Annotated in this window: 61 protein-coding genes (1 of these 61 running past the window's edge); 23 read left to right on the forward strand and 38 right to left on the reverse strand. The window is 70.8% G+C overall.

Annotated features, from left to right (window positions below):
- Positions 1-218 precede the first annotated feature (218 nt).
- The 3 genes from infA to ACIG5F_RS32340 all read right to left on the reverse strand — a co-directional run bounded on the left by infA (position 219) and on the right by ACIG5F_RS32340 (position 1605).
- Positions 219-443, reverse strand: coding sequence for a translation initiation factor IF-1 (gene infA, locus ACIG5F_RS32330; RefSeq protein WP_396523709.1), 225 nt, complete (start codon positions 441-443; stop codon positions 219-221).
- Positions 436-1218 (reverse strand): GNAT family N-acetyltransferase, encoded by a 783-nt coding sequence (locus tag ACIG5F_RS32335; protein ID WP_396523710.1) that lies wholly within the window; start codon positions 1216-1218, stop codon positions 436-438. Before ACIG5F_RS32335 ends, infA begins: the two co-directional genes overlap by 8 nt.
- A gap of 177 nt (positions 1219-1395) precedes the next feature.
- Positions 1396-1605 carry a hypothetical protein gene (locus tag ACIG5F_RS32340; RefSeq protein WP_396523711.1) on the reverse strand — a complete coding sequence of 70 codons (210 nt, stop codon included), beginning with the start codon at positions 1603-1605 and terminating at the stop codon, positions 1396-1398.
- A 190-nt stretch (positions 1606-1795) separates the two neighbouring features.
- Here ACIG5F_RS32340 and ACIG5F_RS32345 point away from each other — a divergent pair, with 190 nt between their 5' ends.
- Positions 1796-2287, forward strand: coding sequence for a DM13 domain-containing protein (locus ACIG5F_RS32345; protein ID WP_396523712.1), 492 nt, complete (start codon positions 1796-1798; stop codon positions 2285-2287).
- Between the two features lie 227 nt (positions 2288-2514).
- Here ACIG5F_RS32345 and ACIG5F_RS32350 read toward each other — a convergent pair whose 3' ends face one another.
- Positions 2515-3087, reverse strand: a complete 573-nt coding sequence (locus ACIG5F_RS32350; RefSeq protein WP_396523713.1) for a TetR/AcrR family transcriptional regulator — start codon at positions 3085-3087, stop codon at positions 2515-2517.
- A 105-nt stretch (positions 3088-3192) separates the two neighbouring features.
- Between ACIG5F_RS32350 and ACIG5F_RS32355 the strand changes: the two genes are divergently transcribed.
- Positions 3193-4113, forward strand: a complete 921-nt coding sequence (locus ACIG5F_RS32355; protein ID WP_396523714.1) for a ketopantoate reductase family protein — start codon at positions 3193-3195, stop codon at positions 4111-4113.
- 163 nt (positions 4114-4276) lie between these two features.
- Entirely contained in the window at positions 4277-4918 is a 642-nt protein-coding gene (locus ACIG5F_RS32360; protein ID WP_396523715.1) for a DUF998 domain-containing protein, read from the forward strand.
- A gap of 52 nt (positions 4919-4970) precedes the next feature.
- Here ACIG5F_RS32360 and ACIG5F_RS32365 read toward each other — a convergent pair whose 3' ends face one another.
- Positions 4971-5399: a VOC family protein gene (locus ACIG5F_RS32365; RefSeq protein WP_396523716.1), complete on the reverse strand. Its 429-nt coding sequence runs from the start codon at positions 5397-5399 to the stop codon at positions 4971-4973.
- 35 nt (positions 5400-5434) lie between these two features.
- Here ACIG5F_RS32365 and ACIG5F_RS32370 point away from each other — a divergent pair, with 35 nt between their 5' ends.
- Positions 5435-5797 carry a hypothetical protein gene (locus tag ACIG5F_RS32370; protein ID WP_396523717.1) on the forward strand — a complete coding sequence of 121 codons (363 nt, stop codon included), beginning with the start codon at positions 5435-5437 and terminating at the stop codon, positions 5795-5797.
- 161 nt (positions 5798-5958) lie between these two features.
- On the opposite strand, the gene ACIG5F_RS32375 is transcribed toward ACIG5F_RS32370, so the two are convergent.
- From ACIG5F_RS32375 to ACIG5F_RS32385, 3 genes are all read right to left on the reverse strand, one after another.
- Complete coding sequence (locus ACIG5F_RS32375) at positions 5959-6633, reverse strand: alpha/beta fold hydrolase (RefSeq protein WP_396523718.1); 675 nt, start codon at positions 6631-6633, stop codon at positions 5959-5961.
- 145 nt (positions 6634-6778) lie between these two features.
- A complete protein-coding gene (locus ACIG5F_RS32380) occupies positions 6779-7447 on the reverse strand; it encodes an NAD(P)-dependent oxidoreductase (RefSeq protein WP_396523719.1) in 669 nt (222 codons plus the stop codon).
- Positions 7444-8262 (reverse strand): NAD(P)H-binding protein, encoded by an 819-nt coding sequence (locus ACIG5F_RS32385; RefSeq protein ID WP_396523720.1) that lies wholly within the window; start codon positions 8260-8262, stop codon positions 7444-7446. The genes ACIG5F_RS32380 and ACIG5F_RS32385 overlap by 4 nt, the downstream gene beginning before the upstream one ends.
- Before the next feature lie 62 nt (positions 8263-8324).
- Between ACIG5F_RS32385 and sigI the strand changes: the two genes are divergently transcribed.
- Positions 8325-9128 carry an RNA polymerase sigma factor SigI gene (sigI, locus tag ACIG5F_RS32390; protein WP_396523721.1) on the forward strand — a complete coding sequence of 268 codons (804 nt, stop codon included), beginning with the start codon at positions 8325-8327 and terminating at the stop codon, positions 9126-9128.
- A gap of 161 nt (positions 9129-9289) precedes the next feature.
- On the opposite strand, the gene ACIG5F_RS32395 is transcribed toward sigI, so the two are convergent.
- Positions 9290-9760, reverse strand: a complete 471-nt coding sequence (locus ACIG5F_RS32395; RefSeq protein WP_396523722.1) for an SRPBCC domain-containing protein — start codon at positions 9758-9760, stop codon at positions 9290-9292.
- Positions 9761-9762: 2 nt separating this feature from the next.
- A complete protein-coding gene (locus ACIG5F_RS32400) occupies positions 9763-10083 on the reverse strand; it encodes an ArsR/SmtB family transcription factor (protein ID WP_396523723.1) in 321 nt (106 codons plus the stop codon).
- A 56-nt stretch (positions 10084-10139) separates the two neighbouring features.
- Between ACIG5F_RS32400 and ACIG5F_RS32405 the strand changes: the two genes are divergently transcribed.
- A complete protein-coding gene (locus ACIG5F_RS32405) occupies positions 10140-10493 on the forward strand; it encodes a YchJ family protein (RefSeq protein WP_396523724.1) in 354 nt (117 codons plus the stop codon).
- Positions 10494-10496: 3 nt separating this feature from the next.
- Here the strand turns inward: ACIG5F_RS32405 and ACIG5F_RS32410 are convergent, their stop codons facing one another.
- Both ACIG5F_RS32410 and ACIG5F_RS32415 read right to left on the reverse strand, forming a co-directional pair.
- Complete coding sequence (locus ACIG5F_RS32410) at positions 10497-12224, reverse strand: lipoxygenase family protein (protein ID WP_396523725.1); 1728 nt, start codon at positions 12222-12224, stop codon at positions 10497-10499.
- Positions 12225-12321: 97 nt separating this feature from the next.
- On the reverse strand, positions 12322-13920 hold the full coding sequence (locus ACIG5F_RS32415) for a discoidin domain-containing protein (RefSeq protein ID WP_396523726.1): 1599 nt from the start codon (positions 13918-13920) through the stop codon (positions 12322-12324).
- A 236-nt stretch (positions 13921-14156) separates the two neighbouring features.
- Here ACIG5F_RS32415 and ACIG5F_RS32420 point away from each other — a divergent pair, with 236 nt between their 5' ends.
- From ACIG5F_RS32420 to ACIG5F_RS32445, 6 genes are all read left to right on the forward strand, one after another.
- Positions 14157-14753, forward strand: coding sequence for an RNA polymerase sigma factor (locus ACIG5F_RS32420; protein ID WP_396523727.1), 597 nt, complete (start codon positions 14157-14159; stop codon positions 14751-14753).
- Positions 14746-15633: a hypothetical protein gene (locus ACIG5F_RS32425; protein WP_396523728.1), complete on the forward strand. Its 888-nt coding sequence runs from the start codon at positions 14746-14748 to the stop codon at positions 15631-15633. The genes ACIG5F_RS32420 and ACIG5F_RS32425 overlap by 8 nt, the downstream gene beginning before the upstream one ends.
- A gap of 46 nt (positions 15634-15679) precedes the next feature.
- A complete protein-coding gene (locus ACIG5F_RS32430) occupies positions 15680-16021 on the forward strand; it encodes an ArsR/SmtB family transcription factor (protein ID WP_396523729.1) in 342 nt (113 codons plus the stop codon).
- A 38-nt stretch (positions 16022-16059) separates the two neighbouring features.
- Positions 16060-16905: a hypothetical protein gene (locus ACIG5F_RS32435; RefSeq protein WP_396523730.1), complete on the forward strand. Its 846-nt coding sequence runs from the start codon at positions 16060-16062 to the stop codon at positions 16903-16905.
- A 94-nt stretch (positions 16906-16999) separates the two neighbouring features.
- Positions 17000-21241: a GH92 family glycosyl hydrolase gene (locus tag ACIG5F_RS32440; protein ID WP_396523731.1), complete on the forward strand. Its 4242-nt coding sequence runs from the start codon at positions 17000-17002 to the stop codon at positions 21239-21241.
- A 273-nt stretch (positions 21242-21514) separates the two neighbouring features.
- On the forward strand, positions 21515-22075 hold the full coding sequence (locus tag ACIG5F_RS32445) for a DUF1062 domain-containing protein (RefSeq protein ID WP_396523732.1): 561 nt from the start codon (positions 21515-21517) through the stop codon (positions 22073-22075).
- Here ACIG5F_RS32445 and ACIG5F_RS32450 read toward each other — a convergent pair.
- Positions 22072-22965: a LysR family transcriptional regulator gene (locus ACIG5F_RS32450; protein ID WP_396523733.1), complete on the reverse strand. Its 894-nt coding sequence runs from the start codon at positions 22963-22965 to the stop codon at positions 22072-22074. The two genes, ACIG5F_RS32445 and ACIG5F_RS32450, sit on opposite strands and share 4 nt — an antisense overlap.
- Positions 22966-23059: 94 nt before the next feature.
- Here ACIG5F_RS32450 and ACIG5F_RS32455 point away from each other — a divergent pair, with 94 nt between their 5' ends.
- A complete protein-coding gene (locus tag ACIG5F_RS32455; RefSeq protein WP_396523734.1) occupies positions 23060-23755 on the forward strand; it encodes an SDR family NAD(P)-dependent oxidoreductase in 696 nt (231 codons plus the stop codon).
- A gap of 127 nt (positions 23756-23882) precedes the next feature.
- Here the strand turns inward: ACIG5F_RS32455 and ACIG5F_RS32460 are convergent, their stop codons facing one another.
- The 6 genes from ACIG5F_RS32460 to ACIG5F_RS32485 form a co-directional block, all read right to left on the reverse strand.
- Positions 23883-26189, reverse strand: coding sequence for a polysaccharide lyase 8 family protein (locus ACIG5F_RS32460; RefSeq protein ID WP_396523735.1), 2307 nt, complete (start codon positions 26187-26189; stop codon positions 23883-23885).
- 246 nt (positions 26190-26435) lie between these two features.
- Complete coding sequence (locus ACIG5F_RS32465; protein ID WP_396523736.1) at positions 26436-26930, reverse strand: hypothetical protein; 495 nt, start codon at positions 26928-26930, stop codon at positions 26436-26438.
- Positions 26927-28246, reverse strand: coding sequence for a DUF58 domain-containing protein (locus ACIG5F_RS32470; RefSeq protein ID WP_396523737.1), 1320 nt, complete (start codon positions 28244-28246; stop codon positions 26927-26929). The genes ACIG5F_RS32465 and ACIG5F_RS32470 overlap by 4 nt, the downstream gene beginning before the upstream one ends.
- Positions 28243-29190 carry an AAA family ATPase gene (locus tag ACIG5F_RS32475; protein WP_396523738.1) on the reverse strand — a complete coding sequence of 316 codons (948 nt, stop codon included), beginning with the start codon at positions 29188-29190 and terminating at the stop codon, positions 28243-28245. The genes ACIG5F_RS32470 and ACIG5F_RS32475 overlap by 4 nt, the downstream gene beginning before the upstream one ends.
- Positions 29187-29648 (reverse strand): hypothetical protein, encoded by a 462-nt coding sequence (locus ACIG5F_RS32480; RefSeq protein WP_396523739.1) that lies wholly within the window; start codon positions 29646-29648, stop codon positions 29187-29189. Before ACIG5F_RS32480 ends, ACIG5F_RS32475 begins: the two co-directional genes overlap by 4 nt.
- Positions 29645-30316: a DUF4129 domain-containing protein gene (locus ACIG5F_RS32485; RefSeq protein ID WP_396523740.1), complete on the reverse strand. Its 672-nt coding sequence runs from the start codon at positions 30314-30316 to the stop codon at positions 29645-29647. The genes ACIG5F_RS32480 and ACIG5F_RS32485 overlap by 4 nt, the downstream gene beginning before the upstream one ends.
- A 34-nt stretch (positions 30317-30350) precedes the next feature.
- Between ACIG5F_RS32485 and ACIG5F_RS32490 the strand changes: the two genes are divergently transcribed.
- Positions 30351-30716, forward strand: a complete 366-nt coding sequence (locus tag ACIG5F_RS32490) for a DUF2203 domain-containing protein (protein ID WP_396523741.1) — start codon at positions 30351-30353, stop codon at positions 30714-30716.
- 25 nt (positions 30717-30741) lie between these two features.
- On the forward strand, positions 30742-31269 hold the full coding sequence (locus ACIG5F_RS32495) for a TetR family transcriptional regulator (RefSeq protein WP_396523742.1): 528 nt from the start codon (positions 30742-30744) through the stop codon (positions 31267-31269).
- 22 nt (positions 31270-31291) lie between these two features.
- Here the strand turns inward: ACIG5F_RS32495 and ACIG5F_RS32500 are convergent, their stop codons facing one another.
- A complete protein-coding gene (locus ACIG5F_RS32500) occupies positions 31292-31609 on the reverse strand; it encodes an ArsR/SmtB family transcription factor (protein ID WP_396523743.1) in 318 nt (105 codons plus the stop codon).
- Positions 31599-31994, reverse strand: coding sequence for an SRPBCC domain-containing protein (locus ACIG5F_RS32505; protein WP_396523744.1), 396 nt, complete (start codon positions 31992-31994; stop codon positions 31599-31601). The genes ACIG5F_RS32500 and ACIG5F_RS32505 overlap by 11 nt, the downstream gene beginning before the upstream one ends.
- 90 nt (positions 31995-32084) lie before the next feature.
- On the opposite strand from ACIG5F_RS32505, the gene ACIG5F_RS32510 reads away from it, so the two are divergent.
- The 3 genes from ACIG5F_RS32510 (at position 32085) to ACIG5F_RS32520 (ending at position 35529) form a co-directional block, all read left to right on the forward strand.
- Positions 32085-32267: a hypothetical protein gene (locus tag ACIG5F_RS32510; protein ID WP_396523745.1), complete on the forward strand. Its 183-nt coding sequence runs from the start codon at positions 32085-32087 to the stop codon at positions 32265-32267.
- A 105-nt stretch (positions 32268-32372) separates the two neighbouring features.
- Complete coding sequence (locus tag ACIG5F_RS32515; protein WP_396523746.1) at positions 32373-35171, forward strand: BTAD domain-containing putative transcriptional regulator; 2799 nt, start codon at positions 32373-32375, stop codon at positions 35169-35171.
- 136 nt (positions 35172-35307) lie between these two features.
- Positions 35308-35529 carry a hypothetical protein gene (locus ACIG5F_RS32520; RefSeq protein WP_396523747.1) on the forward strand — a complete coding sequence of 74 codons (222 nt, stop codon included), beginning with the start codon at positions 35308-35310 and terminating at the stop codon, positions 35527-35529.
- Between the two features lie 59 nt (positions 35530-35588).
- On the opposite strand, the gene ACIG5F_RS32525 is transcribed toward ACIG5F_RS32520, so the two are convergent.
- Entirely contained in the window at positions 35589-37127 is a 1539-nt protein-coding gene (locus ACIG5F_RS32525) for an esterase-like activity of phytase family protein (protein WP_396523748.1), read from the reverse strand.
- Positions 37128-37229: 102 nt separating this feature from the next.
- Here ACIG5F_RS32525 and ACIG5F_RS32530 point away from each other — a divergent pair, with 102 nt between their 5' ends.
- Both ACIG5F_RS32530 and ACIG5F_RS32535 read left to right on the forward strand, forming a co-directional pair.
- The gene (locus ACIG5F_RS32530) at positions 37230-37634 is read left to right on the forward strand and encodes a nitroreductase family deazaflavin-dependent oxidoreductase (protein WP_396523749.1); all 405 of its coding nucleotides are present in this window, start codon (positions 37230-37232) and stop codon (positions 37632-37634) included.
- The gene (locus ACIG5F_RS32535) at positions 37631-38017 is read left to right on the forward strand and encodes a VOC family protein (protein ID WP_396523750.1); all 387 of its coding nucleotides are present in this window, start codon (positions 37631-37633) and stop codon (positions 38015-38017) included. The genes ACIG5F_RS32530 and ACIG5F_RS32535 overlap by 4 nt, the downstream gene beginning before the upstream one ends.
- On the opposite strand, the gene ACIG5F_RS32540 is transcribed toward ACIG5F_RS32535, so the two are convergent.
- From ACIG5F_RS32540 to ACIG5F_RS32585, 10 genes are all read right to left on the reverse strand, one after another.
- Positions 37957-38661, reverse strand: a complete 705-nt coding sequence (locus tag ACIG5F_RS32540; RefSeq protein ID WP_396523751.1) for an ABC transporter ATP-binding protein — start codon at positions 38659-38661, stop codon at positions 37957-37959. The genes ACIG5F_RS32535 and ACIG5F_RS32540 overlap by 61 nt on opposite strands.
- The gene (locus tag ACIG5F_RS32545) at positions 38636-39535 is read right to left on the reverse strand and encodes an ABC transporter ATP-binding protein (RefSeq protein WP_396523752.1); all 900 of its coding nucleotides are present in this window, start codon (positions 39533-39535) and stop codon (positions 38636-38638) included. The genes ACIG5F_RS32540 and ACIG5F_RS32545 overlap by 26 nt, the downstream gene beginning before the upstream one ends.
- Positions 39529-40344, reverse strand: coding sequence for an ABC transporter permease (locus ACIG5F_RS32550; protein WP_396523753.1), 816 nt, complete (start codon positions 40342-40344; stop codon positions 39529-39531). The genes ACIG5F_RS32545 and ACIG5F_RS32550 overlap by 7 nt, the downstream gene beginning before the upstream one ends.
- Complete coding sequence (locus ACIG5F_RS32555) at positions 40341-41333, reverse strand: ABC transporter permease (protein WP_396523754.1); 993 nt, start codon at positions 41331-41333, stop codon at positions 40341-40343. Before ACIG5F_RS32555 ends, ACIG5F_RS32550 begins: the two co-directional genes overlap by 4 nt.
- Positions 41315-42877, reverse strand: coding sequence for an ABC transporter substrate-binding protein (locus tag ACIG5F_RS32560; RefSeq protein ID WP_396523755.1), 1563 nt, complete (start codon positions 42875-42877; stop codon positions 41315-41317). The genes ACIG5F_RS32555 and ACIG5F_RS32560 overlap by 19 nt, the downstream gene beginning before the upstream one ends.
- Entirely contained in the window at positions 42874-44091 is a 1218-nt protein-coding gene (locus ACIG5F_RS32565; protein WP_396523756.1) for an MFS transporter, read from the reverse strand. Before ACIG5F_RS32565 ends, ACIG5F_RS32560 begins: the two co-directional genes overlap by 4 nt.
- Positions 44088-45116 carry a PLP-dependent cysteine synthase family protein gene (locus ACIG5F_RS32570; protein ID WP_396523757.1) on the reverse strand — a complete coding sequence of 343 codons (1029 nt, stop codon included), beginning with the start codon at positions 45114-45116 and terminating at the stop codon, positions 44088-44090. The genes ACIG5F_RS32565 and ACIG5F_RS32570 overlap by 4 nt, the downstream gene beginning before the upstream one ends.
- Positions 45113-45709: a hypothetical protein gene (locus ACIG5F_RS32575; protein WP_396523758.1), complete on the reverse strand. Its 597-nt coding sequence runs from the start codon at positions 45707-45709 to the stop codon at positions 45113-45115. The genes ACIG5F_RS32570 and ACIG5F_RS32575 overlap by 4 nt, the downstream gene beginning before the upstream one ends.
- Positions 45684-46289 carry a hypothetical protein gene (locus ACIG5F_RS32580; protein ID WP_396523759.1) on the reverse strand — a complete coding sequence of 202 codons (606 nt, stop codon included), beginning with the start codon at positions 46287-46289 and terminating at the stop codon, positions 45684-45686. Before ACIG5F_RS32580 ends, ACIG5F_RS32575 begins: the two co-directional genes overlap by 26 nt.
- An 82-nt stretch (positions 46290-46371) precedes the next feature.
- The gene (locus ACIG5F_RS32585; RefSeq protein ID WP_396523760.1) at positions 46372-47544 is read right to left on the reverse strand and encodes a pyridoxal-phosphate dependent enzyme; all 1173 of its coding nucleotides are present in this window, start codon (positions 47542-47544) and stop codon (positions 46372-46374) included.
- A gap of 200 nt (positions 47545-47744) precedes the next feature.
- Between ACIG5F_RS32585 and ACIG5F_RS32590 the strand changes: the two genes are divergently transcribed.
- Entirely contained in the window at positions 47745-48785 is a 1041-nt protein-coding gene (locus ACIG5F_RS32590) for a fatty acid desaturase family protein (RefSeq protein WP_396523761.1), read from the forward strand.
- Between the two features lie 4 nt (positions 48786-48789).
- On the opposite strand, the gene ACIG5F_RS32595 is transcribed toward ACIG5F_RS32590, so the two are convergent.
- Positions 48790-49575 carry a PIG-L family deacetylase gene (locus tag ACIG5F_RS32595; RefSeq protein WP_396523762.1) on the reverse strand — a complete coding sequence of 262 codons (786 nt, stop codon included), beginning with the start codon at positions 49573-49575 and terminating at the stop codon, positions 48790-48792.
- Positions 49576-49591: 16 nt separating this feature from the next.
- Positions 49592-50500, reverse strand: a complete 909-nt coding sequence (locus tag ACIG5F_RS32600) for a proteasome assembly chaperone family protein (RefSeq protein WP_396523763.1) — start codon at positions 50498-50500, stop codon at positions 49592-49594.
- Positions 50501-50629: 129 nt separating this feature from the next.
- Here ACIG5F_RS32600 and ACIG5F_RS32605 point away from each other — a divergent pair, with 129 nt between their 5' ends.
- Complete coding sequence (locus ACIG5F_RS32605; RefSeq protein ID WP_396523764.1) at positions 50630-51208, forward strand: PadR family transcriptional regulator; 579 nt, start codon at positions 50630-50632, stop codon at positions 51206-51208.
- A 56-nt stretch (positions 51209-51264) separates the two neighbouring features.
- Positions 51265-52761, forward strand: a complete 1497-nt coding sequence (locus tag ACIG5F_RS32610) for an MFS transporter (protein ID WP_396523872.1) — start codon at positions 51265-51267, stop codon at positions 52759-52761.
- A gap of 1 nt (position 52762) precedes the next feature.
- On the opposite strand, the gene ACIG5F_RS32615 is transcribed toward ACIG5F_RS32610, so the two are convergent.
- The 4 genes from ACIG5F_RS32615 to ACIG5F_RS32630 form a co-directional block, all read right to left on the reverse strand.
- The gene (locus ACIG5F_RS32615; RefSeq protein ID WP_396523765.1) at positions 52763-53017 is read right to left on the reverse strand and encodes a hypothetical protein; all 255 of its coding nucleotides are present in this window, start codon (positions 53015-53017) and stop codon (positions 52763-52765) included.
- Positions 53018-53353: a DUF6247 family protein gene (locus ACIG5F_RS32620; RefSeq protein WP_396523766.1), complete on the reverse strand. Its 336-nt coding sequence runs from the start codon at positions 53351-53353 to the stop codon at positions 53018-53020.
- A gap of 119 nt (positions 53354-53472) precedes the next feature.
- A complete protein-coding gene (locus ACIG5F_RS32625; protein WP_396523767.1) occupies positions 53473-54459 on the reverse strand; it encodes a zinc-dependent alcohol dehydrogenase family protein in 987 nt (328 codons plus the stop codon).
- Positions 54456-54935: the 3' portion of a carbohydrate ABC transporter permease gene (locus tag ACIG5F_RS32630; protein ID WP_396523768.1), read on the reverse strand. Its footprint extends 348 nt past the window's final position; the window shows 480 of its 828 coding nt (coding positions 349-828); its start codon lies beyond the right edge, outside the window; its stop codon occupies positions 54456-54458. Before ACIG5F_RS32630 ends, ACIG5F_RS32625 begins: the two co-directional genes overlap by 4 nt.

A 54935-nucleotide genomic window follows, 5' to 3' on the forward strand; every position in this document is an offset into this window, starting at 1 on the left:
ATTTTGCGCGGAGGGGGGCGATGGCATAAGCTTGTTGCGTATCGAGGCAGGCGGAGCCTGCCCGATAGCGCCTTGATACGCCATCGCCCAGAGGGCTCCGCGCAAAATCCACCCGGAGTCAGCTGGATAACGGCCCCTCACCCCTCAAGCAGACTCCACCCCGCCGGAACTTTTTCGGCGACGATGGCGGACCGTCGGTCCGCCACCGTCGCCGCCTGCTACGTGCGGTACCGGAACAGGATCCGACCCCTGGTCAGGTCGTACGGGCTGAGCTCGACGAGCACCCGGTCAAGCAGCATGATCTTGATGTAGTTGCGCCGGATCTTGCCGCTGATGTGGGCGAGGACCTTGTGCCCGTTGGCGAGTTCGACCCGGAAGCTGGCGTTGGGCAGACATTCGACGATGGTGCCCTCCACCTCGATTCCGCCTGCTGCCTTAGCCATGGTCGCGCTCCTGTGCCCGATGACGGAGCACCAGCTCCAGATTGCTGCCGACACGCCGCGCGCCGAGGCCCTCGAACAGCGCCACGGCGGCCCGGTTCGATTCGTCCACCTCGGCCGACACCGTCTCAATTTCCTTGTGACGCAACGAGTCCAGCATGTGGGTCAGCAGCGCCCGGCCGATGCCGCGACGGCGTGCCTCGGCCCGGACCGCGACCAGCCCGATCCGGGCGTGCCGACGCCGCCCGGCCACCCGGACCAGCCCCACATACCGACCGGATTCCGTTGCCACCACGTACTTCGACTGATCGAACGGGAAAGCCTCGACCGGCCCGTGGATCACCTCCGCCGGCATCGAGTCCCAGCCGACCGTCGCCTCGACCTCGGCGCGAATCGCGGCGTGCAGCTCGCGCAGCGGGCCTTCCTCCGCCGCGCCGACGGGCGGGATCGCCACGCCCGCCGGCGGCGTCTCCGGCTCGATCTCCGTCGGCACAAGGTATTCCAGCTCGCGACGCCGGGCCGTGAAGCCGGCCCGGACCCAGCTGGTCCGCAGCTCGAGGTCGGCCTCGTCGACCAGGGTGTGCAGCGGGGTCGGCAGATCGGCCAGCATCGCCGCGGCCAGCTGGTCGAAGACCGCCTCGTGCCACGCGTCGATGCTGACGAAGATCCGCCCGTCCGGCCGGGGCGAGGCGTGGCCGCGGCCGACCACCAGGTCGTCCTCCAGCGCGTGCCAATGCCGCTCCGCGACCCGGTTGATCACTGAATGCGCAGTATCCATGGGATGCCGCCTTTCGGGAGTGCCTTGGCGCTCCCGGCGACACCTACAGCGGCCGCCCGACCGTGACCAGGCGAGGGAGCACCCACGTGCTTGCAGCGTTCATGGGGGCCTCACCTCCTCATGCGATGTCACGGTCGAGGGCACGCTAGCAGCCCGACCCCGTCACCGCCGAACCATTTACCACGGCGTGAAGATCATCGGCAGGTTGCGGATGGCCAGCCGCCCGTCGGCGGCGATGCCGGCGTAGGCCCGCCACTCCTCGGGGGTGACGGCCGGGTCGCGAACGATGGTGAGCCCGTGCGAGGCGAACCGGGCCGAGGTCGCGGCCAGCCCGTCGGCCAGCACCTGGGGCGGCGTGGCCGGCAGGATCGCGGTCACGGGGGCCACGACCGAATCCCGCCGCGTTCGGGGCCGGCCAAGACTCGTTCTCCACCGTCCGCGGCGCGACCACACTGTTCGAGGGGCTGTTCCCCGTCACCACCCCGTAAGGTCCGATCGGGATCACCTCGTCGCCCACTCCGCGTTGCACAGGGGGATGGCCGGTCATGGGGGTCGGCCGAACACGGAAGGTGGTCCGATGGGCGCGCTCCTGGCTCGGCGCAAGGTGGTTGTCCCGGTGGCGGCGGTGATCGTGGTGCTCGTGGCGGTAGGCCTGTGGGCGTTCCAGCCGTGGAAGCTGTTCACCAGCAGCACCATCCACGAGCAGCTGGTGTCCGCCCAGGGCACGAACGCGGTGGTGGGCAAGGGAACCTTCCGCTCGCTGGCCCACCCCACCAGCGGCCAGGCCGAGGTGGTCAAGACCGCCGACGGCGACTCCGTGGTGCAGCTGCGGGACTTCAGCACCAGCGACGGCCCCGCTGTGCACGTCTGGCTCAGCGACAAGCCCCAGGACGCCGGCGATTCCGCCTTCGGCAGGGACGGCTACCTCGACCTGGGCTCCCTCAAGGCGACCCAGGGCAACGAGGTCTACACCATCCCGGCCGGCACCGACGTGTCGAAGTACAAGAGCGTGCTGATCTGGTGCGACCGGTTCTCCGTGGGCTTCGGCGTGGCCCCCGTCACCGCCTGACCGCTCACACTCTCAGCCAAGCCCGCGCCGACCCCAGACCACCCACCACACCCAGGCCACCCACAATGCCGGGGCCACCCACAGCCCACCCCAAGATCAAGGGACCTTTCCTCTCGTTCAACGCCAGGAAGGGCCCCTTCACAGCACTTCCCAACGCCAGGAACGGCCCGTTCACTGCGCCCAACGCCAGGAACGGCCCGTTCCTAGCGTCTTCGCATGGGCAGGCGTCAGGGGCGGAGGGTGGCCAGGGCGGCGTCGGCGACGGACTGGAGGGCTGGGCGGCCGGGTTGGCTCTTGGCCAGGACGTTCATGCCCTGCACGACGGCGACCAGCAGGTCCGGGGAGGAGCCGGGGCGGATCTCGCCGGCGGCCTCGGCACGGGAGAGGGCGGCGGCGAAGGCGGCGCGGAGGCTGGCCAGGTGAAAGTCCATCAGGCCGCCGAGTTCGGGATCGCGGCCGGCGAACTCGACGAGGGAGTTGGTGATCAGGCAGCCCCAGCGGCGGTCGCCGTCGACCATGGCGTCGACCAGGTGGGCGAAGTAGTCCCGCAGGCCGAGCAGACCGGTGGGGGCGGCGGTGATGCGGCCGATGGCCTCGCTGGAGACAGTCTGCGCATATCGCCGGAGGGCAGCGCCGAAGAGGTCCCGTTTGGCCCCGAAAGCGGAGTAGACGCTGCCGGGCTGGACCTCCATCGCACGGCAGAGGTCCTGGACGGAGCTGGCCTCGTACCCGCGCTCCCAGAAGGTCCGCAACGCGGCCTCGAGAGCGCGGTCGGTGTCGAAACCCCTTGTCCGCCCCATGAGTGGATTCTAGGTCATCCGTTCAAGAACGGTAATGCTTCGATCATGGACAACGACCCGGTCCCGCCAGCATAGTTGTACGGGTATTCATCTATTGGAGGGCGCATGCGGATCGCGGTGATGGGCACGGGCGGCGTCGGCGGCTACTTCGGCGCACGGCTGGCCGCGGGCGGGCACGACGTGGCGTTCATCGCCCGCGGCACGCAGTTGGACGCCTTGCGCACCAAGGGATTGCGGGTGGAGAGCCCGCGGGGTGACCTGCACCTGCCCGAGGTGGCGGCCACCGACGACCCCGCCACCCTCGACCCCGTGGACCTGGTCCTGTTCGGCGTGAAGCTGTGGGACACCGAGCCCGCCGCGGAGCAGATCCGGCCGCTGCTGCGCCCGGAGACGGCGGTGGTGTCGTTCCAGAACGGCGTGGCCAAGGACGAGATCCTCGGCCGGATCCTCGGCCCCGAGCACGTGCTGGGCGGCGTCTGCTACATCGCGGCGACGATCGCCGAGCCGGGCCTGATCCGGCACTCGGGCCCGATGCAGAAGCTGGTGTTCGGCGAGTACGGCGGCAGGTCGACGGCCCGGGTCGAGGCGTTTCGGGACGCCTGCGCGGAAAGCGGCGTCGACGCCGAGATCAGCCCGCACATCGAACGGGCGATCTGGGAGAAGTTCGTGTTCCTGGTCGGACTGTCCGGCACCACCAGCCTGGCCCGCACGCCGATCGGCCCGATCCGCGCCAACGACAGGTCGCGGGCGTTCCTGCACGACGTGATGGAGGAGGTCGTGGAGGTGGCCCGCGCCTCGGGTGTGCCGCTGCCGGGCAGCTACGCCGACGATCGAATGGCCTTTGTGGACACTGTGCCGGAAACCATGACCTCGTCGATGCATCACGACCTGGAGCGCGGCAACCGGCTGGAAGTGGCCTGGTTGAGCGGAGACGTCATCGATCGCGCCCGCGCCCTCGGCGTGCCGGCCCCGGCCAACCGGGCGGTCGCCGACATGCTGTCCGTGCACGCCGCCGGCCGCCCGTGAGGGAGTGCCGCCGATGAAGCAGATCGTCGAGATCGACGGCGTGGCCCAGGCCTGCGAGGTGAGCGGGTAGGGGCCGGTCGCGCTCGCGCGCTCCGTCGATCCCGACAGGAGACCGACAGCTCACGCCCAGGAAACCCTCAAGATCTCCGGCAACCGTGGAGGCATGACCACTCGCGTCCGCACCCTGGCCATCGGCGGGCTGGCGGTCGGCGCCGCGCTGATCGCGCTGCTGGGCGTGCTGCCCTCGGCCGACAACGTCAGCGTGCTGCGCCAGACCATCAGCCAGTACGGCATCACCGACAACAGCTGGATCTTCAACCTGGCGGTGCTGCTGGTGGCGGCCGGGTCGGCGGCGATCATCGCCAGCCTGCGGGCCGAGCGCCGGCTGCCGACGGCGGCGACGGTGCTGGGCTCGCTGTGGACGGTGGGACTGCTGGTGATCGTGGCGTTCCCCAAGACCAACTGGGCGGTGCAGAGCGCCGGCTCGTTCGGCGGCACGCTGCACCGGATCGCCAGTGTTGTCGCCTTCGTGGCCCTGCCGCTGGCCGTGCTGAGCGCGGCCGGCGCGGCCTTCCCGGACGCCCCGGGCCGACGCCTGCTGACCCGTGCGCTGGCCTGGGCCTCGCTCGGCTGGTTCGTCGCCATCCTCGCCGCGGTGCCGGTGGGCGCGGTGGTCGGCGGCGACTGGTGGGATCTGATCCCGCTCGGGTTGATGGAACGCGGCCTCGCTTTCACGGAGGTGCTGGCCCTGGTGGCGCTGGCGGCCCCGGTGGTGCAGGCCAATGCCGTCACGGTGCGGACCTGACGGTCAGGTCGGCCAAGCCATTCTCACTCCCGTGGCCGAGCCTGACGATTCCTTACTGGCGCGGGGGCGCGACGAAGACGCAGAACGGATGGCCGGCCGGGTCGGCGTACACGTACAGCGGCTCCTGCGGGTCGGCCGACCGATCCATGAGCATCCGGGCCCCCAAGGCCAGGGCCCGCTCGTGCACGGCCTGGAGCTCGTCGGTGGTGGAGACGGTCAGGTCGAGGTGCAGCTGCTGGGCGTGCGGGCCGTCCGGCCACGTCACCGTCGGCAGCGTGTCGACCTGCTGGAAGGCGACCTGGGTGCCTCCCGGGTTGCGCAGCACCAGCCAGTCGCGGCCGCGCGGGTCGGGCTCGCCGGGCGCGGGCGGCTCGTCGCCGTCGCGGTAGTGCAACGCGAGGAACTGGCGGTAGAACTCGGCGAGTCCGCGGGCGTCGGTGGTGTCGAGCACGACCTGGCGGATTTTCGGCACGGTTTCCACACCACGCAGCCTCGCACGGCTCTAGCGTGGCAGCCATGCCGATCACCGAAGACGTCCGCGCCGCGGCCCGTGCCTTCCTCGATCCCGACGACGAGATCCGGTACATCTTCCCGGCGTCGCTGGTGGTGAGCTCTCGGCCGTACGTGCTGATCGTGGTCAGCCGCAAGGCGGTGAAGGTGCTGACCACCGGCCGCTGGCAGGGGCGCCTGCCGCGGGCGGTCGAGGTGGAGTACCCGCGGCAGACCCGGATCGGCCCGGTCACCGTGCACCTGGGCGCGACCTTCAAGCTCGGCGGCATCCAGTACGAGCTGGACGAGGAGTACGTCGCCGTGGTCAACGCCGCCGACCTGGAACGCGGCGCCGGCGAACTCCCGCCCGACCCCCTCCCCGACCTGTAGGCCTCCGCGAGTCCCGCTCAGCGACATACCGAACGCACGTCTCCGGCAGATCTTGGACCGGGTCCAAGACCTGCCGGATAGTCGGTGTGCCGCCGAGCACGCGGCCGCCGGCGGGCAGCCTCCGGACCGCCCGGCGACCACGGTGAAACCGTTGCGGCAGCTCAGTTGTCGTCGACCGCTGAGGCGAGGTCGGCCAGCATCGCCGCCAGTTCGGCCGGCATGGACAGGAACGGCGAGTGGCTGGAGTCGAGGCGGCGGACCTCGTCGGCCCGCCGGGCCATCTCCTCCTGGAGGGACGGCGCGACCGCCTGGTCCCGCTCGCACACGATGTATGTGGACGGAATGTCTCGCCAGCCGGCCCCGGCCTGCCGGTCCCGGGCCGCCTGCGCGCTCTGCGGTCGCAGCCGGGCCACCGCGTCCTGAGCGAGGTCCGACGGCACGTCCGCGTAGAACGTGTCGATCGGGTTGCTGAACGGCGGCAGCAGTTCGAGGTCGGCCGGCAGCTCCCGACCCACGACCGACAGCGCCGAGGTGTCCTCCTCGATCTGGAACGCCGCGAGGTAGACCAGTCGCGCGATGTTCGCGACGCCGACAGACGCCTGCGACACCACCTCACCACCGTAGGAGTGGCCGACCAGCACCACCGGGCCCTCGATCGACGCGACCTTCTCCCTGACCACCTTCGCGTCCGCTTCGAGGCCGTACTCCGGCCCCGTCATGCTGGGCAGGTCGACCGCGTGCGTCGACCAGCCCAGCATGTCCAGCCGCACGCGCAGCGGCTCCCAGCACCACGATCCGTGCCACGACCCGTGCACGAGAACAATCTCCACAGCCATGACGACAACGCTAGGTCGTTGTCGCCGCCGTGATCCACGTCCGAGCGGCATTGTGCTCGTTCGATCAGGGGGCGGTGCCCTCGGTGGTGTCCGTGTCGCACTTGACCGCGCCGGCCCCGTCTCTGCCTCCAGACGGATACGCCGATCAGGTCGCGATGCCGACGCAGTGGCCGATGGACGTGGGATCGTCCAGGCAGGCCAGCATGTAGTGCGCGACATCGGCCCGTGAGATGCTCGGCCCGGCGTGGATGTTCTGTTCGTAGGCCACGCGGTACCGGCCGGTCAGCGGCTTGTCGGTGAGCTTCGGCGGCCGCACCGACGTCCAGTCCAGGCCGCTGGCCCGCAACGCGTCCTCCATGATCGCGAGATCCGCGTAGTGGTCGTGCAGGACCCGCCGCACGATGGGCGTCAACACGTTCCGCATGAGGAAGCCCTCGGCCGGGTCGTGCCGCGGCGGGTTCGGCCGCTCCGGCGACGGCGTGGTGGACACCGGCGCGGCGCTCACCACCACGATCCGCCGCGTGCCGGTGGCCTTCATCGCGTCGATGATCGCCTTGGTGCCGGACGAGGTGATTGCCTTGGCCTGCCGGGCATTGCGCGGCCCGAGCCCGGACAGCACCGCGTCCGCCCCGCCGACGGCCGCCTCAAGCGCGCCGGGCTCCACAGTGGACAGATCGGCCCGCACGGTGTGCACGGTCGAGGGCACCCTGCCCGGGTCCCGCACCACGGCCGTCACCTCGTGGCCGGCGGCCACCGCCTGGTCGAGGACACAGCGTCCAATTCCACCGGTTGCCGCGAAGATCGTGATTCTCATGGCCTCTCCCCGAAGACATAGGCGTTGTCGGCGGCCCAGCGGGCGAAGGTCAGCGCCGGCCGGCCCAGGATCCGCCGCACCTCGTTGGTGACCGGCGCCGGCACGCCGACCGAGCGGGCCTGGTTGGCCAGCAGGCGGGCGGCGAACTCGTCCGGAAACCCCCGGTCGACCAGCGCCTGCCGGGCCACCGCCGGCGGAAACTCCACGTACTCCAGTTTGCGGCCGATCGCGTCGCCGATGGTCCACACCATCTGCTCCTGGGTCAGCGACTCCGGTCCGGTCAGCACCGGCCGCGCGCCCAGCAGGCTATCGTCCAGGAAGGCGCGGACGGCCACCTCGGCGATGTCGCGCTCGTGGATCGGCGACCAGGTCGCCTTCGCGTACGCGCCGTGCACCTCGTCGCCGCGCCGGATCTGCTCCGCCCACAACCCGAACGAGTTGGCCGCGAACGTCCACGGGCGCAGCGCCACCCAGTCCAGGCCGCTGCCCGTGACCGCGCGCTCCACCTCGCGGTTGCGGTCGCCGCGCCAGCGGGACGGCTGCCGGTCCAGCTCGTCGTCCACGTTCGCCGCCGACAACGCCACCACCCGGCGCACGCCATGCCCCTTCGCCTGCCCGATCAGGCCGGGCTCGATCGCGCGGGGATTGGCGAACAAGCCGGTGACTCCCTCCAGCACCGGCTTGTCCACCACCTCTACGATGCGCGGCAGGCCCGCCGGGTTCCGTGCCACCGCACGGACTTTCTGGCCGGCCGCCACCAGCAGTTCCACGAGTGGGCGGCCGACCGTGCCGGACGCCCCGGTTACCAGGATCATGTCTCCACGACGAGGCAGCGGCCGGATTCGTGACATGTCACTTTTTCGGCTGCCCTATCGTCGTGACCACTGTGACTGGCTTCGGTGAGGTGTGGCGGGCCGACCGCCCGTACCTGGTGAACCTGGCGTACCGGATGCTCGGCGACATCGGCGCGGCCGAGGACGTCGTGCAGGAGGCGTTCGTGCGCTGGTCGGCCGCGACCGACGTGGCGGACGACCGGGGCTGGCTGACCGTGGTGACCAGCCGGCTGTGCCTGGACCAGCTGCGGTCCGCCCGGTCCCGCCGCGAGCTGCCCGGCGACGTGCCCGAGCGGCCGCTGGCCGTCGACCCGGCCGACCGGGTCACCCTCGACGACGAGGTCCGCCTGGCGCTTCTCGTTGTGCTGCAACGGCTTGCGCCGGCCGAGCGGGTCGCCTTCATCCTGCACGACGTGTTCGGCCTGCCCTTCGAGTCCGTCGCCGAGACCCTCGGCCGGCCGGTCGCCACCTGCCGTCAACTGGCCCGCCGCGCCCGTCAGCACATCGCCCTGGAACGCAGCCGCCCGGTCGCCGCCGACGAGCACCAGCTCGTCACCGAGCGCTTCATCACCGCCTGCGCCAACGGCGATCTCGACGCCCTGCTCCAGGTGCTGCACCCCGACGCCTGGGGCGCCGGCACCTTCGACCGCGCCTACGAACGCCGCGGCGCGGCCGAGGTCGCCGCCAACCTCCTGCGCTACCTCGGCTCCCGCGCCACCCTCGTCGCCGCCCCGCCCCTGGTCATCGCCTACCTGCGCCGCCGCGAGTTCGCCGTCCTGCGGCTGACCGTGGTCGGCGACCAGGTGACCAGCATCGTCGCCGAAGCCGGCCGCGACCTCCGCTTCTGATACCCCCACCACCCGATCGTGTAGCCCTTGTATCTCGATCCCCGCTGGGAAAGCGCCCTTCCTCCACTCCGATGAGAGGAATGGGCCCTTCCAAGCGGTAAGAGGGGGGTGGGGTGGGTCACTTGGGTGGGTGAAGTTTGGGGGCGGGGGCGGGGGCGGGGTCAGGCGCCCATGGGGGAGCCGGTTTCGACGAAGGTCTTGAGGTCGCTGAGCAGGTAGGGCCAGCCGCCGCCGGCGTCGGGGATGTCGCCGCTGGTCATGGCGGCGGTGAGCGGGGCGTCGGTGGTCTCGTGGGTGACGGTGAGACGGGTGGAGCCGTACTGCTCCTCCAGCTCCCAGGTCAGGGTGGTGACGGTCTCGGCGGCGATCTCGGGGCTGAACATGGCGTGCCAGGTCTGCACGAGACGGCGCGGTGGGTCACACTCCAGCACCTCGCCGTCGATGCAGACCTCGGGGGCGCCGTGCTCGAGCATCTCCTTGTTGGCCAGGGCCCGGAAGGCGCCGCCGGCTCTGAGGTCGTACTCGCTGACGCAGCGGTAGGCGTACTTGTCGTTGAACTCGGGCTGGGTGATGGCGTCCCAGACCTGCTGGGGCTTGGCGTTGATGAACACCCGGTTGACCTGAACGCTCATGGTCACTCCTCGGTCTCGAGCTGGGCCTTGAGGTCGGTGAGCGCCGCCACGCGGGGCTCGCTGAACTTGTCGATCCAGCGGTCGTGGATGAGACGGATGGGCACGGGATTGAGATGGTGCCGCTTCTCCCGGCCGACCCGGCGCGTGAGGACGAGCCCGGCCTCCTCCAGCACCTTGAGGTGCTTGGCCACGCCGAAGCGGCTCATCTCCAGCTCCGCCTCCAGCTCGGACTGCGTCTGCCCGTCCCGGGCGAACAGCAGGTCGAGCAGGAAGCGGCGGGTCGGGTCGGCGAGGGCCTTGAAGACCCGGTCGTCGTCCGTCACGACGGCGAGAATAGGTGACCATTTGGTCACATGTCAACGCACGCGAGAATGACGGCATGACGTGTCCGTGCGGGCTGGGTGGGCCCTACGAGGAGTGCTGCGGGCGGTTCCACCGGGGCGGCAGCGCGCCGACGGCGGAGTTGCTGATGCGGTCCCGTTACGCGGCGTTCGCAGTGGGTGACCGGGCGTACCTGCTCAGGACCTGGCACAGCAGGACGAAGCCCCGCCGACTCACGATGGACGACACGGAGTGGACGGGGCTGGAGATTGTCGACAAGGCGCAGGGTGGACTGTTCGACAAGGAAGGCATTGTCGAGTTCAACGCCCGCTATGCCGGCGGCGTCCTCCACGAGCGCAGTCGCTTCCTGAGGGAGGACGGCAAGTGGGTCTATCTGGACGCCGCCGGCTGAGCGCTAGATGTTGGTGCTGTTGGGGATCAGCGAGGGCCGGAGATAGGTGTAGGGCCGGGAGCGCCGGCGGTTGCGGGCGGTGATCTCCTCATCGACGGCGGCCAGCTCGGCGCGGAAACGCTTGTGCGGGGCGGAAACGGCGGAGCCGGCGAAGTCGGAGCCGTAGTCGCCGAGCGTGGTGTGGTGCACCGAGCCGAGAAAGGTCATCACGCAGAACTGCTGCACGGCGACGTCCAGCGGCGGCAGGTTGGCCAGCCAGTCGGCCTCGCCGTGCCCGAGCCCCTTGGGTTCCTCGGTGTAGCCGGCCAGCGGGTTGGCCGGCAGGAACGCCATGTGGTCGGCCTGCGTGAAGTTGACGGCGGCGTGCTGCGGCCCCGCGGTCCACACCACCATGGTCAGGATCTCGACCAGGTCGTGCCGGTCGAGGATCTGCCCCGGTGTGGCCCCGAAGTCCCGGACCTGCCCGCCATCGGCCGAGGCGACCTCGGCCGCCCAGGCCTGTAGCTCGTGGTCGCCGGCAACGTCCACATCGGACTTGTAGTACGCGCCGACGAAGTCGCTGACCCAGCGGTAGACCGAGTTCCACACCAGCAGGCCGTCGTCCCGGTACGGGTGGTACGGCAGGGCGGAAACGCTGTCGGTGCCGGAGGAAGCCAGCATGGTCGGCAGGTAGTTGTCCCGGAACGAGCGCTTGGACCGGTGTTCGGCCAGCCACGGATAGGTGCTCTTCAGGTCCGAGCCGATCAGGTACTCGACGGCCCGCCCGGGCTGGATCAGCAGCTCCACGGCCAGCTTGTTGATGGACATGGTGCCCTCGAAGTGCCGCCGCAGCAGCACCGCCACCGGGTGGTTCACGGCCAGATTGCGCACCGCGGCGATCAGCACCGGCTCGCTCATCAGGTGGGTGAAACCCAGGTGGGTCAACACCTCGTGGTAGGTGTTGTGCGCGGCCAGCACGCAGTTGCGGGCCAGCCGCCACGAGTAGCCGTCGGCCGGGGTGTAGATGTCCCGGCCGGCCGGGTCCTGTCCACATTGGATCGCGAACGGCTTCAGCGCGCCGCCGCCGCGCGGCACCACGAACGCGACCATCGGCGAGTACATGTACTTGGGCGACTGGGGATGCGTGCCATTGTCCAAAGCGGACATGGCCTCGTAGTCGATCCAGTACACCCGGCCGGCGGCGACGGCCTGGTCGAGGTCCTCGCCCAGATGGGCGGTGGTGAGCGGGAACTTCGCCGGCACCCGGTCCATCCGCACCAGCCGCGTCGGGTCCGGCCCGGCCACCATGACCTCGGCGAAGTACTCGTCGGACTCGAAGTCGGCGGTGGCCGCGGGCGGCGAGACCCGGGCGAACACGTCCCGGAAGGCCTGGATGGTCTTGTCGTGGTGGTCGCCGGTGACGCCGCCGGGCAGCGGCATGAAGTACTCGACGATGCCGGCCATGTCGTTCTCGCGGACCATGGCGGCCAGCTTGTGCGGGGCCAGCGGCTGCAGGTCGTTGACGAAGTTCCACTTGCCCTGGCGCTTGAGCCGCAACAGGTTCAGCCGCAGCTCCTCCTGCTTGGCCAGCGCCTTGAGCTGCCAGGCCGGCGCCGGCTCGTGCTCGGCGCCGAGGGTGGAGGACACCGGGAAGCCGAAGTCCATGGTGTAGCGGTACTCACGCCGCGCGGCGGCGAGCTGGTCGGCTCGCTCGCCGCGCGGGTCGTGCTGGGAGATGAGGTAGTCGGGCAACGCGGGCACTCCTAGGCAGCCGGTGTCTGCTGCCACCAAATCAGGAGTGGCAGCCGCCCGAGCGCCCGTCTGGACTATCAGGCACCCAAGTGTGCACTCAGGACCCGTAGACCTGCATCTCGTAGAGCGAGTAGCCGTAGCTGGTCCCCCGTACGGCGCCGTTCAGTCGCACATAGCGACCGGATCCGGCCAGCCCGGTGAGGTCGTCGCCGCCGCCGTTGCCGGTGGTGGTGCTGTAGATCGTCGTCCACGTGCTGCCGTCGGCCGAGGTCTGGATGGTGTACGACCTGCCGTACGCCGCCTCCCACGACAGCTTCACCTCGGTGATCGAGTGGCTGGCGCCGAGGTCGACCTGGAGCCACTGCGGGTCCGAGCCTTCCTTGCTGGCCCACCGGGACGAGGTGAGGTCGCCGTCGAAGGCCTTGGCGGCGGCGTAGGCGCTGGACTCCACAGAGGACGCGGTGGCGGTCTTCCCCTGGGACAGCAGGGAAGACGGGCCGCCGGCGCCCACGGTCAACGCGAACGTCGCCGACTTGCTGGCCGAGCCGGCGGCGCCGACCACGGTGAACGTGCCGGAAACCGCGCCGCTGGCGGCGGCCACGGTCATCGTGGAGTTGCCGCTGCCGGAAACCGAGGCCGGATCGAACGTCACGGTGACGCCGGACGGCACCGAGGTCGCCGACAGGGCAACACTTCCGGTTCCCCCGGTCACCGCCACCGTGGCGGTGGTCGAGGCTCCCGGCTTGACCGTCGCCGACGCCGGGTTGACCGCGACCGCCAGGCCGGCGGGGCCGGCCGGGCTGAAGGTCCACTTGCTCTGCGTGCCGGAGCAGCTGGCGGCGGTCAGGGTGCCGCCGGAGTCGCGGAAGCACTTCTTGCCGGTCTGGATGTCGTTGATGGTGCCGTCGGGGTTGATGGACAGCTGACTGTTCGGGCCGCCGTCGCACTTGCCGAGCTTGACGCTGCTGCCGGAGATCGTGGCGCACTGGTTGTCGAGGACGAGGAACGCGCCGTGGAAGGTGAAGGTCTGCGCGGCCGAGCCGGTGCAGGCGGCGGTCTTCAGCGTGGTGCTGGAGCCGTCGACGCACAGCCCGGTGGAGTTGTTCTTGTACGAGCCGACGGTCGTGTTGGGCTTGGCCCCGCCGTAACAGGCCCCGGTGCCGGTGTTGAAGATCGGCGTCGAGTCGTAGTCCTCGTTCGACGGCGGGTTGACCACCACCGGCTCCATGGTCGGGGTGTTGTCGGCGTTGTAGTGGGTCAGGGCGTCCTCGCAGTCGATGGCGTCCATCGCGTTGCCGCCCTTGCCGCCCAGCCACAGGTCGATGTGGTGCAGCTTGGGCCCGCCGTTGGGGCCCTTGCCGTTCCAGTCGGCGCTGCACTCCTCGCAGCTGTCCTCCATGATGAAGTACTTGCGCACCCGCGGCACCCACACCTTGGTGCCGGCCTTGTACTCGCCGCTGTCGGTGGCGAAGGTGATCGGGTCGTCGTAGCTGCCGACGCCGCCGGCGGTGTCGTGGATCTGCGGGTACGAGATGTCGCCGCCCGGCGGGGTGTTGTCCCACCAGCCGTAGAAGGTCAGGAAGGTCTGATCGGTGGTCGCCGCGTCGGCGGCCGCGCTGCTGAACAACGCGGCCAGCGCCGACAGGACGACGAGGACAGCGGTCGCCACGGATGTGGCGAGCCTGCGCCGACTCATGTGGTTGCCTCCGGGTCGGAGTTGACGTCTTCGGGCGGGACGCGGCGGCGGGGTGCAGGAAGAGTCCGCCCGAGGCCTCGGCGGCGTCAATATTGTTAGGAAAGTTCTCTAACAATTAGCCCGACGTCACTCGTTCGGAGCAGCGGGCGCCGGGAACTCGGTGCGGCCCATCGGGCAAAAGCCAGTGAGAAGCCGTACGGAGGTCCCATCATGACTACGTGCCCCCGAGGTCGCGGATGACCACACCCCAGGTCGAGGCGCAGGATCGGCTCAGCGTGCTGGCCACCGCGGCCGACGCCACGGTGATCGCCCAGTCGATGGCCCGACCCGAACTGTTCGCGCTGGTCTACGACCGGCACGCGATCACCGTGCACCGCTTTCTGGCCCGCCGCGTCGGCGCGCAGCTGGCCGACGACCTGGCCGCGCAGACCATGCTGGCCGCCTTCGACAGCCGCGGGCGCTTCGACCCGGCCCAGGATTCGGCGCTGCCCTGGCTCTACGGCATCGCCACCAACATGCTGCGCCGGCACACCCGGGCCGAGTCCCGGCACCTGCGGGCGCTGGCCAAGCTCGACCCGTACCCGCTGGAGCAGCGGCACGACGAGACCGTGACCGACCGGGTCAGCGCCGAGGCTGCCGGCCGCGAGCTGGCCGCTGGCCTGGCCCGGCTCAACCCCCAGGAGCGGGACGTGCTGCTGCTGGTGGCGTGGGAGAGCCTCAGCTACGAGGAGGTCGCACACGCCTTGGACGTCCCGATCGGCACCGTGCGGTCACGACTGCACCGCGCCCGCGCCAAGATGCGCACCGCTCTGCTGGAGGTCTCCGATGACTGACCTTGATCGGGTGACCGGCCTGCGTCCCGCCGTCGAGGATCCGAGCCCGGACTGGCTCGCCGCCACCCGCGCGGCCCTGCTGGAACGGGCGGCCGAGCCCCGGCGGCGGCGCGGGCCGAAGGGCGGCGGCCTGGTCGCGCTGGCCGCCGGCGTGGCGGTGCTGGCGGTGATCGCCCTGGTGGTGCCGGCCACCCAGTTGCTGATCGCCGGCCCGAAAACCCAGTACGTCTACGTCAAGGAGGGGTTCAGCACCGAGCCCAACGGCGCGCTCGCCATCGCCGAGGGCTGGTACCCGCTCGACAGCGGCGTGCCGGCGCCCAACCCGCCGTCGAACACCGGGCCCTGCCAGGGCACGAACGGCACCGTGGTGGCCTGCGCGCCCGGAGCCCAGGCCGGCTCGCCCGTGCTCGGGTACGGAGACCAGACGGCCGAGCCGCTCAACTGGTCCTACCGGCAGTTCGCCTCGCTGACCACCGATCCCCAGCAGCTGCGGACCTGGTTCTACGACCTGACCAGGCGCAAGCTCGCAAACACCGGCGCCGTCGACGACGAAGATCTCAACGAGAAGGTGTTCCTCCTGATCGGGGACACCTTGAAGAAGGCGCTCCTGCCGCCGGGGACGGTCACCGCCCTGCACCAGGTGCTGACCATGATCCCGGGGGCTGTGGTCGACCAGGAGGCCGCCGACGCCTCCGGCCGCGCCGGCGTCGGCATCACGCGCCAGGGCCCGACCTACCCGTACCGGACGACGCTGGTCTTCGACCGCACCTCCCATCGCTTCCTCGGGGAGAACAACGTCGACCTGAAGTGGGCGGCCTACATGCCCTCGTTCGTGATCCTGAGCTCGGGCATCGTGGACCGTCTCGGCGACCGGCTCTGAATGCCGGCCTTGCGTTATATAAGCGGCCGGTGGAATCGTCGGGGACGTGCACGCGTTCGACGTCCTCGGCGATCCGGTCCGCCGCCGCATCCTGGAGCTGCTGGCCGACGGCGAGCTGAGCTCCGGCGAGGTCACGGCGGTGATCCGGGCGGAGTTCGGCATCTCCCAGCCGGGGGTGTCCCAGCACCTGCGGGTGTTGCGGGAGAACGGCTTCACCACGGTCCGGGCCGAGGGGACCCGGCGGCTGTACGCGGTCGACCCGGCCCCGCTGGCCGAGATCGACGGCTGGCTGGACCGGTACCGCCGGTTCTGGCAGCAGCCGCTGGACGCCCTGGCCACCGAGATCGCCCGGGGTAAACGCCAGAAACCTCGTCCTCCGATAGAGTGAGACCGACCGGTCGGTATGACACGGAGGGGTTGTCGACGATGACACTGGGGCGCAAAGCCTGGCAGGCGATCGAGCCGCTGCACAGCTTCATCTACTTCGCGCCGGAGGCGGCGCAGCGCTTCGAGGCGCTGGGCCTGGAAGGCGGCTCGGGCTACTTCGCCTCGCGGTCGGCGGCGTTCGGCCCGGCCTCGGCCGAGACGGTCATCGCCACCTTCTTCAACTTCAACCCGGACTTCGTGCGGCACAGCATGGCCCCGGTCTGGGCCAAGGTCACGCCGGAGCAGGTGCTGGCGGCCCGGCTGGAGGCGGCCGACGCGGCCCTGCGCCGCGGGCTGGGCGACCTGATCGGCACGGACGCGATCGCCGAGACGGCGGCGCTGACCCGCAAGGCGGCCGAGGCGGCGAGCGCGCGGCTGGAGGGGCGGCCGCTGTTCGCCGCGCACGCCGCGCTGCCGTGGCCGGCCGAGCCGCACCTGGAGCTGTTCCACGCCCAGACCCTGCTGCGCGAGTTCCGCGGCGACGGCCACATCGCCGCCCTGGTCGGGGCCGAGCTGACCGGCCTGGAGGCGTTGGTCGTGCACGCCGCGACCGGCTACCTGCCGGCCAAGGTGCTGCGCAACACCCGGCAGTGGAGCGAGGAGCAGTGGGCGGCGGCGGCCGACGGGCTGCGCGAGCGCGGAATCCTGGAGCCGGGCGAGGACGAGGTGCTCACCGAGCAGGGCAAGGCCATGCGGCAGGGCGTCGAGGACCTGACCGACCGTCTGGCCGAGCCGGCCTACGCCGCTTTGGGCGAGCAGGGCGTGGACCGTCTCGTCGAGGTGGGCAAACCGTTGTCGGACGCGGTGATCGAGGCCGGCCTGTTGCCGTTTCTCAAGAAGAAGTAACGTCCGGACAGGAAACAGGACAGATTCTTGACATCGATGTCACACCCGGTTTCGCTGTCGCCCAGGCAACGGCGCTCCGGGAGGATTCGACGTCATGAGACGACTGTGGTTACTGCTGCTCAGCTCGGCTTTGATAGCAGGGCTCACAGCCACTGTCCCAGCGGTGGCGTCGGCAGCCGGCGCCACCGACTTCTCCTCCTCGTTCGAGGCGGGCAACCCGCAGCCGAACTGGACCGACACCGTCGAGACCGACGCCGGCGGCGCCGCCAAGGCCTCCGGTGTGAACGGCGCGGACGCGTCGACCATTCCGGGCAACGTCGATGACAAGGTTGTCGACGTCCAGGCCAACGCGCAGAACGACGGCGGCGGCGAGGTCAAGGAGAACCTGGTCGACGGCAACGTCAACACGAAGTGGCTGACGTTCACCAGCACCGGCTGGGCCCAGTTCCAGCTGTCCGAGCCGATCGCGGTCATCAAGTACGCGCTCACCTCGGCCAACGACGCCCCCGGCCGTGACCCGCGGCAGTGGACGCTGTCCGGCTCCCAGGACGGCAAGGCGTGGACCGCGCTGGACACCCAGAACGGCCAGGACTTCCCGGACCGGCAGCAGACCAAGTCCTACGACATCGCCAACACCACGCCGTACCTGTACTACCGGCTGGACATCACCCAGAACCACGGCGACCCGATCGTGCAGCTGGCCGAGGTGCAGCTGATCGAGGCGGTCGGCTCCACCCCGCCCGCGCCGACCATGCGCAGCTTCGTGGGCAAGGGCCCCAGCGGCGGCTACAACTCCAAGGCCAACGCCGGCTTCACCGGCGTGAAGGCCTTCCGCTACGCGGGCAGCCACCTCGTGGCCGGGCACGCGTACTCGTACAACAAGGTCTTCGACGTCGACCTCGCGGTCGGCAGGAACACCCGGCTGTCGTACCAGATCTTCCCGGAGCTGGTCGGCGACGACCCGGACTACACCAGCACCTACGCGGCGGTCGACCTGGCCTTCAGCGACGGCACCTACCTCAGCCAGCTCGGCGCGCTCGACCAGCACGGCTTCGTGCTCTCGCCGCAGGGCCAGGGCGCGTCGAAGTCCTTGTACACCAACCAGTGGAACCACATCGCGGCCACCATCGGCACCGTGGCCGCCGGCAAGACGATCAAGCGCATCCTGATCGGCTACGACAAGCCGACCGGGCCGGGCGCGTTCAGCGGCTGGGTGGACGACATCTCGATCGCCGGCGACCCGGCGCAGCCGACCTACGCGCACCTGACCGACTACGTGAGCACGATCCGCGGCACCAACGCCAGCGGCTCCTTCTCCCGGGGCAACAACTTCCCGGCGACCGCGCTCCCGCACGGCTTCAACTTCTGGACGCCGATGACCAACGCCGGCTCGCAGGACTGGCTGTACCAGTACGCGAAGGCCAACAACGGGCAGAACCTGCCGACGCTGCAAGCCTTCGCGGCCAGCCACGAGCCCAGCCCGTGGATGGGTGACCGCCAGACCTTCCAGGTGATGCCGGAGAACGGCACGCCGACCGCCGACCGCAACGCCCGGGCGCTGGCCTTCAGCCACGACGACGAGATCGCCCAGCCGGACTACTACTCGGTGAAGTTCCAGAACGGCATGAAGACCGAGATCACCCCGACCGACCACGCCGCGGTGTTCCGCTTCACCTTCACCGGCAACCAGTCCACTGTGGACTTCGACAACGTGAACAACTCGGGCGGGCTCACCCTCGACCCGGCGACCGGGGTGGCCACCGGCTACTCCGACGTCAAGAGCGGCCTGTCCACCGGCGCGACCCGGATGTTCGTCTACGCCACCTTCGACAAGCCGGTCACCGCCGGCGCGAAGCTCACCGGGAGCGGCCGCGACAACGTGACCGGCTACTTCCAGTTCGACACCAGCGCGGACAAGACCGTGACCATGCGGATCGCCACCTCGCTGCTGTCGGTGGACCAGGCCAGGAAGAACCTGGAGCAGGAGGTCTCCTCCTCCGACACGTTCGACTCGGTGCGGGCCCGGGCCCAGCAGGCGTGGGACTCCCAGCTCGGCGTGATCACCGTGCAGGGGGCCAGCCAGGACCAGCTGGTGACGCTGTACTCCAACCTGTACCGGCTGTTCCTGTACCCCAACGAGGCGTACGAGAACACCGGCACCACGGCCAGCCCGAAATACCAGTACGCCAGCCCGGTGTCACCGCTGGTCGGGGCGAACACGCCGACCCAGACCGGGGCCAAGATCTCCGACGGCGCCATGTACGTCAACAACGGGTTCTGGGACACCGCCCGCACCACCTGGCCGGCCTACTCGCTGCTGTCGCCTTCCATGGAAGGCAAGATGATCGACGGCTTCGTCAACCAGTACAAGGACGGCGGCTGGACCTCGCGCTGGTCCTCCCCCGGCTACGCCGACCTGATGACCGGCACCAGCTCGGACGTCGCCTTCGCCGACGCCTTCGTCAAGGGCATCGACAACTTCGACGTGCAGGCGGCCTACGACGCCGCGGTGAAGAACGCCACCGTCGCGCCGACCAGCTCCGGTGTCGGCCGCAAGGGCCTGGACACCTCCAACTTCCTCGGCTACACCTCGACCGCCACCGACCAGGGCTTCTCCTGGGCGATGGAGGGCTACGTCAACGACTACGGCATCGCCCAGATGTCCAAGGCGTTGCTGGACAAGGCTAAGCCGAACGACCCGCGCCGGCAGGAGTACTCGGACAACTACACGTACTTCCTGAACCGGGCCCAGGACTACGTCAACCTGTTCGACCCGACGGTCGGCTTCTTCCAGGGCCGCAACCCCGACGGCAGCGAGCACAACCCGGGCGCCAGCTTCGACCCGCGGGTGTGGGGCGGCGACTTCACCGAGACCGACGGCTGGAACATGGCGTTCTCGGTGCCGCAGGACGGCCAGGGCCTGGCCAATCTGTACGGCGGCAAGGACAAGCTGGCGGCCAAGCTCGACCAGTTCTTCACCACGCCGGAGACGGCCAAGTTCCCCGGCAGCTACGGCGGCATCATCCACGAGATGGTGGAGGCCCGTGACGTCCGAATGGGACAGTACGGGGCCAGCAACCAGCCCTCGCACGGCATCATCTACATGTACGACGCCGCGGGCCAGCCGGCCAAGACGCAGCAGTACGTGCGGGAGGCGCTGTCCCGGCTCTACATCGGCAGCGAGAACGGCCAGGGCTACCCCGGCGACGAGGACAACGGCGAGATGTCGGCGTGGTACATCTTCAGCGCGCTGGGCTTCTACCCGCTGACCATGGGCAGCGGCGACTACGCCGTCGGCTCCCCGCTGTTCACCAAGGCGACCATCCACCTGGAGAACGGCAAGTCGCTGGTGGTCAACGCGCCCAAGAACAACGCCAAGAACATCTACGTGCAGGGCCTGAAGGTCAACGGCAAGGCGTACGACAAGACCTACCTGCCCAACAGCCTGCTCGCCAACGGCGGCACCCTGGACTTCGACATGGGGCCCAACCCGTCGAAGTGGGGCAGCGGCAGCAACGCCGCCCCGGTGTCCATCACCCAGGGCAACGCGGTGGCGCAACCGCTGCACGACCTGACGGATCCCAAGCAGGGCGCCCTGTTCGACAACACCTCCAACACCCAGTCCACTGTGGACGCCCCGGTGGCCGTGCAGCCATCCGATGCGACCCAGCGGGTGCAGATGTACACGCTGACGTCGGGTTCCTCGGCGGCAGCGGCGCCGACCTCGTGGGCGTTGAAGGCATCGTACGACGGGAAGACGTGGACCACGGTCGACCAGCGCAGCGGTGTGAAGTTCACCGATGCCCGGCAGACCAAGGCGTTCAGCGTGGCCAGGTCCGGTCGGTACAACTACTACCGGTTGGAGCTGGGCTCGGTCGCGACACTGTCCGAAGTGGAGCTTCTCGGCAAGCCGAACCCGGTGTGCGCCACCACGATCGACGGCACCGTGAACGGGCCGCTGACCGTCAAGGGCGTGACCTGCCTGACCGGCACCGTGAACGGGCCCGTCACCGTGTCGCCGGGCGCGTCGCTCTACGCCTTCGGCGGCTCCATCGGCGGCCCGCTGTCGGCCTCCGGCGCGGCCGCCGTGGTGCTGCTCGGCACCCACGTCTCGGGTCCGGCCAGCATCGTCGGCACCACCGGTGAGACCAGCATCGAGACCGCCCGCGTCGACGGTCCCGTGTCGCTGGTCGACAACGCCGCCGCGATCGTGACGTCGACCTCGGTCGGCGGCCCGCTCGCCTGCACCGGCAACAACCCCGCGCCGGCCGACAACGGCCTGCCGGACACGGTCGGTGGCCCCGCCGCCGGCCAGTGCAGCACCCTGACCAACTGACGCTCTCCCCGCGCGTGGCGCCCACCCTCACCGAGGGTCGGGCGCCACGCGTGTGTCCGGCGGAAAAACCGGTTGCCCGCCGCTCGGCCCGTTGCCGATGATGTCGGGCATGTGGCCGTAGGCAATGGCGAATCCAGTCCGCACCCCGTGACCGGTGCGGGCTCGTATCGACGCGACGTGATCCGACACGTCGCGTAGCACGCCATTGACCCAGGGGGGCGGTCCATGGCTGCGTGGCGCTTCCCCTGCCTACCTTGGAGAACCGCCACAGCCATGAGTGAACTTCGCGCGCCCGTCGACCGGAAGGCGCTGTGGGTGGTCCGAGAACTCGGCCTGCCCGCCGTCATCCGGCCCTGTGTGTCCTGCCGCGCCGACCGGCACCACGCCACCGGCAAGTTCCGGGTCAACGCCAGCGGCAAACTGCTCGACGTGTGGCTGCTGATCGGCTGCGACCAGTGCGACCGCACCTCGAAGATCCCGCTGCACGAACGAATCCACGTGCAGGCGCTGGACCATCGGCGTTTGCTGGCCTACGAGGCCAACGACCCGACCATGATCCGCCGGGTGGTCATGGACTCCGGCCTGGCCGGCCGTTGCGGCCACCGGCTGGACTGGGCCGGCGCCTGGACCCTGGACACCGACACCCCGTTCTACGACGGGGAACCGCTGGAGGTCTTCGTCCGGTTCGAGCTGCCGGCCCCGATCCGCGTGGTCAAGCTGCTCATGGCCGGCCTCGGCCTGAGCCGCTCGGCCGTGCGGGCCCTGCCGCTCGACCTGCCCGTGGACCTCGACGCCCGGGTCCGCGAGGACTTCACCTTCCTCGTGACCGGCTAGACCACCTGGGCCGGCTCGGCGCTCCCGATCGCCGCGCTCCCGATCGCCGTGCTCTCGGTCGCCGCGCGGACGAACGCCGCCACCGCGCGGGACCGGGAGCGCTCCGGCCAGGCCAGCACGATCGTGTTCGGCTCCGCGTCCAGGACCGGGATCGCCACCAGATCCTCGCGCAGCGAGGCGCAGACCGACTCCGGCAGCAGCGCGATCAGCCGGCGCAGGGAGATCAGCTGCATCACCTCAGCCGCGTGCTGGACGCGGGGCCCGCCCTCCGGGTTCGGCCCCGCCCAGCTCGGCATCGGCTCGCCGGCCAGCTCCGCCATCTGGAGACTGCGCCGGCGGGCCAGCCGGTGGCTGCGGTGCAGCACCGCCACCACCCTCAGCGTCAGCAGCTCCTCCGAGTCGAAGCCGCTCAGGTCCTCGTACGGCTTGTGCAGGAACGCCACATCCCCTCGCCCGTCCCGCAGCCGCGCCGCCGCCTCCCCCGGCGCCGTGAACTCCAGATCCGCCGGCACCGCGTCCGGATCCCGTTCGTACGCCTCGAGAATCCCCGCCAGCAGGCCCGCGTCCCCGCCCGGCTTCATCACCACCACCAGCCGCGGCTGCGCCGTCCCGGCCCGCTGCGCCTTCCTCGCCGCCGCCGACACCGCCTCCAGCGCCTTGCTCCCCTCGTGCAGCAGCACCTCCCCCGCCTCCGTCAGCCGCACCCCTCGGCTGTTGCGGATCAGCAGCTCCACCCCCAGCCGCTGCTCCAGCTGCCGGATCGCCCTGGACAGCGGCGGCTGCGCCATCCCCAGCCGCTGCGCCGCCCGTCCGAAGTGCAGCTCCTGCGCCACCGCCACGAACTTCCGCACGTCCTCCGAGTCCACCGCCGGCCTGCTCAGATCGGTCACGGCCACTCTCCGTCCCCTCAGCGATACCTCCAGGGTATCGCCAGGTATCGAACGAGTCCTGGCCGCGCGGTTCACCCGGGGGTTGACTCGGGGTATGACCGAGAACAAGAACATCGCTCTGGTCACTGGGGCGAACAAGGGCATCGGGCGGGAGATCGCCGCGCAGCTGCTGGGGCGGGGCGTGACGGTGCTGCTGGGCGGGCGGAATCCGGAGCTGGTGGCGGCGGCGGCGCAGGAGCTGGGGGCGCGGCCGGTGGTGGTGGACGTGAGCGAGGACGCGAGCGTGGCCGCGGCGGCGGAGCTGGTGGAGGCCGAGTACGGGCGGCTGGACGTGCTGGTCAACAACGCGGCCATCACCGGCGGCGGGGCCAACGACGTGGCGACCATGCAGACCGTGTTCAACACCAACGTGTTCGGCGTGATCCGGATGATCGACGCCTTCACGCCGCTGCTGCGGCGGTCGGCCGCCCCGCGCATCGTCAACGTGTCGAGCTCGGTGGGCTCGCTGGACTTCGTGACCGGGCCGAACAACCAGCTGCCGTTCATGCTGCCCTACCCGACCTCGAAGTCGGCGCTGAACGCCGTGACCGTGCAGTACGCGCGGGAGCTGGGCAAGGAGGGCTTCAAGGTCAACGCCGTCTGCCCCGGCTACTGCGCCACCGACCTCAACCACTTCAGCGGCCACCGCACCCCGGCCCAGGGCGCGGAGATCGCCGTCACCATGGCCACCATCGGCGAGGACGGCCCCAACGCCGGCTTCTTCGACGAGAACGGCCCCGTCGCCTGGTGACTCCCTCACGTTGAACGTCATGAAGGGCCCCTTACTGACGTCCAACGTCAGTAAGGGGCCCTTCATGACACCCCCAAAACGCCAGTAACGGGCCTTTCACTGCGCCAGTATCGGGCCTGGCGTGAGGTCACCAGCCGATCTTGAAGGTGTGGGTGGCGCCGAGGGAGCCGGTGACGTCGACGGTGTGGCTGCCGACGCCGGCGACCTTGACGGTGACGGAGGTCTGGAGCTGGGTGGGGTCGGACAGGGCGAAGTTCCAGCCGCCCCGACCCCGGGACCACAACACCGAGGCCGGGGCGGAGACCGAGACGCGTCCGACGGTGGCGGCGGCCCAGAAGTTGGCGCCGGTGATGTCGGAGTCGAGCTGAACCGCTTGCACGGCAGCGGTGTTGGCCAGCACGCGGTACCGGCCGCGGGCCCCGGCGGTCTCCCACGGCGTGGCGCCGGGCAGCACGGCGTAGGCGTAGGAAGCGCCCTTGGGGTTGGGGCCGTGGTCGATGAGGATCTTCTGGAACCGCCGCGTGTACGGCACGGTGGTGCCGTGGGTGTTGGCCCCGGTGTCCACGCCGAACCAGGTGCCGGTGCGGTCTTCCCGTGACGTGACAACGGAAGCGTCGTCGAGCAGGACGTAGCCGGCGACGCCGTCGAGGTGCAGCCAGTGCCGCTGGGCGGTCAGGCGGCGGGTGCCGTTCTCGCCGAGGCTGCGGTTCTCCACGGTGGTCCGCACGTGCGCGCCGGTGGCGTCGGTGATGCCGGCGCCGAGGCAGACGACGCCGTCGGGGGTGAAAAACCACGACTTCTTGGCCGACAGGGTTCCGTCCTGGGACAGGAAGTCCAGCCCGAACGCGCCGTGCCGGTCGTCCCAGCGCGAGCCGCCGACCCACGGGGTGGTGGTGATCGGGGTGGCCTGGAGCGCGGGCGGGGTGGCGTCCTTCTCGGTGGTGCCGGGCAGCGCGGTGGCGTCCACGGTCGGCCAGTAGGCGTCGCTGTAGTTGCCCTGGTCGCCGGGCAGGAAGGTGTACAGCACGCCGTCGCCGACGTACCAGCCGTGCAGGTTCTGGCCGTTGATGGACTCGTAGCGGCAGATCCGGGGGGAGCCGACGCCGAGCGAGGCCGACCAGGTCGGCGTGATGTGCACCATCCGGTCCTGCTGCGGGAAGATCCGGTGCGACGACACGGTGTGCGCGGCGTCCCTTGTGGACAGTTCCTTGGCGAACTCCACCTCGGGCACGCCGACCATCTGCAGGCCACCGGAGAACCGGACCAGGTTCTCCACCTTGAAGTACGGGGCCCACTGACCTTCCTTGATCCACTTGGTGGCCAGGGAGACCAGCTGCTTGCGGGTGTTTCCGGTGGCGTGCCGGGCCAGCAGCACGACGGCGGCGGTGAGCTGGTGGCCGGCGTCGTAGCCGGTCTCGCCCTGCCGGGACAGCATGCGGCCGCGCACCGGCTCCATCATCGCGCCGGAGGCCACGAAGGGCGCGTACACGTCGGCCACGGTGTCGTAGAACTTCTGCTTCACGTCGGCGGAAAGCTGGGTCGCGGTGCCGTCGGTGACGTGGATGATGCCGGCCGCCGCGGTGAGCAGCACCAGGCCGTAGTGGCCGGGGTAGGGCACGACGTCGTGCTGGATGAACGAGCCGTCGGTGTGGTAGCCGTCGCTCTTGGTCACCCGGGCGACCAGGTTGGCCGCGCCGCCGCCGGCCTGGTCGGTGACGGCCGCGAGCGCGCTCACGATGCGCTGCGAGTCGCCGCCGAGCGCGCCGGCCACGATGCTGATCAGCGACTTGTCGGCGCGGTTGGCGCCGGTCTCGACCAGGCCCTTGGTGGCGGTGCGGAAGTTCGGGTCGTTGTTGAAGCGCAGCACCGGACGCAGGTAGCGCTGGAGGTCGGCGTCGGCCAGCTGGTCGCGCATGCACACCAGGGTCTGGATCAGCCAGTACGGCACGCCGATCTCGTACGAGTACCAGTTGCCGATCTCGCCGACGTTCTCGTTGTACTCGGTGCGGTACAGCGTCTCCAGCGCGGTGGCGATGCGCGCGGCCTGGCCGGGCTTGGTCGACAGGGCCGAGCCGGGCGTCGCGTAGTTCACCGCGATGGTGCGCAGCCGGTAGTACATCGTCGGGAAGTAGTCGCTGCCCGGGCCGACCTTGAGGTCGGTCCACAGCTGGTCGCCGGCGATGTTCATGGTCGAGTCGTACTGGAGGGCGACCTCGTCGAGCGCCTTCACCGCTCCGGTTCTCTCCGGCGACGGCAGGTTGCGTCCGACCTGGAGCTCCCGGTAGGCGGCGATGATCTTCTCGGCGTCGGTGACCGGCGCGGCGCTGCCCGCGGCCGCGGCCACTCCGGTGCCGGCCGCCAGCGTGCCGACCGCCGCCGTGGAGACGCCCGCGGCGACGCCGTACCGGAGCAGATCCCTGCGGTTGATCGACATCCCCGCCTCCAGTTTCACATATGCGAACCAGCTTCACATTCTCGAAATACGTCGGGAAAATTAGTGTGACGGGCGGCACGTGTCAACGCCCTGCGCCCGAGAGACCACCGGGGGCACCTGAGTGGCTCACTTGCGCCCAACAGCCACCCAAGCCACTCACGTGGTGAGGAAGGAGGCACGTGAGTGGCTTAGGTGCGCCTGGAGGCCAAGTAGGCCACTCACGTGCGGCGGCCACCGGCAGGCAGGTCAGTTGCGGGGCAGGGCGAGCAGGGCGATGCCGGCGGCGGCGAGGAAGCCGGCGGCTTCGACGAGGGGGTCGATCCGGCCGGCGGGCAGCAGCACGGCGACGACGACGAGGGCGAGGACGGCGACCTGGATGAGCAGGTAGCGGCGCAGGGGTCGGCGGAAGGCGGAGAGGTGCAGCCGGGAGTCGAGGGGCAGCACGGCGGCGATGGCGGAGAGCATGTGGCCCAGGTGCAGCAAGGGAATCAGCAGCACGGCCGAGACGCTGACGTCGGCGCCGTCCAGGAAGGCGGTGGCGACGGCGGCGGCGCCGATGAGCACGGTCATGGCCGGGGAGCTGGGCAGGGCGACGGAGACGGCGACCACCAGGAGGAGCACGACCTGCATGGCGAAGCCGAGCCCCTGCCCGGCGAGCACGATGACCACCAGCACGCCGAGCAGGCCGATCGCGGCCCGCAGCAGCCAGCCGGGCAGGCCCGGGCGCAGGTCGAGGGTCATCGGCGGATCCGGCGCAGCAGGTCGGCGACGGAGCCGCCATCCGACCAGGACATCACGGCCACGCCCCGGTCCCGCAGGGCGGTGAGCCGGGCGCTGTGCTCCAGCAGCAGCATCCGCCGCACGACCTCGCCCCACCGGTCGGATCGGTCGGCGATGAGCCCGGACGGCAGGACATCGACGGCCAGCACACGGTTTCCGCGCCGGGCGGCGTGCACGGCGGTCTGCACGATGGCGTCGTCGAGGAAGGGCGACAGCATCACCACGACGGCCCCGGAGGGCACCTGACGCTCGGCCAGCACGGGCGCGGGCGACCAGCCGGCGTTGGCCGCGCACACGACGATCTGGTTGCGCAGCCGCAGAAGTTGCCGGCGGCCGACGGCGGGCGCGAGCCCGAGTTGCGGCCGGCCGAGGTCGACCAGCCCGACCCGGTCCCCCAGCCGCAGGTAGCTGGCGGCGAGGGACACGGCGGCCCGCACCGAGGTGTCGAGGCTGCCGCCGGGGCGGACGGTCGAGCCGAGCAGGGACACCGACCACTCGGACAGGTCCGGCACCACATCGGACCGGGTGTCCAGCGCCAGCACGATGTCGGCGTCGGCGGTGGCGTGTCGTTCGCGTACGGACAACTCGCCGTTGTCGCTGCGCAGGGAAACCCGCCAGTCGATGCCGCGCAGCCGGTCCCCCGGCTGGAACGGCCGGATGTCCCGCAGCTCGACGCCGTCGCCGGGACGGCGGGAGCGGTGCGCGCCGACCAGCCCGGCCGGTCGCGGCGGCAGTGGCCCGACCGGCAGCTTGTCCAACGGCGGCAACACGATTCGGCTCATGTCGCTGCCGACCATCGGCCCGTGCACGACCATCGCGTCCGGTCCGGCCAGCAGGTGGTCGACCCGCACGTCGACGCCGACGCCCCAGGCCGAGCGGCGCAGCGGCGCGGACACCCGCCGCACCGACGCCGGCAGCAGGTGCACCACGCCCGGGCCCTTGACTCCCTTGGTGGGCAAGCGAATGGCCAGCAGCTCGGCGTTCTCGCCGGGCTCGATCTCGACGACGACCGATGTGGTGTCGGTGCTCTCGGCCGTACGCGGCGGCGGCGTCACCTGCACCGCGGGCACGCCCGATGGCGCCGCTCGCACGGCCAGCACGCCGGAGATCAGCAGCGGCGCGCCGATCAGCACCAGCTCGGCCTTGTGCATGATCACGCCGACCACGACCAGCCCGACCCCGAGCAGCAGGGCGCGGCGCATGGTCTCGGTGCCGTGCCAGGTTTCGTTGCGGCCGCCGCGAAGCGCCGAGCGAATCCGCTCCGCCCGGGTGCTCATCGCGTGCTCGCCGGCCCCGGCACCTTGCCCAGCAGCTCGGTCACCACCTGCACGCCGGTGACGCCCGATGTCCACGTCTCCGGCCGCAGCACCAGCCGGTGCGCGAGCGCCGCGACCGCGCACTCCTTGACATCCTCCGGAAGCACGTGATCACGACCGTCCACAACGGACAGAGCGCGGGCGACAAGGGTCAGCGCGAGCGAGCCGCGGGGCGACGCGCCGACCTCCACCGCCGGGTGGGCCCGGGTCGCCGCCACCAGATCCACGCAGTAGCGCAGGATGTCCTCGTCCACCGCGACCTTCTCCACCTCGGCCTGGAGCTCGGCCAGCCCGGCCGCGTCCACCACCGGGGCGACCTCGGTCTCCTCGCGCCGCCGGGCCAGCCGCCGGCGCAGCACCTCGATCTCCTGCTCGGCCGGCGGATAGCCGACGTCCAGCCGGAGCAGGAACCGGTCCAGCTGCGCCTCCGGCAGCGGATAGGTGCCCTCGTATTCCACGGGATTGGCGGTGGCCAGCACGTGGAACGGGCGGGGCAGCGGAAAGGTGCGGCCCTCGACGGTGACCTGCTTCTCCTGCATGGCCTCCAGCAACGCCGACTGCGTCTTCGGCGGCGTGCGGTTGATCTCGTCGGCCAGCAGCAGCCCGGCGAACACCGGGCCAGGGCGGAAGGCGAACTCGCGGGTCGACGGGTCGTAGAGGAAGGACCCGGTGATGTCGGCCGGCAGCATGTCCGGCGTGCACTGGAGCCGGCGGAACTCCAGGCCCAGCGCCTGGGCCAGGCTGCGGGCCAGCAACGTCTTGCCCAGCCCCGGCACGTCCTCCAGCAGCACGTGACCGCCCGCCAGCACCGCGGCCAGGGCCAGGCGCAGCGTGCGACGCCCGCCGACGACAACCTGCCCGACGGCCTCCAGCACCGCGTCGCTCGCGGTGGCCACAGCAGTCACAGTTCCTCCAGTCGGTTCAACAGTTCCACCAGCCGGGCCGGGTTGGGCATGGCCGCGGTCCGATCGGTGAGCAGCCGGTGCAGGTCCTCGCCCAGCAGCTCACGGGCCATGGGGTCGTCCAGCCCGATGTCGCCGCAGCCGGGATGGCGGCGAATTCGCCCCAGTGCCAACGCTTGCAGCCGGGGCCGGACCCTGGTGACGAAGCGGTGCGGGTCGGTCTCGGCGTCGGCCAGGCGCGCGCCGAGCGAGCTGGCGTGGGTGGCGATCGGGGCCGACGAGCCGGTGGGCAGCGGCTGCCAGCTCGGGTCGACCGCCGGCAGCATGCGCACGCCCACGAACACCAGGCCGGCGATGGCCAGTGTGATCAGCACCGCCCACGGCAGCAGCGGCACGCCGACCACGATGTACTGGAACAGGAACGCGACCACGGCGGCCGCGCCGGTCACTAGCCAGGTCAACGGGCCGCCTCCAGGTCGGCGATGATGCGGTCGAGCGCGTCGCCGGCGGCCTCGGCGTCGGCGTCGGTCATCACGCCGGCCGGCCCGAACCGGGCCCGCCCGTAGAGCCGGCGCAGGTCGTCCAGCGCATCGGGGCTCACGTCGTGCCCGGCCAGGACCGAGCCGACGAACTCGGTCGGCGTCTCGTGCGGCTGCCGCTCGGTGCCGGTCTCGACGGCCGCGCGCTCCAGGGCCAGCCAGGCCTCGATCACCCGGTCCGACGGCGGGCCGCCCTCCCGGGCCCGCAACCGCACCAGCGCCCGCTTTCCGGCCTGCACCAAGGATCCGAGCGAGCCGTAGGCCCCGCCGTCGGCCTCCCGGTCGCCGTTCTGGGCGGCCACCAGCGTCCGGGTGCGGCCACGCCGTTGGATGAGCGTGAGCAGGGTGATGATGGTGGCCACGGCCAACAACAGGCCCACGACGCCCAGGAGCATGATCACCCAGGCCAGCGGGCCGCCGGTCTGGTTGTCCTGCGGCAGCGGGGGCGGCGCCGGCGGCGCGGTGGCGGTCGGGGTGGCCGGCGTCAGCCGCAACGGCGTGAGCTGGAACGACGTCGCGCCGCGGGCGGCGACCACCGCGAGCAGCAGCAGCGCCGCCAACGCCAGGATCCGGGGCGCGACACGCGACATCAGTGAAGGATGCACCATCTGCCAGGCTGGACGCATGGGATTGTTCACTGTCGGGCAGGCGCGGGACGAGCTGGCCCGGCTTCTGCCGGTTCTGGACGAGATCGTGGCGCTGCGGGCCGACGCCGCCGAGGTGGCCGCCTCGCTCGTGCTCGGCGGCCCGCCGACCTCGATCGGCGGGCTGCCCGAGTGGAAGGCCGCGCAGGCCCGGCTGGACGAGCTGATGACCGTGGTGCAGCAGACCGGGGCCGAGCTCAAGGGCCTGGCCCCGCTGCTGGTCGACTTCCCGGCCGAGCTCGACGGAGTGCCGGTGCTGCTGTGCTGGCTGGAGGGCGACCGGGAGCTGGCCTGGTACCACCGCGACGACCTGGGCTTCGCCGGCCGCCGCCGGCTTGGCAACTGAACGTTCACTCAATTACCCTGGTCGCATGGCGACGCGCGACCCCGAGGCCAAGCGGCAGCAGCTGCTCGACGCCGCCCTGACCGAGTTCGCCGCGCACGGCATCAGCGGCGCGCGGATGGACCAGGTCGCCAAGCGCGCCGGGTGCAGCGCCGGCCTGGCCTACACCTACTTCAAGGGCAAGGACGAGCTGTTCGACGCCGTCTTCGAGCAGATCGTGCGCACCATCGTCAGCACCGTGCCCATCGACGCCGACGACCTGCCCGGCTACGCCGCCCGGCTCTACGACTCCCACCAGGCCAACCCCGAGGTCGCCCGCCTGGTCACCTGGTACCGCCTGGAGCGCGGCGAGGCCGCGCTGGCCACCCCGCTGGCCGTGAAGTCCACCGACGCCAAGGTCGACGCCGTCCGCGCCGCCCAGGCCGCCGGCACGGTCTCCGACCGCTTCACCGCCGAGGAACTCGTCGCCCTGATCCAGCACATCGCCGCGCTGCCCTCCGGGGACCGCACGCGCGACACCGTCGCCGCGGCCGTCCGCCGCCTGGTCGAGCCGTGAACCCGTTGGCCGACAACGTGTCCTAAGTGGACTCGGTCTCGGCGAGGCGCTTGATCATGGTCAGCCGGCGGTCCCAGACCGAGGCCAGGCCGGCCAGGTGGCGGGAGGTGGTCTCCAGCGGGCCGGGCTCGACCTGGTAGAGCACCTGGCGGCCGTCGCGCCAGCCGCTGACCAGGCCGGCCTGCTCCAGCACCAGCAGGTGCTTCATCACGGCCTGCCGGCTGACCGGCAGCCGCGCGCCGAGGGTGGTCGCGCTGGCCTGCCCGAGCTCGGCCAGCACGTCCAGCAGCTGGCGGCGGGTCGGGTCGGCCAGCGCGACGAGCACGGCGTCAACGCTCACATTCGGCCTTCGCGAGGTCCAACTGCATGCGCCATCCCCTGATGTTGCCGTCCCGGTGCTCGGTCGAGACGAAGCCGCTCTCCACCACCTTCAGCGTGGTCACGCCGTCGGCCTCGGACAGCCAGAACTCCACGAGGGTGGTGGCGCGCTCGTTCCCGTCGTCCAGCCAACGGTACGCGAGATAACTGTGCGGTTCGGCCTTTTCGGTGCGAATCCGGAAGGTCCCGTAGCGGGGGTCTGTCACCACGTCAATGTCGTCGGCCTCGCGGCTGCGGGTCTGCCCGCCGCGGTCGCCGTCGCCGATCCACCAACCGGCCTCGCTGACCAGGGCCCAGACCCGGGCCGCCGGGGCGTGAATGACGATCTCGCGCTCGATGTCGTCCACTGTCTGCCTCTCCTCTTCAGGTGCTACCTACAGGTTGCACGTCATTCCCCTCAAGTGCAACCCGGGGGTAGCACCTGCTAGGTTCCGGCCGTGCGCGAGCTGACCGACGTGATCAAGACCCTCGGCCTGGCCGAGCGGGCCGCCGACTGGACCAGCGCCGGCGACCTGGCTCGGCAGACCTCCACCTCGCCCGCGCTGCTGCGGGAGCTGCTGAACGACCTGGTGGCCCGCGGCGTCTTCCTCCGCGACAACGGCCGGTACCGAGCCTGCTGACGCGGTCCCCCGACCGGCTGCTTCACGGATTCTTCGGCAAAACTGGAATCCGCTGGCCATGGTGCGCGACGATGGACGCGACAAGGGCGCGAATGGGGGCGATCCATGGCGGTCGAGCTGCGGCTGCTCGGCACCGTCGAAGCGACGGCCGACGGCCGGCCACTCGATCTCGGCCCCGTACGGCAACGGTGCGTGCTGGCGGCGCTCGCGGTCGGGGCCGGCCAGCCGACCTCGCTGGAGCAGCTGGCCGACCGGGTCTGGGCGGAGCGGCTGCCCAGCAGCGGCCACAAGGTGCTCTACGGCTACCTCTCGCGATTGAGGCGCACGTTCGAGGCCCTGGGCGTGGCGATCGAGCGGCGCTCCGGCGGCTACGTCCTCACCGTGGGCGACGGCGCCGTCGACCTGCACCGGTTCCGCGCCCTGGTGGCCGAGGCCCGGTCCGGCAAGTCCGACGACGAGGTCCTCGCCCTGTACGACCAGGCGCTCGGCCTGTGGCGCGGCGAGGCCGTGATGGACCTGGACACGCCGTGGTTCGCGGCGCTGCGCGGGGAGTTGGCGACCGAGCGGCTGGCGGTCCAGCTCGACCACGCCGAAGTCGCGCTGCGCCGCGGCCGACATGCCGAGCTGCTGCCGGCGCTGTCGGCGCTGGCGACGAGGCATCCGCTGGACGAGCGACTGGCCGGGCTGCTGATGCTCGCGCTGTACCACAGCGGTCGCCAGGCGGACGCCCTCGAACACTACGAGCTGACCCGCAAGCGGCTTGCCGACGAGCTCGGCGTCGATCCCGGACGGCAGCTGCGTCAGGCCCACCTCGACGTCCTCGCCGCGCCGGGCACGCCCGTGACGGTGAACGCGATTCCCCGCCAGCTGCCCGCGGCGCCGCACTGGTTCACCGGGCGCACCGACGAACTGGCCCGGCTGGACCAGGCGATCGGCTCCGGCTCGCCGGTGGTGATCTCGACCATCGGCGGCATGGGCGGCATCGGCAAGACCTACCTCGCGCTGCAATGGGCGTACCGCAACCTGGACCTGTACCCGGACGGCCAGCTGTTCGTCAACCTCGGCGGCTTCGACCCGTCCGGCGAGCCGGTGACGACCGCGGCCGCCGTGCGGCGCTTCCTCGACGCGCTCGGCGTGCCGGCCGAGGCCATTCCGGCCGACGTGGAATCCCAGCTCGGCCTGTTCCGCGGCCTGGTGGCCGACCGGCGGATGTTGATCGTGCTCGACAACGCCCGCGACACCGCCCAGGTCGCGCCGCTGCTGCCCGGCGGCGCCACCTGCACGGTGTTGGTGACGAGCCGGCACCGGCTCGGCGGCCTGGTCGCCGCGCACGGGGCGCAGCCGCTGGCCCTGGGCGGGTTCGATCCGGCCGACGCCCGAGCACTGCTCACCCGCCGGCTCGGGCCGGCCAAGGTCGCCGCCGAGTCGGCCGCGATCGACGACCTGGTCCGGCACTGCGCCGGGCTCCCGCTGGCGCTCGGCATCGTCGCCGCCCGCGCCGCCGGCCACCCCGACTTCGGCCTGGCCGCGGTCGCGGACGAGATGGCGTCGGCCTCGACCCGGCTGGACGCCCTCGACGTCGGCGAGCTGGCGGCGAACCTGCGCGCGGCGTTCACCGCCTCGTACAGCGCGCTGAGCGACGACGCCGCGCTGATGTTCTGCCAGCTGGGGCTGGCCCCCGGCCCGGACATCAGCGCGACGGCGGCGGCGAGTCTGTTCGGCTCCGCCGCCCCCGTGGCCATGATCGGGCTGCGGGAACTGGAAGCGGCCCATCTGGTGCAGCAGCACCTGCCCGGGCGCTACCGGATGCACGACCTGATCTCCTTGTACGCCAACGAGCAGGCGCATCGTGAGCTCGATGAGGCCCAGCGGAGGCAGGCGTCGCGACGACTCCGCGACTTCTACATCCACACCGCCTACGCGGGCGAGCGGCTGCTGGATCCGGACCGGCCGGCGATCGAGCTGTCGGCGCTGCCGCCGTCCTGCCTGCCGCGCAAGCATCGCGACGTCGCCCACGCGCTGGACTGGCTGGAGGCCGAGCACGCCACCACCCTTGCCATGCTCACGGCGCTGGCCGCCGCCGGCGATCACGCCGGGACCTGGCGGCTGGCCTGGTCGCTGGGCACGTTCCAGTGGCGACGCGGGCATGTGGCCGACAACGTCGAGACGTGGCGGATGGCGCTGGCCGCCGCCCGGGCGCTCGACGATCTCGGCATGATCAGCCAGGCCCACCGGCGACTCGGCCTGGCCTTCGCGCGGGCCAAGGAGCACGACCGGGCCGTGGCCCAGCTGCGGCAGGCCGTCGAGGTGGCCGAACGCGCCGACGACCCGGCCGAGCTGTCGCTCAACCACCAGTCGTTCGCCTGGGTCTGCGCCCGTCAGGGCCGCGACGCCGAGGCGCTGCTGCACGCCGAGCGCGCGCTGCACCTGCTGCCCAAGGCCGACGTGGACGCCAACTCGCTCAACCTCGTCGGCTGGTACAAGGCCCGCGCCGGCCAGTACGAGCAGGCGCTGGAGTACTGCAACGCCGCCCTGACCGCCGGCCGGTGCGAGGGAAACGTCGAGGTCGAGGCCGACACCTTGGACAGCCTCGGCTTCATCGAGCACAACCTCGGCCGGCACGACGAGGCCGTGCGGCACTGTCGTGAGGCGGCGGCCCTGTTCACCCAGCTCGGCAATCTCTACGAGCTGGCCAACACCCTCGACATCCTCGGCCGCTCGCTGTCCGCGCTCGGCCAGCAAGCCGAGGCCGCCTCGACCTGGCGACGGGCCCTCACGTTGTTCGAGGCCCAGCACCGCGGCTCGGACGCGACGCGGATACGGCAGCAGTTGGCGGAGTTCGACCAGCTGCCCGCGGCGACCTTGATCCAAACGCCGATTCAAGGTTCGGCGAAGGTTCAGTGAAGCCCGGCTGGGCAGTATGTCCGACGCAGGCGATGCGTCAGCACCGCCGGTGCCGGCCGCGTCCAGAGGGGAGACGCGGCCGGCATCAGCCGCCGGTCTCCCCGGCGACTATACCTCGGACCATGGGATGACTGGCGTGCGGTTTCGGTTCCGACTCACGCCGCTCGACCGGGTCACGCCCTGGCGCGGCGACGACATCGCCGTCACCGCGACCGTTCCAATGAGACAGTGGCTCGCGGCGCTGGCCGAGTTCGACCGGGAGCTCGTCGCGGCCATGGCGGAACGACTCGGCGACGATCCGGCGCTGCTGATCGAGCACGAGCAGCGGGCCCGATGGGTGGCGAAAACCCTGCCCTGACGAGGGAAACGCCGGCCGCCCCGGAGGGTCACACGCAGCGGTGGCTGCCGGCGGCAGGATCAACGCACCGAGATGGTCACGGTGACGGTCCTGGTCTGGGCCGGCAGCTTGCGGGTGTCGATGGCCAGGTACTCGCCGTCGTCCTGGACGCCGGCCGGCGTCACCTTGGCGTGCAGCTGGAACGGCGGCGCGGTGTTGGTGACGCCGTCGACGCCGAAGTCGCTGTCGTTGCTGACGACGATGGTGCGGCCGTGGTCGGTGGTGGCGACGCCTTCGATCTTGTCGTGGCCGAAGAAGCCGCCGGTCGGGTCGAGGCCGGTGAGCAGGCCGCCGAGGTCGACGTCCAGGGTCTTGCCCACCGGAGTGATGCCGACCTTGGCCAGGTCGGCGGTGGCGGTCCTGGTGTCGTCGGCGCCGACGTAGGCGTCGATGGTGGCCTTGTTCGGGCCGACCAGCAGGCCGCCCCTGGTCCCGTCGTAGCCGGCGGCCTTCGGGCCGACGTCGGTGGCCCCGGTCAGGTCGATCATGAACAGCTTCTTGTACGCCCCGGGCTCCGGCTTGCCGTCCCGCTCGTCGACCAGGAATGTGGTGTCGCTCAGCGCGGTGATCTCGCTGACCGCGCCGCTGGTGGTCTTGGGATCGTCCAGCAGATAGAGGTATTCGTGCGTGGCGCGGGTGCGCAGGTCGTAGGTGACGATGCGCAGCGTGGTCACGTTGCCGGGCTTCTTGGTCAGGTCCGGCTGCTGCAACGCCGACTGCATGATGCCGACCAGGGTGCGGCCGTCCGGCGTGACGGTCAGGCCCTCCATGCCCTTGTTCGGCACGCGGTTGGCCAGCTCGGCCGGCAGCGAGCCGTCGAACGGCGAAAGCCGTTGTAGCGCACGGCCGTTGCGGTCGAAGTGGGTGATGAACGGGCCGTACTCGTCGGACACCCAGAACGTGCCGTCGGGCAGCGCGACCAGGCCTTCCGAGTCGTAGCCGTTCGGATCGGCCGGCAGCGGGTTGCCGTTGAGGTCCAGGATCGTCTCGCCGGTGTTGGCGGCGGTGCTGACCCGGCCCGAGTACGGCGTGCCGGCCTTGGCCCGCAACGGGATCGTGCGCTCCAGCACCGCCTTCCCGTTCACCAGGCGGAACTTGCCGATGGCCGGGTCGAAGCCCGGCAACGGCTCGATCTTGACGCCGTTGGGGCCGTCCACGTTGGGGCCGCGGTCGGTCAGGCCGTAGAACTCGTCGCGGCTGCCCGGGACCGGGGCCAGCGAGGAGCCGTAGGCCCCGGCGGTGATCGGCACGCCGCCGACCACGCCTAACGGCGGCAGCTTGGTGTCGTACAGCCGCACCGCGTCGGTTTCGGTGTAGGTGAAGGAGTCCGTGCCGGTGAAGCCGGGGGCCGGGGTGTAGCGCAGCGTGCCGTCCTGGTCACGGGCAACCGTTCCGTGCGCGGGGGCGGTGTGCGACACGATCGTCTGTCTCGCGGTCACGGTCACGGGCTGGCCGCGGTGTGTGCGGTAGCCGGGGTCGGTGCTGGCGTCCGCGACGCCCGTGGCGAGCAGGCTCAGCGCGACCGCTCCGGCGGTGGCGGCGATCCGGGTGTGTTTCACCGGCAGGAGTGTTGTCACGGCAAGTGGACGCCGGCCGACCCCCAGGCGACGCGCCGGTGAACAAACTCGTCCTTTCCAGCGGTCACGAGGTAGACAACAGGCATGGACTTCAACCAGTCGGTGATCACGGAGTTCCGGGCCAACGGCGGCCGCGTCGGCGGCCCGCTGGAGGGCATCGACCTCGTGCTCGTCACCCACACCGGGGCCCGCACCGGCCGTGCCCTCACCACTCCCCTGGGTTACTTCACCGACGGCGACGACCTCGTCGTCATCGCCGCCAACCAGGGCAGCGCCACCCATCCCTCCTGGTACCACAACCTCGTCGCCACTCCGTCGGTCACGGTCGAGGTCGGCGCCGAGCGCTACGACGCGGTCGCCCACGTCGCCACCGGCGCGGAGCGTTCCCGCCTGTGGTCCACGATCTCCGCGGACAAGCCCTTCTTCACGGACTTCGCCGCCAAGGCCGCGCCCCGCGAGATCCCCGTCATCATCCTGCGCCGCGCGTGATCGGCCGGCTGCACCACGTCGAGCTGTGGGTGCCCGACCTCGACCGGACCATCCGCAGCTGGGGTTGGCTGCTCACCGAGCTCGGCTATGGCCAGTGCCAGGACTGGTCCGCCGGCCGCAGCTGGCGGCTCGGCGAGACCTATATCGTCGTCGAGCAGTCCCCCGCGTTGAGCTCCGACCGCCACGACCGCCAGCGCCCCGGACTCAACCACCTCGCCTTCCACGCCGGGGATCGCGTCGACGCCCTCGTCGCCGCGGCCCCCTCCCACGGCTGGACGCTGCTGTTCCCCGACAAACAACCGTATGCCGGCGGCCCCGACCACTACGCCGGATATCTCAGCGACGAGGACGGCTTCGAGGTGGAGTTGGTGAGGTCGTCGTAGGCCACGACATCGTCACACCAGCGGCGTAGCAGGACGGGGTCGTGGGAGATGGCCAGGACTCCGGCCCCGGTGTCGGCGCAGTAGTCGCGCACGACGCCGACCAGCAGCGCGGCGGTGGAGGCGTCGAGCATGGCGGTGATCTCGTCGCACACCAGGTATCGCGGCTTCAGGGCGAACATCCGGGCCACGCAGGCCCGTTGCAGCTGACCGTCGCTGACCTCATGCGGCCGCCGGCCGAGCAGGTCGGGGGTGAGCCCGACGCGGTCGATGAGCTCGGGCACGGCGGAGAGGTCACGCCCGCACGCCCGGAGCGGCTCGGCGATGATGTCGGCGAGCCGCAACCGGGGGTCGACGGCCAGGCGGGGCTGTTGGAACGCGACGCCGATCCGGGTTCGCAGCGCCCGTGGCGCGCGGAACCGATACCCGGTGGCGATCTCGCCGTCGACCGCCACCGCGCCGGCGAATGGTGCGTGCAGCAGGGCGAGAACCCGGGCCAGGGTGGACTTGCCGCAGCCGCTGGGCCCGAGCAGCCCGAGCGCCCGGCCGCCAGGCACGGCCAGGTCGACACCACGAACGACCGGGTCGCCACGCCGGTAGCCGGCGACGATTCCCCGCGCCTCAAGCATGGTGGCAGGCAACGACATGCTCCTCTCCCTCGGACGCAGGCAGCCGTGCGCAGGCCGAGTCGCCGAGCGGGCACCGTGGCCGGAAGGCGCAGCCCGCGGGCAGTTGGGACAGCTGGGGCGGGTTGCCGGCGATGGGCACGAACTCGCGCTCCGGCAATGCGTTGAGCAGACCACGCGCGTAGGGATGCCGTGGTCGGGCGAAAAAGGCCTCGGCCGGCGCGTTCTCGACGATCCGACCGGCGTACATGACGGCCACCCGGTCGGCGATCCGTTCGGCGGCGGCCAGGTCGTGGGTCACCATCAGCACGGCGTGACCGGCGTCGGCGATCCGTCGGAACTCGGCGGTGATCTCGTGAACCAGGGCGCGGTCCAGACCGGTGGTGGGTTCGTCGGCGAGGATGAGGCCGGGCGAGCCGGCCAGCGCCAGCGCGATCGCGGCCCGCTGGGCCAGGCCGCCGGACAGCTGGTGTGGGTAGCGGTCGAGGTGGTCAGCCGGCAGCCGGGCGCGCTCGGCGGCCTGCTCGACTGTCGTGGCGACGCCGAGTTCCCGCAGGGTTTCGGCCAACTGAGCGCGAACGGTTCGTACCGGGTGCAGATGGGTGGCCGCACTCTGCGGAACCAGGCCGATCTGTCGCCCGCGGACCTGCGCGGCCAGTCGTCGCTCGCCCAGGGCGAGCAGATCGGTCGGCCCGAGCATGGCTTGTCCGGTCACGGAAGCATTGGCGGGCAACAATCCCAGCAGCCCGGAGGCCACGACCGACTTGCCACAGCCGCTTTCGCCGACCAGGACCAACACCTCGCCGGGTTTGAGGTCGAACGACACGTCACTGGCGGCCGCGACCGGGCCGAACCGCACGGACAGGCCACGCACTCGCAGCGAAGGGGTCACCATGCCAACTCCGAGACACGTTGCCGTTGCGCGATCCGGTCGCGGAAGGTCCCGACCAGTCCGGCCACCGCCAGGGTGGGGATCAGGATGAACAGGCCCGGCACCAGCGAGACCCACCACGCGCCGGAGAACAGCGCGCGCTGGCCGTCGGCCATCATGGTGCCGAGGCTGGCCAGATGCGGCGGCAGGCCGAGACCGAGGAACGAGAGCGCGGACTCGTGCCAGATGGCGTGCGGCACCATGAGCGTGGTGGCCAGCGCCGCGTGCGGCAGCACGGCCGGCAGCAGATGCCGGCTCAGCACCCGGATCCGCCCCGCTCCGCCGCTGATCGCGGCGTCGATGAACGGCCTGGCGCGCAAGGACATCAGCTCGGCGCGAACGATGCGGGCGGCGACCATCCAGTGGGTCAGGGCCACCGACACGATAACCGCCGTGACACTGGGCCGGAACAGCGCCACGAGCAGAATTCCCAGCAGCAGCTGGGGAACCGCCGACGCGCCGTCGATGATCCGGCCCACGACCTGGTCCACTCGGCCACCCCAGCCACCGGCCAGCGCACCGGCCGCGGTTCCCAGCACGCTGGACACCACCCCGGCGGCCAGGCCGACGAGCAGGGACACCCGCATCCCGTACACGCAGCGCAGCAACACGTCGTGCCCCAACGCATCCGTGCCGAACGGGTGCGCCCAGTTCGGCTGCTGCAACACGGCGTCGAGGTCCACGGCCCGTTGATCCAGGCCGGCGACGGCGGGCACCAGGATCGCGGCCACGACGACGCAGACCACCACTGTCAAGCTGGACCAGAACTTCACGAGGCGACCACCCGGGGATCCGCGAAGGCGTAGACGATGTCGGCGAGCAGATTCCCCAGCAGGACAACGCCGGTGGCCAGTGTGGTCAGCGCGGCCAGCAACGGGAAGTCCAGTGCCACCGCGGCTTCCGTGGTGGCCGCCGCCACACCGGGCCAGGAGAACGTGGTCTCCACCAGCACCGCGCCGGTGATCAGCTCCGGGAATCGCGAGCCGACCAGCGTGATGAACGGCAGCAGAGCGCCGCGAACCACATGCCGGATCACCACGGTCCGGGGCCGAAGGCCTCGTGCCCGCGCGCCGACGACGTAGTCCTGCGCCAGCTCGGTCCGTACGGATTGCTTGACGTACAAGACGAACCATGGCGCTTGGGACGCGGCCAACGCCACGGCCGGCAGCACGAGATGGCTCAGCACCCCGCCGGCCGTCAGGTCGCCGGTCCGTAGATCGCTGACGCCCCCGGCGGGAAACCACCGCAATGTCAACGACAGCAACCAGATCATGGCCAGCGACAGCCAGAACACCGGCACCGCCTCGAATCCGTAGGCGAGAGTGGTCACGGCCCGGTCGAACCAGCCGCCCTGACGAACCGCGGCGACCGTGCCGGCGAGCAACGCGAACACGACGGCGCCGGCGAACGCCACGGTGACCAGCAACAAGGTCCATCCCATCCGTTCGCCGATCACCTGCGCCACCGGTTGGTGCTGGCTGGTCGAATCGCCGAGATCACCGGCCAGCGCCTGCGTGACCCAGTGCCACCAGCGCGAGTAGAACGGCTGGTCCGCGCCGAGGTTGTGCCGGATCCGGTCCAGGTCCTCGGTCGTGGCCCCGCCCAACGCGTCGCCGAGGTAGCGTGCCGCCGGATCGAACGGGGCGGCCGCGCCCAGCGCGAACATCGCCAGCGTCACCACGAGCAGGATCGGCAGCGCAAGAGCCGTTCGGCGCAGGATGATCCCGCGCAGCACGGCGCCTCTCACGGTTTCGGCGTCCACTTCTCGACGTTCCACCACGGCCCGTGGGCCAGGCCGTCGTTGTGCGGCTCGACCTGCGGCTGGATGCCGTCCCACGCGTCGGACATCACGTACACGTGGTCCAGCTGCACGCAGAACAGCCATGCCGGGTCCTTGACCAGTTCCTGTTGCAGCGCACGGTAGATGCCGATCCGGGCGGTCTCGTCGGAGGTGGTGCGGCCCTGGTCGAGCAGCCGGTCCACCTCGGGGTTGTGGTAGTGCCCCGGGTTGAACCAGCCCTTGCCGGCGTAGGAGGAGTGGAAGATCTTGTACGTGATGAAGTCCGGGTCGTACGGCGTGCCCCAGCCCATCACCAGCGCGTCGTGGCTCATCCGCCGCTGGATCGCCTCCACGCTGAGCCCGTCCACCGCCACGTCCACCCCGATCTTCTTGGCGTCGGCGGAGAAGGCCAGGGCGATGTCCTTGCGCACGGTGTCGGCCGCGCTGTACATGACGGTGAACTTCGCCGCGGTGTCGCCACGGTGGCGCATCCCGTCCGCGCCCTCGACCCAGCCGGCGTCGTCGAGGATCTTGCCGGCGGCGGCCAGGTCGACGGGGTGTTCGATGGTCGGGTCGTACCACTTGCTGCGCGAGTACAGCGGCCCGTACGCCGGCCGGCCGGCGCCGCCGAGGACGCCCCTGACCATGGCGTCCCGGTCGACGCTCAGGTCCAGGGCCCGGCGCAGGGCGTTGTCGCCGGTCACCGGGTTGTCCATCGGCATCATGATGCCCCGGTAGTCGGCGCTGGGCACGCTGCGCACGACCATGCCGGGCTGGGTCCGAGACCGGTCGACCAGCCGTGGCGGCAGGCTGGCGGCGTCGAGTTCGCCACTGGCCAGCCGGGTCGCCCGCACGTTGTCGTCCCGGACGAACGCCAGCACGACCTTCTTCACCTTCGGCGCGCCGCCCCAGTAGTGCTCGTTCGCGGCGAGCACCATCCGCTCGCCGGCCTGCCACGACTCCACTGTGTACGGTCCGCTGCCGACCGGCTTGCGGTTGAACGGGTCGGTGTTGACGTCCTTGCCGCGCAACAGCTTCGCCGGCACAATCCCGATCCCGGTGTACTGCGGGAAGGTGGCGTACGGGTACTTGAGGTGGAACACCACGGTCCGGGGGTCGGGGGTCAGCACCGACTCGATGGCCGCGAAGTCGGTGCGCAGCGTGGTGTTGGTCTTCGGGTCCAGAATGGACTGATAGGTGAAGGCCACGTCCTCGGAGGTCAGCGGGCTGCCGTCGGAGAACGTGACGCCGGGCCGGAGCGTGTAGGTGAAGGTCCGGTTGCCGTCGCCGGCCGTGGGCAGCGATTGGGCCAGCGCCGGCGCCAGGTTCAGCTTGTCGTCCAATGCCACCAGGCCGTCGAACAGCTTGGACGCGCCGTAGGGACCGAAGCCCAGCAACGGGTTGAGCGTGGTGGGCTCGGGATTCACCGCGATCACCACGGTGTCGCGGGTCGCGGCCGACGGCGCGGCGCAGGCCCCGAGCAGCACGGCGACCGCGGCCACCGCGGCGGTTCTGAGCAGTCTCACGTGAGAACTTCCTTGCGAATCGGGAAAAGCAGGGACACGACCGACACCGCGGCCATCAGGAGCCCGGCCAGCACCAGCACGGCGCCGGCGGCCAGGTGCGCGCCGAGCAGGCCGGCGGCGGCCAGCCCGAGCATCTGCACGAGCTTCATCGTCATGAACTGCAAGGAGAAGACCCGGCCCTGCAACTCGTGCGGCGTGGTGGCGGCGAGATGGCCGTCGGTGCTGACGTGCGCGAGCGGGCCGCCGAAACCGCCGATCAGCAGGGCCAGGCCGCCCACCCACAGCGTGGTGGACAGGCCGAGGCCGACGAAGCCGCCGGCGGTGAACAGCCAGCCGCCGGACAGCAGCACCAGCGGGTGGATCGTGGTCGAGCCGAGCCTGGACGCGCACATCCCGCCCAGCAGCTGGCCCACCGCGTAGGCGGCGATCAGCAGGCCCCACGCCGCCGGCGTCTGCTCGTACGTGTGCAGCACCAACAGTGGCGTGGCCACCAGGTAGGCGGCCCAGGCGAAGTTGTTCAGCGACCGGACGAGGATGATCCGGCTGATCACCGGCTCGCCGCGGACGAACCGGAAGCCGGCGGCCAGCTGGCTGATCCGGCTGGGCCGCGGCCCCTTCGCCCCGGTCGCGGCGACCGGCCGCGCCCACCGGCCGAGCAGCACGAAGGCCGCCGCGCTGAGCACAAAAGTGGCCGCGTCGACCAGAAACAGCCCCACGACCGGCAGGAACGCCAGCAGGACCCCGGTCAGGCCGGGGCCGCTGATCCGGCCGATACGCTCGGTGGCGTCGATCAGGCCGTGGGCGCGGGTCAGGTGCTCCTTCGGCACCAGTGACGGCAGCGCGCTCTGCATGCCCGGCGTGAACAACAGGTTCATCGCGGTCATCAGCACACCGAGCAGAATCAGGTGCCAGTACTGGAGCTGGCCGCCGGCGTAGAGCGCGACCGGGAGCGCGACGAGCACCGCCCGGACGATGTCCAGCCACGCCAACAGTTTCAGCTTGCCGCCCCGGTCCAGCCACCGGCCGCCCAGCACGCCGACCAGCACCACCGGCACCGCCTCGGCGATGCCGGTCAGCGCGACGGCCTGGCTGGAACCGGTGAGCTGCACGACGAGCCAGATGATCGCCATCTGGTAGAGGGCGTCGCCGGCGACCGAGGTGGACCGGGCGATCAGCAGCGTGATCGCCACCGGGGTGGTCCAGAACCTGGTCACCGCGGTTCTCCGGCCCGCCAGTCGCCCTCCAGCGGCCGCAGGTTCAGACATGCCGCCAGCCAGTCCGGTTCGGCCAGCGAGTCGTCCAGGCCGTGCTCGACACGCCAGGACTGTTGGTAGAACTGGCCGAGATAGCGGTCCCCGCGCTCCGCGACGACGGCGAGCACCAGATTCTCCGGCCCCAGTTGGGCGGACTCGCGCAGCGCCACCGACAGCACGGCCCCGGTCGCGCCGCCGGACAGCAACTGCTCGCGGCGGGCCACCACCCGGGCCGTGCGGAAGGCCAGCCGCTCGGGCACCCGATAAGCCCGGCTGAGCACGCTGCCGTCCAGATTGCCCGGCCACCACGACAATCCGAGCCCGCGCAGCCGGTAGGCCTGGTAGCTGCCGCCGAAGATGCTGGAGCCCTGGACGTCCACCGCGACCATCTCGGTCCGCAGCCCCGCGTCCCGGAAGGCCCGGCCCAGACCGGAGATCTGCCCGCCGGTGCTGACCCCGACCACGCAGACGTCCGGTGTCCGGCCGTCGAGCTGCTCGATCAGCTCGGCGGCGGTCAGCGACTCGTGCGCGGCTGCGTTGTCGGGATTGCTGTACTGGAGGAGCAGCAGCGCATCTTGCTCCTCGACGATCCGGCGGGCCCTGGCCAGGCGGCTGCCCTGCCAGCTGCCCTTCTCGTCGGGCTGCTCGACCTGGTGCACGGTCGCGCCGTACATCTGCATGACATGCTTGCTGTACGGCGTCATCCGGGGATCCACCACGAGGTGGCACTCGATACCCAGTGCGCCGCAACACATCGCCAGCGCGAGACCGAGGTTGCCGCTGCTGGGTTCCACCACCGGCCGGCCGGGCGGCAGATCGCCGCGGGCCTGGGCGGCGCGCAGCATGTTCAATGCCGGCCGGGCCTTGACGCTGCCGCTGGCGTTGTGTCCCTCCAGCTTCAGCAGCAGGTCCGCGCCGCCGGCGAGGCGGAGGGTGGACGGGGCGAGCAGCGGGGTGCCGCCGATGAGGTCGAGCAACGCGGTCACAGTGTTCCGTCCTGGTCCAGTGCGCCGTCGGCCAGACACACGACGACGACCAATTCTTCGGTGGGCAGGGCAAGTGCCTGGCGGACAACGGCTGCGCTGCGCGCGTCCACGAGCACGCCTTGGTGGCCCAGCTGGGTGCGCATCTCCAGGTCCACAGTGGCCGGCCCGAACAGCTCCGGCACGAGGAGCCGGAATTCCTCGTCCAGCTCGTGGTCGAGCTCCGTGCGCAGCTCGGCGTGCACGGCGTCCACATCGAGCCGGTAACCGCTGCTCGGCGCGGGCTCGGTCGACTCGGCCCCGAACGCCGACGCTATCGCACCGAACAGGGTGGGCTCGGTTTCGTTGTAGGACAATGGAATGTGCATGGTGGCGGTGAGCATCGCCAGCGAGGCCGCCAGCGGGCCGCCGTCCTGCACGTGCGGCCGCGGGCTGGTGATCTTCGCGTGCGCGGCGACCCGGTCGTACAGGGTGCCGGTGGGGTTGAAGCCCTCCAGCTTCAGGGCGATTTCGCGGCCCTCGATCGTGATACGGACACACGGTGTCCGTCCGACCAGTGACAGCACCGAGTCAACCCAGGTGGTGGTCGCAGTCATGTTCTCCCTCCAAGACGTCTAGTACGGCCGCGGCGAGCAGCACGTCGAGGCCGCCGCCTCCGCCGGCCGTGCGGACGACCGCGTCGGCGGCCTCCGCAGAGTCGATCTCCCGCACTCCGCCGCCGACGCCCACGTACCGAACCCCGTTGAGGGGCAACGGAAGCGGGGTGGTCGACGGGGTGGCGGTCAGCACCGCCGACGGCATCCGGTCCCCCGGCTGCCACGGTGTCGCCAGGCCGTCCCGTGGTGGCCTGCCGCGAGGTGACCAGTAGTGGACCGGCACCTCCGGCAGCACGGCGTTGGCCAGCGCCACGCAGGCGCTGCCCAGCCGGCCGGTTCCGCATACCAGCAAGCTGTCGATTCCGTTGCGGCTGGGCCAGTCCAGCAGTACGGAAGCGGCGCGCGAGTAGCTGAGGTAGACCGCTTCCACGCAGCCGCGTAGCTGGTCGTGCCGGTCGAAGACCAGGGTCCAGTACGAGCCTTCGGAATGCGGCCGGACCCTCGTGCCGTGCGTGCCGTCGGCCAGAAAGCCGGCCTTGATCGACGGCCGCCGGTCCCCGCACACGCCAACGGCCGTCACCTCACTGAAGCTGTTGTCCCGCAATGCTTCCGTGCAGATGCGAAACAGTTGACGCGGGGGCAGCGCCCGACGGACCTCGTGCTCAGCGACGAATCTCATTCCGGTCGCCGCCGGTCAGGTTGATCACCACCGGTCCGGTGTCGGGGCCGGGCCGCGTCGACCGCGCCCAGCCAAGGTAGCCGGCGACGGCCACCGCGGAGGCTTCGCAGACCGAGCGGCCGGTGTGCTCGAACACCAGGTGCCGGGCCGCCCTGATCTCGGCGTTGGCCACGGAGGTGAAGTCGCCGTCGCAGTTGCGGACCAGGTTGCGCACCAACGGATACGCGCCGGACGGGTCGCCGCGCAGGATCGCCTTGGCCAGGCCGTGCGGGCGGGCCACCTTGTCCCCCGGTGCGATCCGCTCCCGGCCGCCCCGCCAGGCCGTGACCATCGGCGCGCAGCTGTCCTGCTGCACGCACAACAATTTCGGCCGGCGGGCCTCGATGCCGAACAGCGGCAGCTCGCCGGCCGCCTTGGCCGCGCCGACGACGCCCATCGCGCTGCTGATCGCCTGCACGTACACGCCCGGCGCCTCGCCGAGTTCGAGGGCGGCCTCCAGGAAGGCGGTCTTGAGCCCGTCGCGCCGGGCGGGATTGAAGAACCCTGCCTCCCACTGCAAACCGTGCTCGCGCGCGTGTTTCTGGCCGGCGGTCCCGGCCTGGACGAAGGTCCCGTTCACCACGTGCACCGTGACGTTGGGCGAACCGAGGCCGCGCAGCCGGTAGGCGAAGTCCCGCCCGACGAAGATGTGCACCTCCAACTGCGGATAGAACTCCGCGAAGGCCGCGAACGAGGTCGAGGTGTTGCCCGTCGAGGACAGCACGATGCCGCCGATCCCGTTGTCCACCAGGTACGGGTAGACCACCGCGGCCGCCCGGTCCTTGGTGGTGCCGGTGGGCAGCGCGGTCTCGTCCTTCAACCACACCCGCGGGCCGCCGCCGGCCAGTTCGCGCAGGAACTCGCCGTCCAGCAACGGCGTGCGCAGGTCGAGCGGGCCGTGCACCACCGACCGGTCACTGAGCGGCAGCACCGGCCACGCCCAGTCGTAGAAGTCGGCCGTGACGCCGCCATACGCCCGGCCCGCGGCGCCGATGGCCGTCTCGACCATGCCTCGGCCGCACGCGCACTGGCCGACGACCCGGTGCTGGGCCGCGCCGCACGGCACGCAGACGCGGCCGATCTCCCGTACCGGGCTCAACACCCCAGATGCAGACACTCAGGACTCCCCATGCCCGAAGAGACGAAGTGCCCACACCTTAACGACAATGATTTTCAGATCGCAGCGAAACCGAGTATGGCTCTGCTCACGGCGCGGTATGCGCATATCGCGGTGTCGGAACCTCTCGGCCGGCTGGGACGTTGCCGGGGCAACGGTGCGCGAATCGTCGGCCGTTGCGGCCCGAGCATCGGACAGCCATGACGTCGATCGACCCAGAACCGGCCGCCACCCGCCGCGGCACCGAATTCGCCGAACTGTGCCGCGTGGTCAAGCGGCACGGCCTGCTCAACCGCCGACACGGCAGCTACGTCGGGAAGTTCGCGGTCAACGCGGCGCTGCTGGCCGTCGGCTGGACGGCCTTCGCCGTGGTGGGGCCGTCATGGTGGCAGCTGGTCACCGCCGCCTTCCTGGCGGTGGTGCACACCCAGCTCGCGTTCATCGGCCACGACGCGGGCCACAAGCAGATCTTCGCCGGGCGGCGGGGCAACGACGTCGTCGGCCACCTGCACGCCGCCCTGGTCGGCATGAGCTACGGCTGGTGGACCGGCAAGCACAACCGCCACCACGCCAACCCCAACCACGAGGACGAGGACCCGGACATCCAGATCTCGGTGCTGGCCTTCACCGCCGAGCAGGCCGCCGCCAAACGCGGGGCCGTGCGCTGGCTGGCCGGGCACCAGGCGGCACTGTTCTTCCCGTTGCTGCTGCTGGAGGGCCTGAGCCTGCACGTGGCCGGCGTCAAGGCCGTGCTACGGCGTGAGGTCAAGGCCGTGCCCCTGGAGGGCGCGCTGCTCGCCGCCCACGTCGCGCTCTACCTGGCGGCGGTGTTCTGGGTGCTGCCCCCGGCGCAGGCGGTGGTGTTCATCGCGGTGCACCAGGGGCTCTGGGGCGTCTACATGGGATGTTCCTTCGCCCCCAACCACAAGGGCATGCCCACCGTGTCCGCCGGCCAGCGGCTGGACTTCCTGCGCAAGCAGGTCCTCACGTCTCGCAACGTGCGCGGCGGCCGTGTCGTCGACTTCCTGCTCGGCGGCCTGAACTACCAGATCGAGCACCACCTGTTCCCCAGCATGCCCCGGGCCAACCTGCGGCGGGCCCAGCCCCTGGTGGAGCAGTTCTGCGCGCGCAACGGCATCCCCTACAGCCAGACGAGCGCCATCGGCTCCTACCGGCAGGTGCTCAGCCACCTGCACGCCGTCGGCGCGCCGTTGCGCCGACCACGGGTCGCCACGACCTGAGCAGTCAGCTCAGGCCGGCCAGCAGGTCGGTCTCGGTGATGCCGGGGCCCTGGCCCTCGCGGATGAACCACTCGGTGCCGAAGCTGCGCACGAAATGCTCGTCGGGCAGGCTCAGAAAGAAGGAGTCGTCGGAGATCTGGCTGGTGTGGGCGCGCATGCCGGCCCGCTTGACCTGGGCATAGGCGCTGACGTCGACGCGGGCGGTGATGATCGCCTCGGGCTTGCCGAACTCGCGGTCGCTGAAGTCGGGCGCCTCGCCGCCGGTCTCCTCGGCGAAAGCGGTCCAGTTGGCGATGGAGGCCTCGCGGTTCATGGTGCTCTGGTAGACCCGGGGCGTGCCGGCCAGCTCGGCGGCGCGCAGGCCGACGCGGTGCACCTGGATGTGGTCGGGATGCCCGTAGCCGCCGTTGTCGTCGTAGACGGTGAGCACGTCGGCCCGCTCCTCGACGAGGATGGCGGCGAGCTTGGCGGCGGCCTGCTCGACCGAGGCGGTCCAGAACGCGCCGGGCGCGGTGTTGGCGTCCCAGCCCATCATGCCGGAATCCTTGTAGCCCAAGAACTCCAGCCGCTTGACGCCGAGGATGTCCGCGGCCGCCCGCGTCTCGGCGAGACGGCGCTCGACCAGGGTCTCGCCCTCGGCCAGCAGGCCGTCGGGGATTTCGCCCCGGCTGCCGTCGGTGGCGACCACCAGCACGACCCGGTGCCCTTCGTCGGCCGCCTTGCGCATCACGCCGCCGGTGGCGATGGACTCGTCGTCCGGGTGGGCGTGAAAGGTGACGATCGTCGCCATCAGTCGTCGATCCCCATCACTCGTTCGGTGACTGCTCGGCCAGGAACTGCTCGAACTGGTCGCCGAGCTCGTCGGCGGTGGGCATCTGCTCCAGCACGTCGCTGAGCAGGCTGGGCTTGCCGGCGGCCTCGGCGAACGTGTCGTACTGGCGCTCCAGGGCCCGCACCACGTCGGCCACCTCGGCCGACTCGTTGACCTGGCGGTCGATCTCGACGGCGGCCCGGCGCGCGGACTCCCGCAGCGACTCGTCGGGCAGGTTGAGGCCGGTGGCCCGGGCGACGTGGTCCAGCAGCGTGACCGCGGCGGTCGGGTAGGAGGTCTGGGCCAGGTAGTGCGGCACGTGCGCGGCGAAGCCCACGGCGTCGCGGCCGGCCTGGCCGAGGCGGAACTCCAGCAGCCCGCTCATGCTGGCCGGCACCTGGAGATTGTTGGGCATCTGCTGGTGCTCGCCGATCAGCTCGGGCCGGGTCCCGTGCGCGGTCACGCCGAGGGCACGAGTGTGCGGGGCGCCCATGGGGATGCCGTGGAAGCTGGCAGCCAGCCGCACGCCCCAGCGATCCATCAGCCCCTGCACCGCCTGGATGAACAGCTCCCACTCGTGGTCGGGCTCGGGCCCGGTCAGGATCAGGAACGGCGCGCCGTTGGTGTCGTGCAGCAGGCGCACCTCCAGCGTCGGCGCCTGGTAGCTGTCCCAGTGGTCGGTGCTGAAGGTCATGATCGGCCGCCGCGACCGGTAGTCGATCAGCCGGTCCACGTCGAAGGTCGCGACCACCCGGTTGTCCAACCGCTCCAGCAGGTGCTCGACGAGCAGCTTGCCGGCGCTGCCCGCGTCGACGAAGCCGTCGAAGTTCACCAACAGGACCGATCCGTCCAGGTCGGGCGTGTCCGAGTCGACCTCGACCAGGTCTTCCGGATCGCGTGCCACCGCATACCTCCCACAAGCAGCCGTACAGAGCTCCTGGACGTATAACGCGTGCGGGCTTCGGATTCATCCCCGCCGGTCAGCTATAGTCAACGCTTGAACAATCAGCGCTGGATCATCTGAGAGGGCGCCGTGAAGCTCACCCCGCTGGCCATGGCGGTGCTGGAGCTCCTGATGGAGAAGCCCATGCACCCCTACGAGATGGCCCAGGTGCTGCGGGCCCGGCACATCGAGACCAGGGCCAACGTCAAGCCCGGCTCGCTGTACCACGCGGTGGAGCGGCTGGAGACCCACGGCCACATCGAGGTCGTGGACACCCAGCGCGAGGGCCGGCGGCCGGAACGCACCGTGTACGGGGTTACCGAGGCCGGGCGGGACGGCTTCATGGAGCGGGCCAAGGCGATGCTCGGCTCGGTGGAGCCGGAGCACCCGGAGTACGCCAGCGGGCTGGCCGCGCTCAACGAGCTGGAGCGCGAGCAGGCGCTGGCCGAGCTGCGCACCCGCGCGCTGACGCTCCAGGCCGCCGCGGCCGCCGACGAGGTGGTCATCGAGAGCCTCCTGGCCCGGCCGCTGCCGGCCATCTACTGGCTGGACAAGAAGTTCCTGGCCGACCGGCGCCAGTTCGAACTGGCCTGGACCAAGCAGCTGATCGAGGACATCACCACCGGCCGGGTCGACTGGGCGCCCGCCGACAGCGAGGACGAGGCGTGACCACCAGACCGGGCAGTCCGTGGGGCGCGCTGGCCGCGCTCTGCATCGGCTTCTTCATGATCCTGTTGGACGCGACCATCGTGTCCATCGCCATCCCGGCCATGCTGCGCGGGCTGAACGCCAGCTTGAACTCCGTGGTCTGGGTGACCAGCGTCTACCTGCTCACCTACGCCGTGCCGATGCTGTTCACCAGCCGGCTCGGCGATCGGTTCGGGCCCAAACGAGTGTTCCTGGTCGGCCTGGCGCTGTTCACGCTGGCCTCGCTGTGGTGCGGCCTGGCCGGCGACGTCGGCACGCTGATCGCCGCCCGCGGCGTGCAGGGCATCGGCGCGGCCCTGATGACGCCGCAGACGCTGGCGTTCATCAGCTTCCTGTTTCCGCCGGCCCGCCGCGGCGTGGCGATGGGCGTGTGGGGTGCGATCGCCGGGCTGGCCACCGTGGCCGGGCCGCTGCTGGGCGGCCTGCTGGTGGACAACTTCGGCTGGCAGTGGATCTTCTTCGTGAACGTGCCGGTGGGCGTCGTCGCGGTCGTGATGACCGTGGCGCTGGTGCCGGACTGGCAGCCCGGGGCCGCGCATTCCTTCGACGTCCCGGGCATTCTGCTGTCCGGGGCCGGCTTGCTGCTGCTGGTGTTCGGCCTGCAGAACGGCCAGCAGTACAACTGGGGCGAGGTGTGGGGCGGCATCACCGTCTTCGAGCTCATCGGCGCCGGCGTGGTGCTACTGGTGGCGTTCGCCGTGTGGCAGCGGTTCAACCGCCGGGAGCCGCTGCTTCCGTTGCGGGTCTTCGGCAACCGCAACTTCTCCGCCGGCACGCTGGCCTCGGTGACCGTCGGCTTCACCATGACCGGCATGTTCTTCCCGATTGTGATCTACTTCCAGACCGTGCTCGGGCTGACGCCGCTGCAGGCCGGCCTGCTCACCGCGCCGATGTCCCTGCTGTCCGGCGCGGTCGCGCCGTTCTCCGGCCGGCTGTCCGACAAGGTCAGCGCCAAGTACCTGCTCACCTTCGGCCTCGTCGCGCTGGCCGCCGGGCTGGCGTGGATCTCCCTTCAGATCACGCCGACCACGCCCCCGCTGGCCGTCATCCCCGCGCTGCTGTTGTGCGGCTTGGGCATCGGCTTCATCTTCTCGCCCATGAGCACCGTCACCATGGGGGCCGTGCCCCGCGAGCTCACCGGTTCGGCTTCCGGCATCTACAACACCGCCCGCCAGGTCGGTGGCGTGCTCGGCAGCGCCGCCGTCGGCGTGCTGCTCCAGGCCCGCATCACCGCTGCCCTCACCGCCTCCACCGCCGGCCTGCCCGCCCAGGCCCGCGCCGGCATCGCCGCCGCCCCCAACCTGGAAGGCGGCGCCCCGCCCGACCTCGGCTCCGTGCCGGCCGCCGTGCGCCAGCGGATCACCGACGCCATCCACAGTGGACTCACCACCGCCGCCACCCAGACCCTGTGGCTCCCCGCCGCCGTCCTCCTGCTGGGAGCCCTGGCCGCTCTCGCCATGCGCACCAGCCGCCCCACCCCCGCCGCCGAGCCCACCCCTCAGCCCGCCGCCTAGCTCAGCCCCACCACTGCACCATGACGATATGGACCTCACGCTGGTGTTCGAGGATCAGGTAGATCACCTGGCCCTCGGCGCCCGGTCCGAACTTCCACCGGCGCATTGCGGCTCCGGGATTGTCTTTGTGATGGGGATCCCCATTCCATGGGGTTAGCTCAAGAACGTTGTAGACCTCGGTCAGCCCTGGCAAAGCCTCGCGCGGCAATGCCTCAATCTGTTCTTCAGCGTCGGGATAGATATCGAGGCGGTACATCTAGCCGGCGAGCCTCGCTTGGATGCGCGCCAGCATTTCTTCGCCGGAGATGCTGCCGGCCGGAGCCTTGCCCGTTGCCAGCGTGCGCTCGACCGTGTCCATCATGCGGGCGTAGCTACCGGGAAACTTCTGCTCGTGATGGGCCATCAGCCGCCATTTGGCCAACAGGTCCTGCACACCGGCGAGGTCGTGCATCCGCCGCGCTTCTTCCATCACGAAGTCCCACTCGCGGTCGAAATCCGCGAGCATCTGGCCAGTCAGGTTGGCACGGATCACTCCCGGCTCCGAACTCGGCGAGACCGGCTCCGGGTCGTGGTCGTACGCGGGCAGTGCCATGGATCGACGGTAGCAGGTGGGGCGCTGACCACAAGGGAGTACACGCCGTAGTCAAAAATGTCACCGAAGGTGACCGGTGTGCGCTCGAGCTGGGGGTCTCGGGCGCACACCGGCCAGGACTACGGGAGGACCTGGATCTTGCGGCCCTTGCCGGCCTTGAACTGCTCCAGGGCGGCGGCGTAGTCGTCGAGGGGGAGACGGTCGCTGATGAAGACCTCGGGGTCCAGGACGCCGGCGGCGAAGAGGTCGGCGGCGCGCTCGTAGCTGTGCAGCACGGCCATCGAGCCGGTGATGGTGATCTCCTGGTTGTAGATCTTGTACGGGTCGATCTCCACCCTGGCGGCGTAGTCGGCCACGCCGAACTGGAGGAAGGTGCCGCCCTTGGCCACCCGGGACAGGCCGTCCTGGATGGCGCGGGCGTTGCCGGTGGCGTCGATGACGACGTCCCAGCCGGCCCGGTCGAGTTCGTCGGCGCTGGTGGCGACGGCGGTGCAGCCGAGCTGGCGGGCGGTGGCCAGGCGTTCCTCGTTGAGGTCGACGACCTCGATGCTGGCGGCCCCGGTGAGCTTGCCGAGCTCCAGCATCATCAGGCCCATGGTCCCGGAGCCGTAGATCAGCACGGACGAGGCGAGCTGCGAGCGCAGCACGTCGTAGCCGCGCACGGCGCAGGACAGGGGCTCGATGAGGGCGGCGTCCTCGGTGCGCACGTGCTCGGGCAGCTTGACGCAGTTGGCCACGGGGGCGACGGCGAACTCGGCGGCGCCACCGGCGGTGGACACGCCGATGCCGCCCCAGCGCTCGCACAGATTGTTGCGCCCGGACCGGCAGTACCGGCACTCGAAGCAGTACAGCGACGGGTCCACGGCCACCCGGTCGCCGACCGCCACCTCGGTGACGTCCGAGCCGATCTCGGCCACCACGCCGGCGAACTCGTGACCGGGGATCACGGGCAGCGTCGGCGCGAACTCGCCCTGGAGGATGTGCAGGTCGGTGCCGCACAGCCCGCAGGCCGACACGTCCACCACGACCTGGCGTCGCCCGGGCGTGGGATCGTCCACAGTGGTCACTTCGACCTGGCCGACCCCGCTGATGACGGCTGCCTTCACTTCACGGCTCCCAACGACAGGCCCTGGACCAACTTGTCCTGGGCGGCGAACCCCGCGGCGAGCACCGGCAACGAGATCACCGTCGCCGCCGCGCACACCTTGGCCAGGAACAGCCCCTGGCTGGTGACAAAACTGGTGAGGAACACCGGCGCGGTGCCCGCGACCACGCCGGTCAGCACCCGGGCGAACAGCAGCTCGTTCCAGCTGAAGATGAAGCAGATCAACGAGGTCGCGGCGATGCCGGGCATGGCCACCGGGGCCACCACCCGCCGCAGCGTGGTGATCAGCCCGGCCCCGTCCAGCGCGGCGGCCTCCAGCATCTCCACCGGCACCTCGGCCAGGAACGACCGCATCAGCCACACCGCGATCGGCAGGTTCATCGAGGTGTAGAGGATGGTCAGGAACGAGATGTTGTCCAGCAGCCCGGAGAACTGGGCGAACAGGTAGATCGGCAGCGTGCCGGCCACCACCGGCAG

Source organism: Kutzneria sp. NPDC052558, assembly GCF_044547355.1.
Taxonomy (GTDB): domain Bacteria; phylum Actinomycetota; class Actinomycetes; order Mycobacteriales; family Pseudonocardiaceae; genus Kutzneria.

Coding starts and splice junctions, on each gene's coding strand:
- infA (WP_396523709.1), bottom strand. CDS start 443: ATGGCTAAGGCAGCAGGCGGAATCGAGGTGGAGGGCACCATCGTCGAA.
- ACIG5F_RS32335 (WP_396523710.1), bottom strand. CDS start 1,218: ATGGATACTGCGCATTCAGTGATCAACCGGGTCGCGGAGCGGCATTGG.
- ACIG5F_RS32345 (WP_396523712.1), top strand. CDS start 1,796: ATGGGCGCGCTCCTGGCTCGGCGCAAGGTGGTTGTCCCGGTGGCGGCG.
- ACIG5F_RS32350 (WP_396523713.1), bottom strand. CDS start 3,087: ATGGGGCGGACAAGGGGTTTCGACACCGACCGCGCTCTCGAGGCCGCG.
- ACIG5F_RS32355 (WP_396523714.1), top strand. CDS start 3,193: ATGCGGATCGCGGTGATGGGCACGGGCGGCGTCGGCGGCTACTTCGGC.
- ACIG5F_RS32360 (WP_396523715.1), top strand. CDS start 4,277: ATGACCACTCGCGTCCGCACCCTGGCCATCGGCGGGCTGGCGGTCGGC.
- ACIG5F_RS32370 (WP_396523717.1), top strand. CDS start 5,435: ATGCCGATCACCGAAGACGTCCGCGCCGCGGCCCGTGCCTTCCTCGAT.
- ACIG5F_RS32375 (WP_396523718.1), bottom strand. CDS start 6,633: ATGGCTGTGGAGATTGTTCTCGTGCACGGGTCGTGGCACGGATCGTGG.
- ACIG5F_RS32380 (WP_396523719.1), bottom strand. CDS start 7,447: ATGAGAATCACGATCTTCGCGGCAACCGGTGGAATTGGACGCTGTGTC.
- ACIG5F_RS32385 (WP_396523720.1), bottom strand. CDS start 8,262: ATGATCCTGGTAACCGGGGCGTCCGGCACGGTCGGCCGCCCACTCGTG.
- ACIG5F_RS32395 (WP_396523722.1), bottom strand. CDS start 9,760: ATGAGCGTTCAGGTCAACCGGGTGTTCATCAACGCCAAGCCCCAGCAG.
- ACIG5F_RS32405 (WP_396523724.1), top strand. CDS start 10,140: ATGACGTGTCCGTGCGGGCTGGGTGGGCCCTACGAGGAGTGCTGCGGG.
- ACIG5F_RS32415 (WP_396523726.1), bottom strand. CDS start 13,920: ATGAGTCGGCGCAGGCTCGCCACATCCGTGGCGACCGCTGTCCTCGTC.
- ACIG5F_RS32420 (WP_396523727.1), top strand. CDS start 14,157: ATGACCACACCCCAGGTCGAGGCGCAGGATCGGCTCAGCGTGCTGGCC.
- ACIG5F_RS32425 (WP_396523728.1), top strand. CDS start 14,746: ATGACTGACCTTGATCGGGTGACCGGCCTGCGTCCCGCCGTCGAGGAT.
- ACIG5F_RS32435 (WP_396523730.1), top strand. CDS start 16,060: ATGACACTGGGGCGCAAAGCCTGGCAGGCGATCGAGCCGCTGCACAGC.
- ACIG5F_RS32440 (WP_396523731.1), top strand. CDS start 17,000: ATGAGACGACTGTGGTTACTGCTGCTCAGCTCGGCTTTGATAGCAGGG.
- ACIG5F_RS32445 (WP_396523732.1), top strand. CDS start 21,515: ATGAGTGAACTTCGCGCGCCCGTCGACCGGAAGGCGCTGTGGGTGGTC.
- ACIG5F_RS32455 (WP_396523734.1), top strand. CDS start 23,060: ATGACCGAGAACAAGAACATCGCTCTGGTCACTGGGGCGAACAAGGGC.
- ACIG5F_RS32460 (WP_396523735.1), bottom strand. CDS start 26,189: ATGTCGATCAACCGCAGGGATCTGCTCCGGTACGGCGTCGCCGCGGGC.
- ACIG5F_RS32465 (WP_396523736.1), bottom strand. CDS start 26,930: ATGACCCTCGACCTGCGCCCGGGCCTGCCCGGCTGGCTGCTGCGGGCC.
- ACIG5F_RS32470 (WP_396523737.1), bottom strand. CDS start 28,246: ATGAGCACCCGGGCGGAGCGGATTCGCTCGGCGCTTCGCGGCGGCCGC.
- ACIG5F_RS32485 (WP_396523740.1), bottom strand. CDS start 30,316: ATGTCGCGTGTCGCGCCCCGGATCCTGGCGTTGGCGGCGCTGCTGCTG.
- ACIG5F_RS32490 (WP_396523741.1), top strand. CDS start 30,351: ATGGGATTGTTCACTGTCGGGCAGGCGCGGGACGAGCTGGCCCGGCTT.
- ACIG5F_RS32495 (WP_396523742.1), top strand. CDS start 30,742: ATGGCGACGCGCGACCCCGAGGCCAAGCGGCAGCAGCTGCTCGACGCC.
- ACIG5F_RS32515 (WP_396523746.1), top strand. CDS start 32,373: ATGGCGGTCGAGCTGCGGCTGCTCGGCACCGTCGAAGCGACGGCCGAC.
- ACIG5F_RS32530 (WP_396523749.1), top strand. CDS start 37,230: ATGGACTTCAACCAGTCGGTGATCACGGAGTTCCGGGCCAACGGCGGC.
- ACIG5F_RS32540 (WP_396523751.1), bottom strand. CDS start 38,661: ATGTCGTTGCCTGCCACCATGCTTGAGGCGCGGGGAATCGTCGCCGGC.
- ACIG5F_RS32545 (WP_396523752.1), bottom strand. CDS start 39,535: ATGGTGACCCCTTCGCTGCGAGTGCGTGGCCTGTCCGTGCGGTTCGGC.
- ACIG5F_RS32575 (WP_396523758.1), bottom strand. CDS start 45,709: ATGACTGCGACCACCACCTGGGTTGACTCGGTGCTGTCACTGGTCGGA.
- ACIG5F_RS32590 (WP_396523761.1), top strand. CDS start 47,745: ATGACGTCGATCGACCCAGAACCGGCCGCCACCCGCCGCGGCACCGAA.
- ACIG5F_RS32595 (WP_396523762.1), bottom strand. CDS start 49,575: ATGGCGACGATCGTCACCTTTCACGCCCACCCGGACGACGAGTCCATC.
- ACIG5F_RS32610 (WP_396523872.1), top strand. CDS start 51,265: ATGATCCTGTTGGACGCGACCATCGTGTCCATCGCCATCCCGGCCATG.
- ACIG5F_RS32615 (WP_396523765.1), bottom strand. CDS start 53,017: ATGTACCGCCTCGATATCTATCCCGACGCTGAAGAACAGATTGAGGCA.
- ACIG5F_RS32620 (WP_396523766.1), bottom strand. CDS start 53,353: ATGGCACTGCCCGCGTACGACCACGACCCGGAGCCGGTCTCGCCGAGT.